Below are 57671 nucleotides of genomic sequence, written 5' to 3'. Positions count from 1 at the left end.
TACATCCGGTTTATTTTAAGCAGGAGTTTATGGGGGTTTTGGGAATAGATATTACGTTGACAGACCTGATGCCTTATTTTTCTGGCAATAGAAATGGTAATTTGATGATAATAGACAACTTGGGTACCATAGTAGCGGGAGGTGACCGCGCAATAGAAGCGTTAAGCATGCCCCCACTACGAAATCACACGTACATACAAACCATTTTGTCTGACAATTTCAGAAAAGAGGATTTTAACCTGTTTAGAAGTAAAAGTAAAGAGGTTCGCCAGATGGCCGCGAAGTTCCTATTGGAAAAGGAAACCGATTTTAGGTTTGAGTTGGATGGCGATAAATTGGAGGCTTTTTGTAGGCCTATGAATATGTTAGGGTGGTATATGTTGAGCATTCATCCCAGAGAATGATGGAGAGGTCGGAAGGAAGCCGAAAGTCAGGACTGATTTTTTGGCTGTTTGGATTTGGGGTTGTGTCGGTCTTATTGATCATCGTACTCGCATGCACCTTCTATGGCGCGTTATCCGATAATCTGCTGGAAACGAGGTTCCAATTTCTTAGTAAGCAGGTGGAGTTGGCAGCTAATGAGTCCCAAAGAAAGTTCACGGATTTGAATGAGGAGTTGGTTTCTTTTGTCAACTCCCCTGAGAATCTCAATAGATTAGATATAGAATTGATCGAAATCCTTGAAGATGCAAAGATTCGGCGATTGCTCAACAATTATTTCAGCTTGATAGACACTGTTTTCGTAAAGCATGGCGATCAAACGTCCTTTTATAAACTAAATGCAAATAATTATTTTGAGAAGGGGCGAGTGGCCCAAATGCCCTCCAAAGAGGGCTGTAGTCCGTGTTTAAAGGTGATTTCGACTCGGAGTGACATGACCGTTTTGGTGCGGTTACGGTTGGAGTCATTTTTTTCGGAGGCAGTGATGAATTACTACCTGGGCAATGGTACCAGTAAGCTACTATTGTCAGACGGTATGCTCAAGAGCCTTGTTTTGGAGCAGGATTCCGACGTGCTTTCCCTAGACCATGCTTCGTTTGATAAATTATCGAGGGAATTTGCCGGTGGGCTGCGGGGTAAGCATACAGGGACTTTTTCCATTGAGGGAAGGGCAGAGGTGCCGGTCATCATCGTACAGTACCCCTTTACACTTCACGAGATAGGAAAATCGTTTGCCTTTGTTTTTTTGCAGGAAAGAGGTGCCATTACTTCCAATATTTACGGAAATTACATGGTGGTTTTTGTTTTGTTGTTTGGACTATTGCTGCTGGTGCTTCTCTTTTCCTATAAGTACTTTGAAATAAATGCGAAGCGAAATTTGCTACTCAAAAAGAAGACGGAGGACCTTGAGCAATTGTTTAATCAACAAACCATGCTGCTTCAGCAAACAAAGGGGTTTGTTTACTATCACGACCATGAATGGAAGCTGCATAATATTAGCGAGAATGTTGAAAATGTGATTGGTTACCAAGAAAGTGAGCTTACCAGGGATCGGTATGATCAGTTGTTTTTGAGTGGTTTTGACACAGTTTTGGATGCAATCCAAGGAAATTTGATGTCCAAACGGGAATATTTTGTGTACGATACCGATATACGTAAGAAAAATGGGGAGGTAATTCGGGTCAGGCTGTTTGAGCATTTTCTCTACGATGATTCGGGAAATTTTTATGGTGGGGTAGGCATTTGTACGGATATCAACGACAAATACCAAGCGGAACAGGAACTTGTTAAGAGTGAAAACCGGCTAAGGTCTGTACTGAGAAGCTTGCCGGATATCATCTTCATTTATGATAATGAGGGTGTGTTTTTGGATTATTATGTGCAGGATGAGTCTTTATTGGTGATGTCCCCTGCGGAGTCGATAGGCCTCAAGATAAACGATGTACTCAAAGGAGAAACCGGTCAACAATTGATGGTCGCTTTTGAAAAAGCAGTGAAGACGGGAAAGATCCAGACAAAGGAGATGGATTTGCTCCTTAAGATCGGACGGGTATACTTTGAGGTCAGGTTTTTTAAGCTCGATGAAAACAGGATGATGTCGGTGGCAAGGGATATAACCGGACAAAAGCTGTGGGAAAGAGGTCTTCAGGAGGCCAAGGAAGCTGCCGAGAAGGCAAATGTGGAGAAATCCCGTTTCTTGGCAAACATGAGCCATGAAATCAGGACACCCATGAACGGGTTATTAGGCATGATTTCACTTCTGGAACAAACAGGTATTACCGATGAACAGCGAAAGTTGGTTTCCATCATGTCAGATTCAGGAGAGGCTCTCTTGGCAATAGTAAATGATATATTAGACTATTCGAAAATCGAAGCAGGCAAGCTAGAACTGAACCCCGTTCCGTTCGAAATACGCAAGGAACTGGCCAAAATCGTGAATATGTTTACCGGGTTAGCTGGTTCCAAGCGTATTGACTTGACCTTTGAGGTTGCAGATGCGATCCCTGAGGTAATCGAATTGGATAGGGAAAAGCTCAATCAGATTTTGATCAATATCATTGGCAATGCCATTAAATACTCACTGCAAGGTGGCAGTGTCGTTGTTTCGATGTGGGGGGAGGAGATTTTCACAGAGACATTGATCTTAAATGTGCAGGTTAAAGACACAGGCATTGGGATTCCAAAGGACAAAATTCCTTATTTGACCCTGCCTTTTACACAAGTAGAAGAAAACCAGGTTGGCGAGTACAAAGGAACCGGACTTGGCTTAGCCATAGCCAATCGGTTGATTGAACTCATGGGAGGCGGTCTTCAGGTGGAAAGTGAGCTTGGAGTTGGCTCTGTCTTTAGTTTTAATGTAATGGCCAAAACAGAGAATACGACATCACTACCCGAAGAGTATGCAGGTACTAGTCGGGAAGCTTACGACCTTCCGTTGACAGCTGCCCAGTATCCACTCAGTATTTTGGTGGTGGAAGACAACGATATCAACCTCCAGTTTATGAGAATGCTAATGCGGCAAATGGGATACGAAATCACCTCGGCTCCAAATGGTCTTAATGCAGTTCAGAGATTTGAGGAATCTCCTTTCGATTTGATTTTTATGGATATCCAAATGCCTGGTATGAATGGCATGGAAGCCACTAAGGTGATCCGAAGTAAGCCCCATGGTGAGCGAACCCATATCGTTGGACTATCTGCTAATGTGTTTCAGGGAGATATTGACCTGGCAATCGGCGCCGGCATGAACAGTTATTTGACGAAGCCGGTCCGAATTATAGATATTCTAAGAGAAGTTAGGATTTGCGCTGATAGAAAAACCGAGGCAAAGGCCAAACCCAAAGGTGTCACGTAGGGCCGCCGAGGCTGTAATCAGGGTTTAATTTACCAAAGACTGGTGCCTATGTCAAAGGCCTCCAAATAGTCGGCAACTCTCCTCACAAACATTCCCCCTAACGCACCGTCAACCACTCGATGATCGTAGGAGTGGGACATGTACATTTTGTGCCTAATGGCGATGACGTCTCCGGTTGGTGTTTCGAGCACAGCTGGCTTTTTGACAATCGTGCCCACTGCCAATATAGCCACTTGCGGTTGCATGATGATGGGTGTTCCCATGATATTGCCAAAAGGGCCAATGTTTGACAAGGTATAAGTTCCTCCTGTCAAATCTTCCGGATTCAATTGATTTTTACGGCCCCGATTCGCCAGCTCATTTACTTTCTTGGATAGTCCAATTAAGCTGAGCTGGTCGGCATTTTTGATGACCGGTACGATCAAATTCCCGCTTGGTAAAGCTACCGCTACCCCTACATTGATGTCTTTTTTCTTGATGATCCTTTCTCCATCCACCGAGATATTGATCATCGGAAAGTCTCGGAGTGCCCTAGCGATCGCCTGAACAAAAATCGGGGTAAATGTAATTTTTTCGCCTTCCCTTTGCTGGTATTCATCTTTTATCTTGTTCCGCCAAATGACCAAGTTGGTCAAGTCAGCTTCTACGAATGAGGTAACCGTCGCTGATATCCGTTGCGATTCGAGCATTCGCTCCGAAATCATTTTCCGCATTCGGTCCATCTCAATGATTTCGTCACCCCCGGTAATAAGAGCCCCCGGAGTTTGGAAGTTTTCGAAATGGGTGGTCTTTTGGGACACTTCGTCGCGGGACTTTATGTAGTGAAACATATCCGCCTTGGTAACCCGCCCATCTTTGCCTGTGCCTGGTATCCGGGCCAATTCATGGGTATCAATGTTTTCTGCCTTGGCGATGGCACGCACTAATGGGGAGTAAAATCTCTCGTCAATGTTGATTTGATTATCAGTTGTTTGTAATGAGGAACCGCCACCTAAAATGGTATTTGTATGGGTTGGCGTTACGGCTAATAGGTCATTGGCCAAGTCACTCTTTTCTTCAGAATCAGCCAAAGATTGGTCCGACTCGGACTCATTGGCGACTTCAATAAGAGCGATCGGCTGGCCTACCTTAGCTACCTCGCCTTCTTTGACCAATATCTTTTTTAAAACACCGGATTTCAAGCTTGGTACTTCGGTATCCACTTTGTCCGTGGCGACCTCAAGAATAGATTCATCTTCTTCGATAGCTTCGCCTTCCTTTTTCAGCCAGGCGAGAATGGTTCCTTCAAAGATGCTTTCGCCCATTTTGGGCATGATCATTTCTAGTAGTGCCATGACAAATTGTTTTTTCGACCTAGGTGCAATAGAAATTAAATTCTAAATTTCTTTTATTTAATCGTTAAAATCAAAATATTCATTCAGTTTCTCCGAGAATGCAGGTGCGGAGAAGGCTCATGGCTGAAATGGCCGTGAGATGGATGTTTACCGAGCGATCTTGGGTGAGCTTCAACAGTTTGGTTTTTACTCCCCCTTTATAGCTGCATGCTATCCATACAGTGCCAACGGGCTTTTCTGCGGTACCGCCCGATGGACCGGCTATTCCGCTGCTTGCAAGACCGTAATCAGCATTCAGTTCTTCCCGAACACCATGTGCCATTTCTATGACTGTGCGTTCACTTACGGCACCTTCAGTTAGAAGTGTGGTAGCCGAAACGCCCAATAGGCTTTCTTTCAGCGTATTTTGATACGGAATCACGCCGCCATTGAAGTAAGCGCTGGAGCCAGGTATGGATGTAAGTAAATGGGCAATGTATCCGCCGGAGCAGCTTTCAGCTGTAGCCACCGTTTGACCTTTCTCCTTCAATAGTATTCCCACAGCTTCATGCAACGGAACATTCCCATACGCATAGATATACTTTTCGATTTGTGGCTTTAACAACTCCAACTGGCCTGCGACGGCAGACGATGCAGATTCCATGTCATCGGCAAAGCCGGTCAACCGAAGTTTTACTTCGCCCAATGAAGGCAAGTAGGCCAGTTTTACATGTTCAGGAAGCGCTGTTTCCCAGTCCTTTATAAGATCTGAAAGCCAACTCTCTCCTATACCGACCGTTCGGATAAGTTGATGGAAGATCACAGGGAGGTCAAACATTTCCCGTAATTTGGGCAATACAAAATCCTGCATCAGCTTTTTCATCTCATGGGGCACTCCGGGCATTGACATCCAAACACAGCCTCGTTCTTCAAACCACATGCCCGGAGCCGTTCCAACCTCGTTTGGCACATAACGGCATTTGGTGGGTAGATGCGCCTGTAACTTGTTTGTCTCGGTGAGCTCTCGGCCTCTTTTCTCAAAAAAGCCCTTTACTGACTCCAACGCCTCAGGAACCAATTCGAGGTCGCATTCGAAGTACGACGCAAGAAGCGGTTTGGTCAAATCATCCTGGGTTGGGCCGAGGCCGCCGGTCATCAGAATAATATCGGCATTTACTTCTGCTGCCGCAAATGCATTCAGTATCGCTTCCCGGTTGTCTCCAACAGTGGTTCTACGAACGACCCTCACGCCTATTGCTGTCAACTCCTGACTGATCCAGTGACTATTTGTATCCTGTATCTGTCCGTATAACAATTCATCGCCGATGGAAATGATCTCCGCACGAACCTCTTTTTTCATGTGTCTATAATTTGTTTCTTTTGCGTCACCTGTCCCGGCTTGATCCATCAGAGGGATTCCGCATGGTTACCGGTCACCCCGCTTTGGTCATTTGCCTTAAGCTGGATTTTTTTGGTTGTACGCCTTTGAGCGGCTAATTTAACTAAATTCAGCCAGCCAGTTTCCCCGATTGGGCAGTTTTATAGAGGTAAGCAAATTCTACCCTAAAAAGGCACTGGTTATCAATCACATCAAATTGATTTAACTCTTTGGTTGGTTTTTTTAAAGACATTGCTTGTCTGAAATACATTAACGCCTGATAAGGCGCCAATTCCGATTATTCAGCATTCTTCATTGGGAGATGGATTATTTCGGATCATTTTTTGTTTCATGGATGGAAACTAACCATGCCTAGCTTATGAAGGAGTTTTGGGATGAGCGATACGGTGGCACTGAATATGTCTATGGTGTAGAGCCAAATGTTTTTTTCAAAGAGTCGTTGGCTTCGCTATCTCCTGGTAGTATGCTACTTCCGGCGGAAGGAGAAGGAAGAAACGCTGTTTTTGCTGCGTCTATCGGATGGAAGGTATCAGCGTTTGATCAAAGCGAGCAAGCGAAGAGGAAATCGGATTTACTCGCCAAAAAGAGAGGTGTTCAACTGGATTACCGGGTCGGTACCTTAGAGGATTTGGCTTTTGCTTCTGAATCCTTCGATGCGATTGGATTGATATATGCCCATTTTCCTCCTGCCTTGAAAGAATCGTATCATAGGGTATTTCACAGCTTGCTAAGGCCGGGTGGGATGATACTGTTTGAAGCTTTTAGCAAAGGAAATCTGGAGTACCTACTTAAAAACCCCAACATCGGAGGCCCGAAGGATGAGGATACGTTGTTTAGTAGGGATGAACTGCGGGATTTTTTTTCCGGCTACGAGCTTTTTCTTTTGGAGGAGAAAGAGGTTGTGCTCGAAGAGGGTATTTTTCACAACGGCAAAGGACTGGTCATACGTATGATTGCCAAAAAGCCAACCAGGGGATCTAGGAGAGATATATGAATTTGCAGCTGTTCCATTTTGTCTGATTCCAGCTTCGTCAAATTGGAAGAAAATCTTTTTTTGGGTAGATTAAAGGTTTCAGATTAACCCCACGCTGATATGGAGCCTATTATACATCCTTTTTGTTTCGAGATTGACGAGATGGTAAAGCTATTGTTGGTTAATTTCGAAAAGGATCCGGACCGGATATACATTGGATTCGAACCACAGGTTTTTGACGATGCGGTTAATGGCCAGGGGCATTTGTTAATAGGGTGGCGGAAGGACGGAAAAGTAGATGTTTACCACCAGGAAAGCCTTTCCTTGGATCCCGCGAAATATACTATTGCCGGAAAGGGATTGTCAAGGATGGTGCCCACAATATTTAAAAGATCAAACTTCATTATTAATGATCAAGGGGTTAGAGCATGTTACATATTCGATGACTTAGAGGGAAGGATTATCCATATAGAAATTGCTGAAAACCACCCCAAACCCCGACGGCCCTTTGATTTGTTGGCGCCCATGGGGCAAGCGGCCGATAGTCCCACCGCGCTACCTTTGATTTATCTTTTTGATTTTTATTTTGTCAGAAGAAATCACTCGGTTTTTCTACTGACTATCGATGGTGTTAAACATACTCCCGACAAGCTTCCGTTTCCGTTGGATGGCGTATTCATGCTTTTCACAAGGTATAGCCCCCAACCCTTTGCATGCTTTTTTAATCCAAATTATTCCGGAAATCTTAAGCCGATCCCGACGCAGGATGGTGCGCGGGAAATAAAGGATGGATCCCATCAGATATTCCTTAACCGTTCGGGGTCTGGGTCGGCAATAGAGAAGTTAGTGCACACGGGGTCTGAGATTCCACTTCAGATAAGCTTTCAGCCTCCCTTTCCGAGTTTAAACAGTCTGCCATCAGATGCTCGATGTCAGGGAAAATTTCAAATTGTAAGTAAAAAGAGTATAGGCGAGGTAGGAGGCATGTATGAGGTCGCAGCGGATGGAGATCAAATAACCATTTTCTTGGTTCCTTCCGATGGGTGGACTCCAAAACCGGACAGGTGGATGTTGCGGTTTTTATACGCGGTGGCAAAGCCTTTTAAAAACTGGCCGAAGACTTACCGCTGGCAGGCATGTATTCAAAGGAGGGAAGGAGCCTATTATATGGAATCAAAATGGAGGAGGATTGTGGGCGGTAGCTGATCCCGCTTCCTGTTTTCGAAGCCAAGTGCGACTGGGAACACCTACATTAGCATGGGTCAAAAGAGTGGATGCTAAACTCATGGTATCAATTTTGTTCAACGCAAATCGCCCTGTTCTTTTTCCACGCTATCTTAAATTGAATTTGGATAAGAATTTATCCGTCTTTAACATTGAGTATCCGTAAGTGGTTGGTTTGGGGTGGAGGTGAAACTAGGGAGAATCGGTACATGAGCGAATATCAGGAATTCCGGTAATTAAATAGAGGTAAAATTTGAAAGGTCCAACGCGTTTTTTTTCTGTAATGGCAAAGGCCATCGGCTGGCTGATAGCAATTATCGTTTTTTTGATTGTTGCTTTATTGTTGGTGCTGAGGAGCCCTTGGGGACAAGACTTTATTGTCCAAAAGGTGACGGCCTTTCTATCTGAAAAGACAAAAACGACCGTGGCCATCGATAGACTATTTTTCACTTTCCGAGGAGATGTCTATTTGGAGGGTTTTTATGTGGAAGACCAACGAGGTGACACGCTGGTTTACAGCAAATCCCTTGAGACGGGTCTTAGAATCAGACCCTTGTTAACGAGTGGAGGGATTCATGTTTCCCGGCTGAATTGGGACGGTTTCGTTGCCTCGGTATCCAGAAACGAGCAGGGAACGTTTAACTTTGATTTTTTACTCGACGCTTTTATGTCTTCCGATGATGACGGAAAAAAAAAGGGGTCTGATCAGAAAGATGCTTCGGTTAAGGACAAGGGTTTATTTCCAGATGTATCACTAGGACCTGTCCGATTTTCTGATTTTTTGATTCGATATGATGATGAGATGGTAGGGATGGACGTCTATTTGCAGGTAGGTTTGTTTGATCTGGATGTCAACTCTTTGGATCTGAATGCCATGGAATTTGACTTGGGGAATATCCGACTAGAGGATTCGGATATTAAGTATTTTCAGCGTAAGCCGTTACCCGAAACGGAGGATTCTCCGACAGACTTAGTGGAACCCGCATTGATCTTGGAACGCCTCGTATTGAATAATATTGGTTTGACATATGCTTCGGTACCAGACCAGACTTCCGCGGATCTTAGGATAGGGAAGTTTTCGTTGTCAGTGCCGGAGTTGGATATGCGCTCCCGTCAGCTCACGGTGAGTGAACTCTCCCTAAAACAAAGCGATATTGAGCTCGTTTTATTAGGGGAGGGCACCGATTCAGTGGCCGAAGAATCCCCCGCAGGAGAGCAAGTGTTCTTCTGGCCAGATTGGGAGGTTCGAGTGGGTATGGTCGATTTGCATGAAAACAAGTTGGTGTTTAGGACTTCGGAAATTTCCCCGCAGCCGGGGAAATTTGACCCCGGCGCATTGATATTGGATGGGTTCGTATTTCAGGCTAGCGGGATTTCTTTGGCCAATGAGACGCTGAAGGCTTCCATCGATCAAATCGCTTTTGCAGAGAGGTCGGGGTTTCGGTTAGACCAGTTCAGGGTAAAGACCACCCTAGACGATCAAGGTGTGGTGATCAACGGATTCCATGTTGAAACCGGAAATAGCAAACTCTCAGGTGATCTTAATATAGGGTACGACGGATTTGATGCTTTGATCGGTAATTTGGAATGGGATCGAGTGGGCGTGGATATTCCCTCTTTTCAACTTGGCCTTCAGGACGCCTTGTTTTTTTCACCGGATCTTCGGGAAAATGCTTTTTTCACGCCACTGGCAAAGAGAGCTGTCGCTGGAGTAATGCGCTTCGAGGGTACGCCAGATGATCTGAAAATTTCGGATGCCAAGATCTCATGGGGCAGACATACGAAGGTTTCGCTTTCCGGTTCGCTGGGCAATCTAACTGATTTTGAGCATTTACGGTTGGATCTTTCGCCAGTCACCGTGGAGACAAACCAAGCCAATCTGAATGAACTTTTAAAGGCCTATGAGCTACCTGTCTCCTTTCCTGAGGAAATGAAGCTGGTGGCGGCGATTCGCGGAGCCCTTCCGGATCTATCTGTCGAAACTGATTTGAATACCACCGATGGCCATGTATCGGTAAAGGCAAATTACATGGAATCGGATCTGCCCAGATACGAGGCCGATGTTTATCTTGCCGAATTGGATCTCGGTAAGATCATTCAAAATCCCCAGCTGGGATTGGTGTCGTATCGAATGCAGGTTGAGGGAAGCGGCCTTAGCTTGGAGGAGATGCAGCTGGCTCTCGCCTCCAAGTTTGAAGTGTTGGAATATGCAGAGTATGATTACAGTGGGCTGACATTGAACGCAGCGTTTTCAACCCAGCGGGGAAATATGCAGCTAGCATTTGCTGATGAAAACTTGGATATTGAGCTGTCAGCATCTGCTGTTCTGTTTGATGACAAGTCTACTGTTGATTTGACGCTGGATCTACGTGGTGCAGATTTTCGTGCGCTTAATTTGTCACAGGAAGATCTTAGGTTGAGGATCAACTACGGGATCCATTGGGAGGGCAATGCGGGTGAGTTTGTTTTGCAGACCCAACTCAACGAAGGATTGTTGATTTTTGACGAGAATAGCATTCCGATTGAAAATTTTGACCTCACCGCTGAAGTAAACGCAGATACTACCTCCGCTTATCTGGCAAGCTCTGTCCTACAGTTTGAGGTACATTCGAATGCAAACCCGGAACGAACGATAGGTAGGATGGCTTCCTATTTTGAGGGGTTGGTTTCAGAAGGGTCTGATATAGCGGGTGATAGCTCTTTTTTCGATTTTGTTTTCCGAATCGAGGTGCCGAGGTCAAGGCTGCTTGAGGAAGTAATCATGCCGGGTTTGGAAAATTGGGAGACGCTCAACGGAGAGGTTACCCTCCGTCAGCCAGAAGGCGGTTTTGAGGGAAGTTTTATTCTTCCAAATTTTACCTATGGAGCCATATCCATTGATAGTCTCGGATTATCTGCGCTGGGTTCAAACGATACGTTTCATTTTGAGGCAGGCTTGGTTTCCCTACATTCTGGTGCACTTGGAGTTGGCAGGACACTGTTTGACGGAATTTGGCAGACCAATCAATTGAGCTTGGATTTTCTAGCCTACGATGGCGAAGAGAAACTGGCTCATGTTGGCTTGGACCTTGGCTTTGATGGAGACACGGTTCGTCTACACATCAATCCTGAGGATCTGGTGTTGAACAAAAGGGATTGGGAGATCCTTCCCGAAAATCTGATTAGGTATGCCCAGGGATGGATTGATATCGAAGCTTTTGAACTAACCCGAAACGATCAGCGCCTGCTCATTTCCAATTCGATAGAAAATGTGACGGAGGATCACATCGGATTGATTTTTAGAGACTTCAGACTTGCTACTTTTACAAGTATTTTGAATCCGGATGAACTGATTGCGACCGGGTTTGTAAACGGTAGGTTTGTTTTGGAGAATCCTTTTGGTGCTCTGGGGATCTTGGCTGACCTAACGGTGGATGATCTGACGGTTTTCAGCAATTCCCTGGGGAATCTCCGATTGGCCGCCAAGTCAATGGGAGATGGTGGGTATGATTTCAGTATGGCCTTAAGGGACGGTGGTATTACATTTGGGCTCTTTGGAGATTATCAGGTAGCCGAATCCGGTGCTGAATTGAACTTGGAAATGAATCTATCGGAACTCAAACTTAGCCTGCTTGAGGCTTTTTTAGAGGATCAGATAAGTGGAACGACAGGGAAAATTTCGGGGAAAGCCCGGGTATATGGCACTACTGCCGAACCTGTTTATGAAGGTGAGTTTAGCTTTGCCGATGCCGCACTCACTGTTAATGCGCTCAATGCCCGCTACAAAATTAACCAGCAGCTTTTTAAGGTGGATAATGAGGGCGTTTATTTTGATGAGTTTACGATTAGAGATACAGATGATAACGCCTTTGTATTTGGAGGCACCATTTTCACCCGGAACTTGGACAACCCCGAATTTGACCTTAGGCTCACCGCTTCTAATTTTCAGGTGCTGAATTCTTCGCGTGAGGACAATGATCTTTTTTTTGGAAAGGCCTTTATCGATGTTAATGCCTCTATCCAGGGTGATTTGGCCTTGCCTAGGGTTAATTCCAGACTGAATGTACGAAGTGGTACCGATGTTACCTTTATCATTCCAGAGTCACAATTGGATGTAATTGAAAGGGACGGAGTAGTCCTGTTTATCAACCGGCAGGATCCAGAGGATATTCTCACCCGGCGGCAAATCGAGTCAGTGACCAGCGGGATAACTGGATTTCAAGTTTCGGCATTAGTGGAGGCAGATCCAAATGCGACCTTTCGGATTGTAGTGGACGAGCGATCAGGAGATAACCTCTTGATAGCAGGAAAGGCCAACTTGAACCTAAACGTCGACCCCAATGGTCGGATCGACCTATCCGGAATTTATGAACTCAGTACTGGGCATTATGAGATGAGCCTATACAATTTGGTAAGCCGTCGATTTGAGATAGAGGAGGGCAGTACCATTTCCTGGTCAGGGGATCCCTTGGATGCCACACTCAACGTAGTCGCAATATACAGGGTACGGACCTCCGCAGCAGAGTTAATGGCCGCTCAGACCGCGGGACTTGGCCCGGAGGCGAGGGCGCAGTATAAACAAGAGTTGCCCTTTTTGGTCTACCTCAATATCGATGGCGATCTTACCCGGCTCGAGCCCTCATTCCGTTTGGATATGCCTGAGGAACAACGTGGTGCCGGTGGAGGTAATGTGTATGGTCAGTTGCAGCTTTTGAACTCGCAGGAGGGGGAGCTCAATCGGCAGGTTTTCTCCTTGTTGGTTTTAAATCGGTTTTTTCCTGATCGTGGTAGTGACGGGGCAGTGGGAGGTGCCTCGGCTTTGGCCAGGTCGAGTGTGAGCCAGCTGTTGTCCGGACAGTTGAATTCGCTTTCTGAAAATGTGCTGGGTGACAGTAGTTTGGAGTTGGATTTTGATCTGGATAGTTTTACGGAGTATCAGTCAGGAGGGCTACAGGATCGTACCCAACTCAATGTGAGTGCCAGGTCCCGTTTTATGGATGACAGGTTGATCGTTCAGGTAGGCAGCCAGATTGATATTGAAGGAAGCTCACAAGCGATGGATGGGGGCAATGCCCTGCTCGGAAACGTCAGCGTGGAATACCTTCTAACCGAAAACGGTAGGTATAGGCTAAGGGGATTTCGGAGAAATCAGTTTGAGAGTTTTATAGACGGTCAATTGATCGTAACGGGTATCTCGCTTATTTTCAACCGTGAGTTTAATCATTTTGAGGAGCTTTGGCGTGGTATCGAAACCAGGCGAAATACCCAGCCGGCAACAAGGAAGGAGGATGATGAAAATGATAATTCGGAATCAAACGACCAACAGCCATGAGGTATAAGGGAGGCAAGAGGTTTTTTTTGGTTTGCATGTTTCCGTTCCTTTTGGCGGTAGCCTGTAGCGTGAAAAAACACATTCCGGATGAAAAGCATTTGTATACAGGGGCAAGCCTCCGGGTAGAGTTGGAAGAGCCGGTGAGGGATTGGAAGCAGGTGAAAGCTGAACTCGAAGGATTATTGCGGCCAAAGCCCAATGGTAGATTTTTAGGAATGTACATCGGTCTGTGGGCATATTATAAAGGGAGCCAGGAAAACCCAGGTTTCATCAATCGCTTTCTGAAAAGGCGGATTGGGGAAGAGCCCATCTATCTAAGTGATGTAAATGTTCCCCAAACAGAGATTTTGCTGAATAATAGACTTGAAAACAATGGCTTTTTTTTCAATGAGGTAGATTCCGAAGTGGAGCAGGGAGATTGGAGAGCTTCGGTATCGTATACAATTAAAGTTCGGGAACCCTACAAACTCAAGAGCTATGCGTACGATGGCGACTCATCCCTTCTAGACTTGGCGATTTTGGGATTGATGGAGGATACTAAGCTAAAAGAAGGTGACCGCTTTCAGCTTTCTGTCTTAAGGGCGGAGCGTGAGCGTTTAGATCAGGCATTAAAACAGCGGGGATTTTATAATTTCAACGCGGATTTTCTTTTGTTCGAGGTGGATACAAACCGCTATAATGATAAAAAGTTTGATCTTTTTTTGCGTCCAAAACAAGGTATGCCATCAGAGAGCTTACGGCCGTATGATCTTGGCTCTATCAAGGTTTTTCCCAATTACAGTGTCGATCAGTCAGAAAATCCGGCAGATACTACGATAGTCCGGGACATTTCATTTATTCAGGATGTCCCTATTTCTTTTAAACCAAAACTGCTTGAACAGTATATTCTGCTCAATACGGGGGAGCGATACAGCTCAACAAAGTCCAGACTGACAAGTAACCGAATTGCAGGGATCGGAAACTACCGATTTGTAAATATTCGCTACACGGAAAGCGACAGTATCACCCCAGATGGAGTCGGTATACTGAATGCAAATTTATTGCTTTCACCACAAAACAAACGTTCGGTTCGGGCAGAACTACAGGCAGTGTCAAAGTCAAATAATTTTGCAGGCCCGGCACTATTGCTCAGCTACCGAAACCGGAATATTTTTCAGGGAGGGGAGATTTTGAATGTCACCGGTAGGGCAGCTTACGAAACCCAGATCGCCAGTGGAGAAAGAGACGGACTGAGTTCACTGGAACTGGGTCTAAAAGGAGAGCTGGTGTTTCCGCGTGTAGTCTTTCCCATCAATATCAAGGAGAGGTTTGCCTATTCTGTACCAAAAACCCGGATCAGTCTAGGAACGGAGGTGCAAGACCGACGAGGATTGTACCGTCTTAATTCCGTATCGGCTTCTTATGGATACTTCTGGAACGCTAATCGGTTTGTATACCATGAGATCAATCCGATTACGATGAATTTTGTAGGTCTGTTCAACACGTCGCGGGAGTTTGAAGAAATACTGGAAAGCAATCCCTTTTTGCGGTTTAGTTTCGAGCAGCAATTCATCGCAGGAATTACCTATTCCTTCAATTACAGCCAATTGATGGATTCTTTTCGAACACATAGTATATTTTTCGGCACAAACTTGGACTTTGCAGGCTTCGGACTGGACGGTATCAATCAGCTGGTTGGATCAGAAAATCCCAATAAGTTTTTGGGCTTTGAATATGCTCAGTACAATAAAGCAGATGTGGATTTCAGGTATTATTGGCGTATTTCCCAAGAAAGTAAGTTGGCTTTTCGTCTTTTTGGTGGCGTTGGGATACCTTATGGAAACTCGGTTTCTTTGCCCTTTGTGAAGCAGTTTTTTTCGGGAGGCCCAAATAGCGTACGGGCTTTTAGGATACGCTCACTCGGACCGGGCTCCTATCGCCCCCAGGAAGCTGGAATCGCCGGGTTCTTTGACCAGGCTGGCGACATCCGATTGGAGTCCAATTTGGAATATCGGTTTCCAATCGCCTCGTTTTTTAAAGGCGCCCTATTTGCCGATGCCGGGAACGTATGGTTGATGAACGAAAACGAAGCATTGCCCGGCGGCAAGTTCTCCCCTGATTGGTATAGGGAACTTGGAGTTGGCGTTGGGACGGGCCTACGTATTGATGTCGATTTTTTTGTGCTTCGGTTTGATTTCGCTACTCCGTTGCGTAGACCCTATGCAGCACCCGGGCAGCGCTGGGCAAGGGATTTTCGCTTAAACGAATCACAATGGAGACGGCAAAATCTGATTTTCAATTTTGCCATTGGCTATCCGTTTTGATTTCCTTATTCTGAAAAGAAGCCCTCAAATCGTAACTGCTTGCCGTTTCTGTCTTCGTCTATATCTAGGTTTGAAATCCCTATTCCCATTAACCGTATCGGCATTTTGAGGGGGTCTTGTTCCAAGAGGTCTTTGGAAAACAGGATAATCTCTTCGTTTTCGAGGTATCGGGATAGGCTTTTACTTCTTGTCTGAACACTGAAGTCCTTGTATTTTAGTTTAAGGGTCACCGTCCGTCCTCTCAGTTCATTTCTTTCCATACGGCGAAAAAGTTCTTGGGTAAGTTTTTCAAGAACGGCCAGTAGTTCTCTGGGGCTGAAGAGGTCCCTTTCGAAGGTATTTTCGACGCTTATGGATTTCCTGTCCCTGTTGGGATTCACTTCACTTAAGTGGATTCCTCTTACTATTTCGTAATAATGCAATCCCGATTTTCCAAAACGCCGGGACAAAAAATCCAGCGAGTATTGCTTTAAGTCCCAACCGGTATGGATGCCCAGCTTTTTCATTTTTTCAGCAGTGACTTTTCCGATGCCAAAAAAGCGTTCTATGGGCAACCGTTCCAAAAAATCGGTCGCCTGGTCTGGGGTGATGACCGCCTGTCCGTTTGGCTTGTTAAGATCGGAAGCTATTTTGGCCAGAAACTTATTATAAGAAATGCCCGCAGATGCATTTAATCCGATTTCCGATTTTATCCGTGAGCGGATTTCCCTTGCGATTTTTGTTGCATAGGGGTTGTTTACCTTGTTTACGGTGACGTCCAAAAAGGCTTCGTCCAAGGATAGTGGTTCGACAAGATCGGTATACTCGTAGAATATATCTCTGATTCGGTAGGAGAGTTCTTTGTATCGATCGAATCTCGGCTTGACAAAAACCAAGCCCGGGCACCGTAAAGACGCAATTTTGGAGGACATGGCGGACCGAACCCCAAATTTTCTGGCTTCGTAAGACGCCGCTGCAACCACCCCCCGTTCTCTATTGCCACCAACGGCTACGGGTTTTCCATTCAGCTCGGGGTTGTCCATCTGTTCTACGGACGCATAGAACGCGTCCATATCCACATGAATTATTTTACGGATCTTATCCAACTTGGCAGTTACTTCGAAGGATTGAATTTACCGGGACGGTATCAGAATAAAAAATGATTTCAATAGGCAAAGCCAAATCGCTTGTAAAGAAAGTGCATCAACCAGGCGGGCCCTATCAGCAAAAACTGAAGATCCTGAAAGAAAGAGGGTTTTTTGCCCTCAATTTTATGTCCATAAAACTGCCCTATCCATGCTAGGACGAAGATAAGCAAGCAAAATGCCCATAATGGTAGCGGAAGAAGTATCTGAAGCAGATTTGCCAATGCGAGACAAACCGCGGAAAAAAGCAACATGCCCAGTGCAAGGGGTGGGGATAATGATACATAATAGAACAAGACGACGAGTAGCGTTAGGGTCGCCCAATTGGAAAAGCTGCCCAGTAAAAATTCAAGCCATTGCAAAGGGCCGGGAGGAATGGAAAAAATCAAGCCAACGATGCTGAAAAAAATCAATGGCACGCAAACCCAGTGAATATTCTTGTTAATAGGGTTCTGATGGCTTTCTCCATAGGTTTCGAGCAATAGATCGATTTTTCGCATATATATCCCCCTGTTTTAGGTTAAATATAGCTATTTTTTCGATGACTAGTCGAGTTTTGTGGCTACCGGTTCTCCGGTGGATTATTTTCATTTGAAAAAGCGATAAATTTTTTACCTTTATCGTGTTCAATAACGATAGATAATGAATAAAACAATTAAGCAGCCAACCATACTGGAAGCATTTTTTCCGATTATTTTCTTAGTTGTTTTGTTGGTGTTGAATATCCGGGTATTTGGTTCAGAGGGTCTGGGCGGATCAAACCAGTTGGTACTGGTGCTGGCGGCTGGGGTAGCAGGGTTGGTTGCGGTCTTTAGGCTGCGGATTCCTTGGGAGAGGCTTCAGGATGGGATGATCAAAAGTATTTCTGCTGCCATGTCATCAATACTGATTCTGTTGCTGATTGGATCACTGGCGGGCACTTGGATGCTAAGTGGCATTGTACCAGCGATGATTTATTATGGTCTTCAGGTGTTGAACCCAACCATTTTTTTGCTGGCTGCCTGCGTGGTAAGCGCCGTGGTGTCTGTTTCTACCGGGAGTTCCTGGACTACAGTTGCCACGGTGGGAGTTGCTTTGCTGGGCATTGGTAAAGCACTAGGTTTTGACGAGGGCATCATCGCGGGGGCAATCATATCTGGGGCGTATTTTGGTGACAAAATGTCCCCCTTATCCGATACTACGAATTTGGCACCCGCTATGGCCGGAACGGATTTGTTTACACATATAAGGCACATGACGAAAACAACCTTTCCTTCAATTCTTATTACCTTAGTAATCTTTGGTGTTATCGGCGTTTTGCGGGATGCCGAGGGGTCAGTGGGTCAGGTACAGGAAATCAGTGAAGTTATTTTGGAGGCCTTTGATGTAAACGGATGGCTGTTTGTCGTGCCCCTATTGGTTATCGTCCTGATTGTGAGTAAGGTGCCTGCTATTCCTACCTTGTTGGTAGGAGCGCTTTTGGGAGGTGTTTGGGCTATTGTTTTTCAGCCGGATGTAATCAACTCCCTGGCCTCGAATCAGGAGCTGGGATTTGCTTTTAACTCCTTCAAGGTAGTAATGACTGCTCTTTATGGGGAAACAAGTATCGTCACATCCAATGAGGTGGTCAACGAACTGTTGGTCACAGGCGGAATGGCAGGTATGCTGAACACGGTTTGGCTGATTGTATGTGCCATGGTATTTGGAGGTATCATGGAGGTAAGTGGAATGCTCAGGGTTTTGGCAGAAGCCGTCATGGAAAAAGTCCACTCGGTGGGATCATTGATTGCAGCTACTGCCGGCACCGGTGTATTTTTTAACATCGCCACCTCCGACCAGTACCTCGCCATTTTGGTGCCGGGAAGAATGTATGCGGATATATATAAAAAGCGGGGCCTAAAAGGGGAAAATCTCAGCCGCGCACTTGAAGATAGTGCTACCGTTACGTCAGTACTGGTTCCGTGGAATACCTGCGGCGCGACCCAAGCAGCTGTTTTGGGAGTGGCAACATTGGCCTATGCCCCGTTTTGTTTTTTCAATATTATTAGTCCGCTGATGACGATCCTGTTCGGCTATTTAAGAATAGGCATTAACTATTACTCTGAGGAAGAGTTAAATGAAATAGAGCAAGAAGTAGTCGCATGATACCTTTAAAGATTTCAAAAGACGAAGTAAACGAACTGGCTATTGGGGCCTTTGCAGGTGAGATTATCTTAATTGATGATAAGGCAGGTCTCGATGAGTTGGTAGAAGGAGTGTACGGACAGTCGATTATTGGGTTTGATACCGAAACCCGTCCCGCTTTTAGGAAGGGTGTAAGCTATGAGGTGGCGCTTTTGCAGTTGGCAACGAGAGAGAAGGCCTTTTTGGTTCGGCTAAACAAGGTAGGTTTTCCCAGGGTGGTAAGGCAGATTCTGGAAAACCCGCATATACTTAAAGTCGGAGCGGCTGTACGGGATGACCTGAAGGGACTGAGGAAGCTGGATGCGTCGTTTAATCCGGATGCTTTTTTTGACTTGAATGAAGAATTGAAAAACGTGGGCTTTTTAAACGTAGGTGTAAGAAACCTAAGTGCTATGGTATTGGGTATACGCATTTCCAAATCGGAACAGGTTTCTAACTGGGAAGCTGATGAGCTAACCGATAAGCAACTATTGTATGCAGCCACCGACGCATGGGCATGCTTGGAGATTTTTTTCAGGCTTCGGGATCAAGGCTATCTGGATCCGTTGTTTGCCAAGTAAGCTGGACAGAGGGGATTAGTTGAAGCCTTTCGGCTGCTGTTGGTGCTTCTCTGGCCAGGCAATCGAGCGACCAGTCGCAGGTATCTGTAAACCGCTGGCAGGATATTTCCATGGAATATTGACTGATGACGCGCATTACCTCAGCTGTATCTGCATAATCGAATTGAACGCGAACCGATTTTTTAAAAAGGACTTTTTTAACTTCGTTGGCTTCCAAAGCCAGTGAAGCTGCGGTCTTATAGGCATTCATTAATCCGCCGACGCCTAGTTTAGTTCCTCCGAAATACCGAACTACCACGACCAAGCTGTCCGTTAGCCCCTTAGATCGTATTTGCCCAAGGATAGGATCTCCGGCTGAATGGTTGGGTTCGCCGTCATCGTATGATCGGTAGGTTGTTTCAGGGGCACCGAGGATATAGGCATAGCAGCGATGCGCTGCGTCGTAATACCGCTTTGCGATTGTATCTAAGTGTTTTTTTACATCAGTTTCGGTTTTTACCGGATAAGCAAAGGATAAAAACCGGCTTCCTTTATCTTTGTATATCCCTTCGGAAATGAAGGAAAGTGTGATGAAGGCATCTTCCATAATTGTTTTTTAAAATATTTACCGGTTTTTCATTTTCTTCAATTTCCGTTGGCTAATTTAGGGTTTTAGCTTGAAACTTACCGGTCTAATGGGTTTGGGAAATTTTTCTGTAAAGAAAGGAATTTGTAGTTGATTTGAGTATTGCGATGTCTCATTTGCCGCTTGTGTCTGTCATTTGTACCTCCTACAATCATGAGAAGTATGTCTTTAAAGCGCTGAACAGCGTATTAAATCAAAATTACGATGCCATAGAGCTCATTATTGTCGACAATGGCAGTCAGGATAACACGGTAAAGGTAATTGAAGACTGGCTTTGGCTCCATGATTTTTTTAAACCCGTAAAAACCTTCTTTTATACTCAAAGAAACAATTATTGTCGAATCTTCAATAAAGCGCTGGACCTATGCACGGGGACGTATGTAATCGACCTTGCAGCCGATGATGAGCTTTTGCCCAGCCATATTGCTACAGCTGTATCGAATTTGGAGAGTAGCAACGCAGCGGTTTATTTCTCCAACGTATATCTTTGGTTTGAGGATGGTAGCCTTAAGCCATTCTATCCAGTCACCGAAGCTGGTGACCTGATTCAAAAGGTTCCGGCAGGGGATGTGTATAAGTATGTAGTGGAGCGCTATGCTATCAGTACGGTTTCTTTGGTGTTTAAACGGCAGGTATTGAAGCGGGAGGGAGGCTATGATCCGAGTTTAGTCTATGAGGATTTTGATATTTTGGTTCGATTGGCAAGAAAGTACCGGTTTGTTTTTCATCCGAATATTGGGGTAAAGAAACGTATACTTTCCAGTTCATTTTCAGCCCAGCAGTATAGGGTAGGTTCCTGCCGTATGTTGCCATCTACTTATCATGTGCTACTTAAGATAAAGAAAATGAATGTGACCGTCGACGAAAATGCTGCGTTGGCTAAGCGGATATTATTCGAATCAAAACACGCGCTGGCATCTGCTAATTTTGATACCGCGGAAAAAATGCTTGCGTTGGCCTGGAGCCTGAAAGTAAAACGTTTGCACGTGTTTTTTTTTAGGATCTGGGCCCAGTCAAGGATTAATGTCTCTTCGATCTATCGTTTTCTCAAAAGAGACTGATCAGGGGCCAACGATCACTTCTTTGATGGATTCAGCTTTGAAGTAGGATTTGGTCTTTTCCATGATTTCCTCCGCTGAAAAGTGCTTGATGAAATGGAGTTGTTTTTCATAAAAGTCGAAGTCAAGGCCCTGTAGGTGCACCCTTTTAAACCGGGTCATCAGGTCAAAAGGACTGCTGAATTGAGCAAGTAAATTTCCCACGAGATAATTTCGAATGGTCAACAATTCCTCTTTCGACATGGGATAGGAAGCAAGCCGCTCCAGTTCCAAGTAGATCTCTTGAATGGTTTGCTCTGCAAAGCCTTCCTTGATATCCGCCAGAACTATCCAATAGTCAGTGGATTTGAGGCTTCCCAAAAAGCTCGATATACCATAGGTAAAGCCTTTTTCCTCCCGGATATTCTTCACCAGTCTACTGCCAAAATACCCTCCTAAAGCTGTATTGGCTATCATAAGACCGAAGAAGTCAGGGTTTGATTTCGGTATCAATACTTTGCCTAACCGAATGCTCGACTGAACTGCATTGGGTCTGGACTCATAGAGACGTTTTTTGTCATAGGGTTCCAGTTCAGGCAGTAAAAAATCACTTTCGATGTACGGAAGGTCACCAAACCACCGGTCGATGTCTGCAAATTCACGATCGCCAAGATTTCCCGTAACGAATATTTCCGGTGAGATCCGAAAAAACCGATTGTAGTAGTCCCGTATGGCGGTGCAGGTAATTTGATCTACGTGATTTTCCTCCGAGATATAGCCAAAGGGATGGTTTGGCCCAAAGAGAACTTTTCTGATAAGTTGGTTAGACCTTGCTCCAGTCTGCTCAAACTGGAGGTTGATGGTTAGTTTTTTTTGGGATTTCCGTTTGTTTAGTTCTTTTTCAGGAAAGGTAGCTTCCGTAAAAAGAGACCTGAAAACCGGCAGAACATTCCTAAAGTGCTTTTTTGTCGTCAGAAGGGCAAGTCCTTGCTGTTCATAGCCAGTGTGGATTTCCACTTCAGATGCATAAAAATCAAAAAAATCATCCAGTTCCGAAGATGTCATTTCTTTGGTGCCTTCCAGGAGCATATTGAGCGTAAAAAAGGGAATCAGCGCATCTTCCGGGTTGGTGGAGTGGCTTGAAGTGGGCATTAGGATTTCGAGCCGAACAGCGTCGATTTGAGGTGTGTTTATAAAATACAAAGGGACTCTGTTTTTCAGAGTCCGCTTTTCAGGTTCATGCAATTCAATTTGTTCGGGTAGCTGAAATTTTGGTGCGTTTTTTCTATCGAGCATGTCGCTTATCTGTTGATATTGTAGGCGACTGACAGGCGAAGGGTTTCTGCCAAGGGGTGGTTTTGGGTTTGTGGTACAAGGTAAGAGAAATCAAAGGACAATCCTTCGATGATTCTAAAGCCTACTCCCATGGTGAAATACCTTCGGCCACCTTTTCTTGGGTTTTCATAAAAATAACCGGTACGGACGGCAAATTTGCCATCATAGTCATATTCTACGCCAAAGGAAATCATAATCTCCTGAAGTTCTTCCCTAAATCCATCAGGCGCATCACCAAAGGATCCAAACATCCCGCTTAGCAATGGCCGAGTAGGGTCGTTACCTGCTTGGATGCTAGGGCGGTTGGTTACGGGATCCCGGATGATCTGACCGTTTGCGTCTCTCTCATACAATGGTGGCGTTGGCACCATCAGTTTGTTGAGGTCAAGGGCAAAGGTAATATTGTTATAATCATCCATAGGTAATTTTAATGCCGTGCCTATCCTAAAATTGGTAGGAAGGTAATCAAGATCTTCTGCACTGTTGTAAGTGATTTTTGGGCCTATATTGGAAATGTTGGCGCCCCAAGACCAAATGGCGTCCCTACCGGAAATCAAGACTTCCGACTGATGGTACAAGCCGATATCGGTGCCAACGCTTATGCCGGGGCGGCTATCATTACCTCCTGCCGAAGAAATATTGCCCGAAAGATTAGAGTGGATAAACCTGGCTGAAATGCCTAGAGATAGGTTATCCGATAATTTCCGCGAGTAGGTACCACCAATTGCGATATCCCGAGGATTGAAATCTCCAAGGGGTGCGCCGTTTTCGTTGGTAAGCTGTATCGACCCCATATCAAAGTACCTTAGGTCAAAGCCAAAGGTAGATACATCATCTATTCGCTTGTATCCGGTGAGGTAATTTACAGACATATCGGGAACCAGTCGTCCAAGCCAAGGCGAATAGGACAGAGAAAAACCCATGTCATTGTCGATAAATGCAAGCTTGGCTGCATTCCAATGGGCTGAGTTGGCGTCGGGACTGGTCGCCACCCCTACATCCCCCATCGCCGAATGACGGCTGTCCGGTGCGAAATTCAAAAATGGAACCGCAGTTGTTATCACACGTCGATTTGGATCCTGCTGGCCAAACAATGTGATGGAATTTTGGGCTTCCACACATAATGGTGCCAAAAAAACAATTGCCAAAAAAATCAGCGAGTAAGTGTGTTTTGATCTCTTCATTTAACCAACAATTTTCCCCCTACTTGATCGAATGTATGATCACTTTCAGTGTAGACTTCCAAACGATAAATATACATTCCTTTTGCCGGAAATACAGCGAAGCCATTTGAAAAATTCCATTCAAGACCGAGTATTGACCCTCCAGCATTGGGAAAACGCCTTTCTAATGAAAATATTTCACGACCGTCCGCGGAAATAATATGCAAACTTACCTGAATGTTCTCCCCGGGACGGTTGTGCGACAGTTGAAATGAAACTTTATCGGTGGATGGATTTGGATACGCCAAGTTTGAAAGGATCCTCAGATTGCTTGTTCCCTTAACGTCCAGCCTTGCTTCTTGGGTGGACCGGTTTCCGAAGTTGTCAAAAGCGGTGACGGAAATACGGTTTTCTCCCTCTCGTAGTCCATTCAGTTCCAGCTCCAAAAACCCACGTTCAAAACCGGCATCCAGTGAACTGTACAAGTGAGTGATGACGATGGGATCGTCACCATTTAAGACCAATGTAATATCTTGCCCTACTTGGATTGGTGATACGTTGATGCCCGATAAGTCAAAGAATTCGATTCTGATCTTCACTTGCGTGGTGGCTATCGGACCGTCACTGTCCAACCGAAAAATGTTTATTTGCGGGCCGATCCGATCTATTGGAACGGGCGAATGGGTTCCGCCTATCGTGATCCGGGCAGCTCCCATAAACTCCTGGCCCGATATAGAATCCATGCCAAAAAGTTGGATGGTGCCGTTTCCATAGGGGTAGGCAATGTTTTTCCCCACAAAAAAGGAACCTTCAAAAAGGCCGTCTTCTATTTTACCGTTTCCTTGGTGGATTACTGCCTGGTTTTCGAAAAACTCTGCTGGGATGCTTTCATCCCCCCGTGTTCTCAAGACCAAAGGCTTGTCCAACAAGCGGATTTGGAACTCTCCGTTAAAACCGGGCTGGGGCTCCGTGGTCTGGAGTGAATGCACCTTTCCGCTAAATCTAATCTGCTGAAGGGCTCTCAGGGTATCCAACTCTGTTTCGGACTGTCTATCCGTGAGTGTGAATTCACCCAAGTTTGCACTCGGCAGGTTTATCCGGAGCGAAGGATCGCCCAATAGGGAAAAGTTTCGGTTTAGGGGGCCACTAAGACTTTGGTTTTTTGTTTGCATGAATATTTCTCCTAGCGATAGGTAATCACCCTCAGGTCTGGAAAACACATGATTTACAAAGGCCCTGTTCAGCAGAAAATTCACACTGCTAAAAACAGGCCGGCCCGTTGTTAATAAAGCGATCGCCCCTTTTCTGGGAGCGATCAGTAGTCGTTCAGCGCCTGATCGTATAAAAGGGCTGTCGTGCCGACCGAATTCACAGGTGGCCGTAACGAACACAGGTAGGCGATCGGATTCAGGCATATCTGCTATATCGGTAACGCGGAATAGTCCCTCCGCCGTCAGGGCGGATTCGTTGCCGTGTCCAATGTAGTTGATAAGTACTCCTGACCGTCCCAGCCATTCATTCAGGAAGGCCCGAGCTGCGGGAGATTCCTGTGCACTGCCGGTATTGAGCTGTTCAAACCGATCCAAGTATAGCTTATCAATGATAAATTCAGGATGGTGTATGGAGAGGAAAGCAGCATGGGACTCTGCGTCGTTCAAATGGATGTTATTGTCTCCATCGTCTGCAATTAGTAGGATGTTTCGCTTCCAGTCTCCGGATATCGCAGGTCCTGTCGAATACCGAATTATTTTGTCGATGACCTGTGAGGCTTCGGCTACATTTGTTGCCGGAATTCGACCAATGCCGATGGTAAGATGATGATCTCCCGAGTTGGATTCGACCCACTCTCCATCTCCAAAGGTAAGAAAACCAAAATAATCGTCTGAGCTGTAAGTGGTTAATGGATTCAGGCTGCTACGTGAGCTGTAGGTAGGTAGCAGGTTGGGGTCTCCCTGAAGAATATTTTTATAGTCGAAGGTTCCTTTTCCCAACAAGAGAAGGTTTTTTAGTTTCTTGGAGCGATGAAAGGTAAATGCAACAAAATTACGAATAGCCGTTGGGTCCGGGTTCCCATATCCAAAGGCATCGTAGATGGCATCAAGTAACACAACCTGTGTCAGTATTCCCTGACCATTTTTATGGGAGGCCAATCTATTGGCTTCGGATAGAAAACGTGAAGGAGAAATGATCAGTAGTTCTGCGGAGGTACTATTCTGGCGCAGCGAAACATCGGCCGGTCGGACGACCGTGATATCAGGAACTGAGCTTGGATTGAAGTAGGCAATTTTTGATATGCCCGCAGGGATTAGGGTTTCGCTTTCCAACTCGGTCGTCTCAGTACCTAGAAGCCAGATTTTTCGGTTTTCAGGAATAGAGACACGGATATCCGCCGCTTCGTCTGTAGGGCGGTACAAAACCCCGTTTTCCAACCTATTGATATCGATGGGAATGCCCACCCAAAATTTCCTCAGATAGCCCGCACCATTTCGGTCTCCAGTTTCAAATCGGAATTGGATCTGAAAACCAGAAGTTTGAGGAAGGTCGAAGTCGTTCGAGATAAGTGCTTCTCGCCCTTTGATGCCGTATGTACTGTTCGGGATGGACGGGATGGCGACCTCTTGGATAGGTTGTCCATTCACCTGCGCTGTAACCCGGCTCTCATCGATGGACTGGGCCATTACCGTAGCAGCGAAAAGGCCCTTCTTTGCCCGGTCTGTGGCTGAAGGCGTGTTTACGTCAATCCGGGATTCCTGGCCCGAAAACATCCGGTGTCCATACCAATCCCTCCCTGATTGAAGCATATTGTACTCCTCCTGGTGGTAGGTTATAATCGAATACCATGTTTGATCGGGTGAATCGCTTTGTACCGGTGAGGAGCTACCGGCCTTGGTGATTCTTTTTGGGCTGGCAGATTGGCCGGAGATATAATAATGCTGGATGTTGGAGTAATGGTTTATCTGGAATAGGGGGAGTTGTTCTTCCCAGTTAAATGTGTTTGGCCCGGATAAATAGAAATACAATACGTCGCCAATTTGTTGTCCGGGTATTTCTTGAAGAAGTAGACTAGTTGAATCAAGCCGCTGTGGGAGCATCCCGCTAACCCCATATACGCTAATCTGGGAAATATCCCCCAAGCCAATGGCGGAGGCAGCTGCTTGGGTTATTTTATACATACCTTCGTTTGGCACAGCAATGATATAACCCTGTGCATTTGCGTAACTGCTGTTGACAATTTTGAAAAGTGCCAGCTGACAAAAAACAATCAATATGTGCTTATAGGACGGCATTTTTGGGTAGCAAGTTGTCCACCGCAGAGAGCGCAAGGTAGGCAATAATCACAAAGGGAATCCCCCCTATCCCCCAAATAACCAGGGCAACAACGCCTAGTATAAGCAAGAGGTACTTCATTCCATTTGGCCTGATAGAAAACGTGTTGAACTTAAGGGCCAAAAGGGGCAGCTCGGCGGTTAAAAGATAGGCAAATAGTAGTACCATAATGGCCAAGGTTGCGGGGGCTACCAAGTAATTGCCCAGCGAGGGAATCGCCGTAGATAGATGAGGCAGGGTACTAAAAAACAACGCACATGCCGGTGTGGGTACACCAATAAAGCGGTCACTCTGCCTTGTATCGATATTGAATTTCGCCAATCGCAAAGCGGACTGCACGCCAATCAGAAACCCCAGAAAGGGCAGAACTTGAAAGGAACCGCTGTAGGCCAGCATTTTGAATGCGATGAACGACGGCAGTACACCAAAGGTGACCATGTCAGCCAAGGAATCCAGTTGTTTGCCGAGTTCAGATTGCGCCCGAAGCAGCTTTGCCAAAAAGCCATCCAAAAAATCAAAAAGTGCAGCTATCAACACGAAATAGGCACCCCAATAGATCTTGTCTTCCAAGACAAAGTAAATCCCGGCCATACCACTAATTAAATTAAGGCAGGTGAGAAAATTGGGGATAGCTTGCTTTATTTTCAAAATCGTGCGTTTTTTCCTACAAATGGGTTGGTGATTCTTTCCACGCCAATCGTAGTCTCTGGGCCATGGCCGGGAAAAACCACCACTTCGTTTGGTAAAGAAAACAGCCGTTCCTTGATGGCACGGAGTAGGGTTTCAGCATCTCCTCCAGGAAGGTCTGTCCTACCAATACTTCCTTGAAACAACGTATCCCCGCCAATACAGATTTTGGAGGCTTCGTGGTAGAAGACAAGATGTCCGGGAGAATGCCCGGGCACCCATATTGCTTTTAGCACCTGGTTACCAAATTTTATCAAGTCGCCATCCGAGATGAAATGATCTGCACTGCTTTCCTGAAAATGGGGGAAACCATAGTTTCCTGCGTAGGCTGGCACCGCCTTCAGGATGGCATCTTCTTCCCGATGATACCAAAGGGGGATATCGTAGGTGTTTTGGATAAAGGCGTTGCCCAAAACGTGGTCTATGTGGCAATGGGTGTTCAACAGCTTAACCGGCTTCAAGTCACGCGATTGGATGAAGTCAAAGATCTCAGCCCTTTCCTGCTTGTTGTGGCATCCTGGATCGATTACAACGGCTTTCTTTGTTTCGTCAAACAGCACGTAGGTGTTTTCCATAAATGGATTGAACGTGAAGGTCTTTATTTGCATGTACCAACCGATTGATTTATGATTCAAAATAACGAATAATCATTTAATTTTGGGTATGAAAACTGATTTTTTACTTATCGGCCAGGGTTTGGCCGGCACGGTATTATCTTGGCGGCTTCTCAGCAAAGGTTACTCAGTCCAAGTTATCGACACCCCCGGCCTGTCGAATAGTTCGCAGGTAGCCGCAGGGCTTTATAACCCTATTACCGGGCGGAAAATGGTGAAAACTTGGGAAGCCGACCGCTTTTTCCCTGAAATAGAGCCATTTTACCGGAGTCTGGAGACTCTTTTAGGTGAAAAGTTTTTGGTGCCAATGCCCATTTACCGCCCATTTTTAAACGTGGAGGAACAAAATGAGTGGATGGGAAACAGCAGTAGCGAGGAGTTCAGAGCCTTTCTAAGTGAAATCCGTACTTCATCCAAGTATCAGGAGGTAAACGACCGCTATGGAGGTGTGGTTCTTTCTAGAAGTGGATACCTAAAAATCCCAAAACTGTTGGACAGGTATGCCGCTTGGTTGGCAAAGGAGGGTAGGTTGATTCGGGAGGTTTTTGATGAGAAAAAGCTGACTCTTATGCCAGGCGGGGTATCGTATGGTGGAGTGGAGGCAGGTGCGGTCATCTATACCAATGGCCTAGCGGCGATGGGAAGCACATTTTTTTCGTGGCTGCCATTCAAGCCGGTACGTGGTGAGATTTTGACGGTCGAGCAGGGTTTTTCACCCAAGGAGATAATCAATCGTGGTGTGTTTCGGATCACTCTCTCGGACGGAATTCATCGTGTGGGATCTACCTATGACAACCATGATTTGGAAGCCGGAGCAACCGAAACGGGGAGAAAGGAATTGACAGAGAAGCTAGCTGGATTGATAAATTTACCGGTTGGAAGGATTGTAAAGCAGGATTGGGGGATACGCCCCGCCACGAAAGATAGGAAGCCCTTTTTGGGACAACATCCTGTTCATAATCAAGTATATATATTTAATGGATTGGGAGCAAAGGGAGTTTCCCTTGCCCCATATTTCAGCCTCGAAATGTATGAATTGTTAACTTTACAAAAGGAACCTACAAAAGTGGTGAACATAAATCGTTTTTTTAAGTATATTTAGAGGTTCGGTATTTTCACGGAGACAAGTAAATGAGAATTAAATTTCTACCCCTGTTTGTTATTATTTTCGTGGTTGGCTATCTGAAGGTGGCGAACGCCCAATTCGATCAGGAACGTTTTGGCAAAAACAGGATTCAGCATAATAATAAGGAGTGGTATCATTTTAGCTCCAACAACTTTGAGGTTTATTTTTACGACGGTGGAATAAACATTGCCCGTTACTCAATCGATTATCTGGAGAGTGAATTTGACCGACTTACCCAAACCGTTGGGTATGTGGCGTATACCAAGCCAAAGATTTTTATCTATAATTCCCATCAGCAGTTACTTGAGAGTAACCTTAACATCAACCAGAACAATTATACCATAGATGGGCAAACCTATTTTTCCAAGTTGTTGGCGGAGGTAGCCTTTACCGGGTCATGGGAATCCTTTAAAAAAGATCTTATCTACCAAACCTCCAAAATCATAATGGAGGAGATGCTGTACGGAGCAAGTATTACGGATGCTTTTCAATCCAATCTGATCAATAGTTTCCCGGATTGGTTCATCGATGGTGCAGCGAGGTACATGGCCTATGGTTGGGATATGGAGATGGATGATTTTGTCCGTCACTACCTGGACGGTAACGATAACCCTAAATTGCATAAGCTGAACCCGCAAGAGGCGGCACTGGTAGGTCAATCGATCTGGAATTTTATCGTAGAGAGGTTTGGAAGGAGATACATTTCAAGCATACTTAACCTGAGTAGAATCAACCGAAACGAGGAAAACAGCATCGCCAATACCCTTGGTAGGAGGTTTAGGGATTTTCAGACCGAATGGAGATCCTTTTACACAGGCCTAAATAAGCAGGTGCTGGAAACTTTTAAGGATGTTAACGAGCGGAATGTGATAGCTTCCACCTCGAACAACAAATATGGCTCGATTTCTTCTGTTAAGTTTAGCCCGGATGGAAAAAACTTGGCGTACGTATTAAATAACGACGGTAAATACCGGGTTATAATTCGGGATCTTTCGAACAATAGAGAGCGGATCATTTTCAGGGGTGGGTATTCATCCTTCGATCAGCAAGCAGATTTCACGACACCGGCAATCGCTTGGAAGGATACCCTCAATTTGGTATTGGGTGGGTTTAGAAGAGGGGTTACCACGATTCGCATGCGGGCCATTGACGGTAGCTCCCAGGATAAAATTTATTTGCGAAACCTCACCCAAATCCTCGATTTGGACTTTGCGCCCAGCGGAAGAACCATGGTTTTGTCCGCGATTACCAACGGACGCACCGATATTTATACCCTCAACATGCGGGGTCAGGGAAGGCGGATCACCAACGATGTATTTGATAATAGGACTCCGGTTTTTTTAAATGACTCAACCATCATTTATGCATCCAATAAAACCGACCTGCCCGATAGCTTGCTCACGGGAAATATCGACGTAAACAACCTGCCTGACTATTTCAACATCTTCATGTTGGAAACCGGGAATGACACCTTGGTACATACCAAGTTGACCAATATCAATCATACCAATATCATGCCCCGAAAGCTGAACAATACCACGGTATTGCATCTCAGCGAGCAAAGTGGCATCATGAATATCATGCGATTTGGATTGGGCAATATGGTAAGCAGTCAGGTTTCCGCATTCAACCGAAGCGTAGAGACTTTTGATTACTCTCTCGCAGCGAATAAATGGGCCTATGCTGTGCGAGATGGAAACCAAAGCAGGTTGGTATTGGAGAATTTCCCAAATCTGGATCAGTTTACACCCAGTACGCCGAGGATACAACTACAGCAAGCCAAGCAGCTGAACGAGCGGATTTCCTCCAGGAGAATCCAGCGTGAGACCGACGAAGAGGAAACCGCTCCATCCGCTCAGGTTCGAGAGGTTATCCAAGATCCTGCCCCAGTGCCTCAGTCACGATCGATTCCCACACCGGCAGATACGACGATCGTAGGCGTTGATTTGGAAAGCTTATTGATAGGAGGGGCTCCTGCTCGGACACCTACACCGAGTGCCCAAACAACCCGGCCGGCTGCACCTACGCAAGATGTTGCTTCTGCGCCAGACACCCTGCCCGCAGCTCCCATGACAGGTGCCATCAGCATGGATAGGTTGCGGTTTGAGAGGGAAGGGGGCATCAACACGGATGAATATGTGTTCGATACCATTCCACCGGGTAGTACACTTCAGCAGCAGGCCCAGCAGCCCCAGCAACCTCAATTGGGGGCAGTGGGGAGAAGTAACATATTGGAAGCCTTTAGGCAGCAGGCTATGGTGAAACGGGTTACGGGTCCAAGAGGATACACGCCTTTGTTTACCACCACCAGCTTAAACACCAACTTTGGGGTGGATCCTCTGCGGGGCTTTGCCATTAACCTACATGGAAAGATGAGTGATCTGTTGGATAATCATTCCGTAAAAGGGGGGATTATGACAGCACTTGATTTTCGTTCTGGAAGTGACGTGTTTTTCGAATATGAATATTTGAAAAGCAGGATTGATCTGCGTGGGAGATTTGACAGGAGATCAATAACCAGGAGTGAAGGCGACCTAACCTTCCAGCGGTATGTATTGACCAAGTCAGAGCTGGGAATATCGTATCCGTTTTCTGTGGGCACACGGTTTACCCTTAGTCCCTTTGTTGCGAAGACCCAATACTTCAATCTAAATCCTGACTCTGTATTGAGGGGGAGAGATGAGCGACAAAACCGATTCGACGTAAACTATGCAGGGGGTAGGGCAGAAATCGTGGTGGACAAAACCCGATTGCTTGGTCTCTACATGGAGCAGGGGTTCAAAGGCAAAATCGGTGCAACACATTATCAGGGAATCACGGAGGGTGACCGATCCTTTACCAATGCCTTTGTCGACTTAAGAAACTATCAGAAAATCCACAAGAACATTACACTGGCCATGAGGGTTTTTGGAGGCAGTTTCTTTGGCAATAATCCACAGCAGTACTTGGTGGGTGGAATGGACAACTGGCTATTCAACCAATTTCATCAGCCGCCAAGCAATAGGCCGGAGGTGTCTCCGGTTAGAAATACAGCTGGTGTTGAAAACTCAAATATTTTGTTTACAGAGTTTGTTGACCTTCGGGGGTACGATTACGACGAGATCCGAGGCAGAAATGTGATTACATTTAGTTCAGAACTTCGAATTCCACTCTTTGCCTACCTTTCACGCGGTAATATAACTTCCAATTTCATCAGGAACTTTCAATTAGTCGGGTTTTATGACGCCGGATCTTCTTGGAACAACGCTGCACCATGGGAGCGAATAAACGATCAGAACACAGAAGTGATCCGTACCGAAGGTTCCCCGTTTATCATAACTTTGAACAACTTTAATAACCCTTGGCTTCAAAGTTATGGTGCCGGTTTGAGGACAGTTCTTTTAAACTACTACGTGAAATTTGACGCAGCCCGCCCGATACGTAACTATGATGTAGGAAAAACAAGATTCTATGTCACGTTAGGATACAATTTTTAAGGGGGGTATATTGCGCCATGATAAGATCGATGACAGGCTATGGCATGGCCGACTATGAAGATGATAAGTGGCGCATCCACGTAGAAGTAAAGACGTTAAACTCCAAATTTTTAGACCTTGTACTCAAGCTCCCGAAGCAATTTTCTGATAAGGAGCTTGAGGTTAGAAACCTCATCAGTGATCGGTTGGTAAGGGGGAAAGTATCCCTTACGATCGAAGTAAACGAGAAGAAATTTGGTCAATTACCTGTTGCGATCAATAAGGAACTGTTTCATGCGTATGTAAAGGAGTATATAACATTGGCGAAAGAGGCTGATTTGCCTGTAACTGATATTTTTAAGCTCATATTACAGTCTCCCAATGTGATTTCCAACCAAACCGAATCGGTCGAGGGACAGGCCGACTGGCATATTGTAAGAAAAGTGGTCGAACAGGCCTTGGACAGGTGCAGTGAATTCAGAGAAGCAGAAGGGGCATCTCTATATGCCAAACTTCAGGGCAATGTACAAGTATTGAACGACGGATTAGCCGATATCCGTGTCCATGAACCAAATAGAAAATCAAGAATAAGGGAGAGGATTCGGGGTCATTTCTCCGATTGGTTAGAGGAAAACAATTTTGATCAGAATCGATTTGAACAGGAATTGATATACTATTTTGAAAAGCTGGACATCACCGAAGAGATCGTAAGATTGGAAACCCATTTGAACTATTTCGAGCTGGTTCTTCAATCAGAACAAGACCAAGGGAAAAAGCTTGGATTTATTAGTCAGGAGATTGGAAGAGAAATAAACACCATTGGTTCAAAGGCGAATGATGTGGTTATCCAGAAAATAGTCATTCAAATGAAAGATGAGTTGGAAAAAATAAAGGAGCAAATGCTTAATATTCTCTGATTCGATAGAAAGGATGCAAACAGTTGTCCCAAAAAAAACCCTGCTTTCATTTTATGAAAGCAGGGTTTTTTAATAGGCCTATACTTTTATTAGCTCAGCTTGAATCGAATGGGAAGTCTCATTTTTACCCTTACAGGGCGACCGCGCTGCTTTCCTGGTTCCCAAGCTGGTGCTTCACGAACCACACGCATTGCTTCTTCATCGCAACCCCCTCCAATACCGCGGAGAATGTCAACGTCCTGGATAGATCCGTCAGTATTTACAACGAATACTACGTAAACCGTTCCTTCGATTCCCATACGACGGGCTTGTGTTGGGTACTTCAGGTTTTTCTGAAGGTACTTGTTCCAGCCTTCCATTCCTCCTGGAGGCGTTGGCATGTTTTCAACAACGTCGAAGATCTCATCCGCTTTTTCTACAACCGGTGCGTCAACAATAACTACCTCCTTGATTACGGTTTCTTCTTTGACATCCACATCGAAGTTAACCTCGATTTTTTCTTCGATTTCTACCTCGTCAGGAATTTCTTTGATTTCAGGCTGTTCAATTGGTGGTGGAGGTGGAGGTGGTTGTTCCGTGATCGGAATATCCAGTAGTTCCTCAAATTCATCGTTGATTGATCCTAAGTCTTTGAGAAAGCCATCCCCATAGGATTTGTACTCAAAGGCAAATAGGACAAGACCAACGCTTACCAGCAGACCAAGGTTCAGGAACATACCTGTCTTTTTGGTCAAATCAGCTTTTGGCGTTTTCTTAGCTTCCATGATTGATTGTCCTTTATGGTTGTTAAATTATTAATTCGTGAATCTCGGAAACAATTCTAGTAATTTTTTTTCATTTATACAAGAATGCTTCGCTTGTAATTTAGGTAAACAAATAAAATCATTCCACTTGCTCCACCTGCAATATTTGCCGCAATGTCCATGTAATCAAACGAGCGATTCGGCACATAGCATTGCAGCATCTCTGTAAATATAGCGAAAATTATTCCAAAAACTAAATAATTAAGAAATATTTTTTTCTTTTTCCCTTGGGTCGGTTTTGGGACGCTCCAAACTCTGCTCCATAAAAACACTAAGCCAGCGAATAGAATAAAGTGGATTGCCTTATCTATACCGGGTATCTTAGGCATATCAGGGACGTTTTTGCCAGGCGTAAGGGTCGCATACAAAAGAGCGAGCGTCCAAGCCAGAGCAGGTGTCCACCTATATGAAAGCAGTTTATTCACCGATCAGCTCGGCATAGGCAGTCGCGGAAAGAAGATCAGAAGGAAGCCCCCCGTCTAATTTGATCTTTATCATCCACCCTTTGCCGTAGGGATCCTCATTCACCAACTCCGGGGAGGACTCCAATTCATCATTTAACTCAGCCACTTCTCCAGATAATGGCATAAAAAGATCAGAGACCGTCTTCACGGCTTCAACCGTCCCGAATACGTCGCCCTGAGCCAACGTTTCACCGACGGTTTCCACTTCCACATACACTATATCTCCCAATTCCCGCTGTGCAAATTCGGTGATACCTACCGTAGCGATGTCTCCATCTACCTTTACCCACTCGTGGTCTTTCGTGTACTTTAGCTCCTCTGGAATATTCATAAATTATCGGTCTATTTTTTACCCAAAAATACAAGGTTTACGTTCAGGTAAAAATTATTGGCTTAAATTAAATGTAAGTTGTCCACCAAAGGCGGTAGAACTTCGTCGAAAGGCTGTCGAAACCTTCGGATCGTTGATCGTCCGGTCAAAATAGAACTGTAGGTTCAACTTTTGGTTGACGACGTACCCCACACTTGGCCTAAGCTGTATGTTTAGGTTTCCATTGGTAAGGGTACTGATCTCTTCGATTTTACGCTGCACCGTTTGGGTATCTACCACTCGGGTGGACAAGCGAAAGGTAAGGTCATTGCTAAGCACTTCCTGCCGGCCTTGGATTTTGAAGGGAACTTTCACCCCCGCTTTTGTATAGCCCAAATCAAATCGGAAGTCCTGGCTTTTTTGCTCGGTCACCTGTGCATTTGAGAAATTTAACCCTAGATTCCGCTCCGTGTTGTATTCAAAGCTGATATTCATTCGGTCCTTTGTCAGTAAGTCCACCCCGACCAATGGGGCAAACCGCTCCCACATGACAACCTGGTTAAGAATAAATATGGGGATGTAGGCACCAAATTCATCCAAGAGCGACGCATTTGGGATATTTTGGAGACGATTGAACAGCTCCAATCCGTCTTGGTAAAGAAGCGAATTTGAGAAGTTGCTCACCTCATAGGCGGATGCGTAGTTATGGGTTAGGTTGATCGAAGAGAAGTATTCGGACAGGGCCGGTATTTTGGAAAGGCCGCGGTAATCTAGGCGCCAGTTTGGTAGAGGAATACCCGGAAAGGGATTTAGCGACACGGACTCTGGTGTCTGACCGGTATAAGCGGCTATGAAAGCTGGGATCAATACATCCTGTCCGTTGATATTGTAGGCTCCTCCCGGGTTTTCAGTTTCCAGCCTACGTTGAATGGTACTTCTGAAGGCTTCGAAGTTCTGGAAGAGGGGCGAATTGTTCTGTCCATCGTTTCCGGCCATTGCCGTTCTTATCATACTAAAACTGATGCTGTAAGCCCCCATGCGGTTGGGGTTGATCGACACAAATTCTTCCGAAAACGGACTTTGTCTGCGGAAGATCTCACTGTAGTCTCCCGTTTGCCTTTTTGTTACATTCAAGGTAACCCGAAAGTCTTTTAGGGGCTCTACCAACGAGCTGACCTGTAGGTTTTCGGTTTGGTTTTGCCGAAATCCCTGTGTGAGCAACGTGCTGGCGGCCAACACACCTCGGTTTGCCAGATCAAAACGAATTTGGTCATTTTGGCTGCCAAAAATGAACGGCAGTCCAGGGTTCATAAAACTCCTGTCCATGCCCAAAAGTCCCGTATTTTCCATGTAGCCGGGAAGGAAGGTGCCCTCAGTTATCCTGTAGTTGAAGTTGACCTCTTTTACCATCATCATGAATTTAAGAAGTCCGTTTCCGAAGCCCTCGGTAGATGGCGGCGTGTTTTCCGCATTGGCCGAACCGGGTCGTCCCGGAATCGTTGGACGTCTGGGTGCATTCAGGGAGTTGAGCTTTTTGTTTTTATTGTACAGTGAAATAAAATCAAGCTTTCCGTTAACCGACCGGTCCCTCGTGTTTTGAATGACGTTTCCCAATGTATCGCGTTGGCCTAGGGCTCCTGTTACCCACCCATAGCTCGCTTCATAGCGGACATCGGCTTTTATCCAGTTGGTTAGCGGTATTTTGTCCAATGGGAGAGAATAGTTGACGACCCCTTGATGGGTGTAATTTACCGTACGGCCTAATCGGCGCAGGTTAGCTCGTAACGAATCCAGCTTTGCTTCGGTGTCCAAATCTCCCTCGGGTTCATCGACGATGGCGTTTACGGAGGAATTAAAGTCAACGGACAGGTTTTTGGTCAGGTCCCAGTTCAAGCTGTAAAAGCGATTGATGAAGAAACTTTTTTGAAACAGGGTTTCCACACCATCTGTGGTCAGTCGATCGTTGCGGTTTTGGGTACGCATAAACCGTCGGTCCATATCAATTCGAGCAGAAACCAACGAAGGGGAGAAATTAAAGTTAAGATCTTTGATTAATTGCAAATAGGCTCCATCCAGAAAATCAAGATTCTTAAAGGGTTCTACCTCCAGTGGGTTTGGCTGAAAATTATAGGCAGCACTTCCTCGATAGCTTTCGAATGTGTAATCGGCCAGTTGAATATTACTTTGCTTCACCAGCCCATAGGCGTAGGAAAAGGCAAAATTCTCGAGATCATACACCCGGTTGGTTTCTTTTTCCGGGTTTCTCACTTTCCGTACGTTTGTGACGCTGAAGTTTCTTCTTTTTGACAGATCCATCACCTTTTCCCGGTAGGTGTCCCTTTCCGCACCGGTATTGAACTTCTGAAGGGCTACTTCAAAGGGAACGTCTGGATTTAGTGGGTCAAATTCAGGCCTCGTGCTGGAATTCTCCATGGCGACATACATAGGAATACTTAAGCCTAACGCCTTTGGTAACAGCTTATCAACGTTCACATTGGCAGATACATCGTATTGGGTGGTGGATTCCCTGGCTCTTTCAGATAGTCTGGTTTCCAGTCCTCCAAATCCAAAAGTATTGTGTCGGATGGAGGAAGAAACCACCGCTACGTCGGCAATCTGCATATTTAGGCGGGCATTGGCTGCCCAACCAGAGGACTTATTGAAGTCGGTCACTCGCAGTTCGTTTGCCCAAATGCAAATCGATTTGCTGGCACTGCCCGAACTTGCGGGATTTCGGATACCGATCATCATCCCTTGGATGAAGCTTAATTCCGGGCGGCCCACTACCGTGACACGGTACTGCCTCACCTGCATGGTAAACGCCAGGTTTTGGGGGCGTTGGTTATTGTCCCGTTCAGCTTTTACGCCAACAATTTCGTCCAGAGCAATATCGATTTCGTTTTCCAGCGGCCATATGTCCCTTGGGTTTCGGGTCGATGGAGGCGTGAGCATTAGGGGGACTTCTATTTCGTAGTAGTTGTCTGTGTAATCTGTGCCCAACCGTAGAAATGCCGTAAGTTCGCCATTTTGGGCGTTTTGACTGCTTGCATGGAGAAACATCTTCAGTCGGCCGTATTGCACCAAATCCTGGCTGACATTTTTGAACACCGCCCGGGAATCCCTGCTTTGAAGGTTTTCAACACAAAGTCTGAGAGACTGTTCGTTGAGTTGGCGCTCTACCGTAGAGGTGTTGTCTCTATCTCTGAAAATGCCAGGAGGCAACACATAAGGACTCTGGGTTTCACTGCCTTGGCCGTTCTCTTCAATATTTACTACTCCTACTGTGAAGTTGGAATTATCCGGTTCTGGTATTTCAGAGAATCCCCGCTCGAAAAGCGATTCTTGGAAAATCCGCCATTGACTTCCCACCAAACGGAAATTGGCCATCCGGAGGACCACTGGTTGCTGGAAATCAGTGAGGTAAGTACGCATGAAGCGGATCGATTTAAAACCACTAATATTCCCGAAAGTCCGGTTTGGCTGTCTTACCGGGATTCGAAAGAGATACCAGTTTACTTCATCTCCCGTATGGTCGTCTATATGGGTGATCTTATCAACGACGTACCCTTGTCCCACCCGTAGGTTGGCCGGTCGAAGGTCAACTTCGTACTCGTAGTAGCTTTCGAGTTCGTTGATTGTATTGTCGTTATTGAGGTCTTCATTGTCCGGAATGTTGGATCCAGATGGGGTAAAGGGTAGGTTGGTATTGGAGGTTATGGGCGTGTTTCCTTCTAGCCCGTTGAATTTTTTATATCGTTCCAGAATTTTGATGTTGTTTTGGTCGTATTCCGGATCCAAATAATAGCGGAAATCATCGGCTGAAGGGTCAGCGATTATTTCCTGTAGTGCTTGGGGGTTTACGTTTAGCCTGTTTATAAAGCGGTCGGCAAAAAAAGCCCGTTCAGCTTCGCTGCCCAGGCCATCCAATCCCACGTCTTGGTTTTGCCTGGCCTGCGGAGAATTGTCAAAAGCCGGAGTAAGAAACTGCTGATTGGTCACCCTTCCCCATTCATTCTCGGTGACCCTATCCAATGCACCGTCGACCGGAAGACCGTTTTCAAATGCGTGGCGGCCGTCTTTCATAACGTCTTCTGAGATTTCACCCAGATTGAAAAACAGTTTACCTCCCGTGGTATTGTTTTCGTTGAAGATTCCATCCAGTACCCTGCCGTACTCGCCTCTCAAAAAGGGATCCATGAGCCAAAACTCGATGTATTCTATGTTCGTACGGTCAAAGTCCACTTCCGATGTGATCGCCCTTGTTATTCCGCCATAATTTTGACGTGGATTTGGCAACAGTCCGGCATTGGTTAGGTTAGGGTTGTAGTTGTACATGCCCCGCTCGTGGGGGAAATAAGCCAAGTCAAACAAAGGTTCCGGGGTTACCAGCATATCCCGGTACCTTCCCCTAAAAACCTCTTGGGGAAACACGCCCCTTACGTAGTGATTTCGGCGATCTTCCGAAGTTATGTTTGCCGGAGCACTTCTGCCGGAAGCTCTAAAGAAAACATTGTCCAATACATACCAGGAAAGCTTCGCTCTCCGGTAGGCATCGCCGAGCCGATCTTCGGTTTGCATGGACATGTCAAACCGGTTGTCGGCGGTAGCAGGCGTTGCTGCCAATCTCCAGTTTTGGGGTGAAGACCCTAGGTTGAAAGGGATGATGGCTGTCTCAAAGTCATCGATGTAGGAGGCACCCTCGCCATCGACTTTATTGGAAGTGCCAGGGATCAAATGCGCAAACTCTCCGTTAAACGTTACCAATGACTTTTCTTTGGTCTCCGTAAAGGGAAGTGCATCTGCCAGTTTGGTCAAGAAAAGGGATTCATCACTGTAATTCATATCCAATCCCCATAGGCTGTTCCGCAATGTTTCGTTTCCGGTTGCGATCCTGGATATATTTGGGCGTTCGTTCAGGTAGAGAAAGGTGCCGCCCACATTGAAATTTTCGCTAAAAAGATAATCGAATCGTGAGCCCAACATACTTCTGGTTTGAAACGAAACTAGATCGGCTTTTTCGAAACTGATACTGATGCGCTTTCCGGATTGCAATATGCCTTCATTGATAATTACAACCCGACCAACGTTGTAGTCAACCGTATAATCTACCCCTTCGGTCAAGGGGATGTTTCCGGCTGTTACCAACACAGACCCTTCTGAGATGTTAAGCCCGGGAAGCATGATCTCTGAGGCAGAGCCAGAGGTGAAGCTGCCCCTAAGAAAAAACTTATTCAGACGGGTGACAAGTTCGGCATCGGCTAAGGTGGTTCTATATAGCGTATCGTATACATATCGATGTACCAGATTGGCCTCTGATGGTAGAAAATGGCGTCTTAATGTCGCGCCGAAGGGCTCCAAGGAAGGGAAAATTACGAGGCCTTGCTCGGGTCGCATGGTTATTCCTGGTACAAAATCGAAGTTGCCATCTGGAACGGGGTCGTTTTGTGGGTTTAGCCGGTCCAGACCCATCAATCGAATCAAGGGGACATCCCGCACATTTTGTCCTTCGAGAAGGCTGGGATTGTCCAACCCGGTCCGGTCGTCACGGTAGATAATCTGCAATTGGAAATTATCCCGTTTGATTTGATTGGCGTTCAGGTTGTAGATGTTTTTCATCATCAGGTCCCAGGTCGGAACCTGCGTATTGATTCGGGCGGGCCGCAAAAGCTTGAGGAAGATAACCTGGTTTTCCGGCCTGTTTTGATAATCCTCGGAAAGTTCGCCTACCCGGTAGGATTGCCCGTTGTAGGTGTATTCAAACGATACCGCCACGACCTCATCGTTCTGTAGTTTTCGCAACAAAGAGAAATAACCCAACTCCCTGTGAAAGGTATATTCGTTGGGGAGGAGTCTCCGGGCTCCATTTACCTGTTCGAAGTCTATCCCACGCTCCAATCCCAGGTCGTTGGTTATGGCAGTGGATGCCGTTTCAAAAGACCGAAAGGAAGGGTTTCCCCTCAAAGAAGCAAAGAGGTTATTGGCATTGTTGGCCGCAGGGGATTGCGGGTTCCCGGCGCCGATCGCAGGGTTATCCGGTCGGTGTATACGTTGCCCTTCCCCCAAGTCCATAAATGCGGCAAAGTTTCGAAGCGTTTCCGTGTTGTTTGCCCGGTTCATGATATATACCTCCACGCGCGTCACCTGCAGGCCGGAAAGAACCTGAGGTAATCCGCGAAGCCAGTTTTCATAGTTGTCTCGGAAGAAATGGCTAAGGAAAAAATGTCGGTTTTCATCGTAATTGGAGGCCCTAATTTCAAACGGACGACCTTGATTGCCCCCTTCGATAATGATTTCGTCCCGCCGGCCACGTTGGGTGGAAGCAACCGTCGTCATAAAAAGTTTTCCAAATTGCATGTTAGTCTTCACTCCAAAGAGGTTGGTGGCGCCCTGGATCAGACTGTTTTGGACTGGCATGCTTACATTTCCAATTTCGATACTCTTGAGTATGTCCTCCTCAAAACCCGCGTATTCAACTTTCAGCTGGTTTTCAAAATCAAAGGAGTTATTGCTGTCGAAGTTCGCTCCCACCCGGACTTTTTGCCCGAGCATTCCGTTTACGCTGGTTTGGATCTGCTGATTGAAGTTAAACCCGCCGTTTCGTTGCTGACGGATGGGAATAGACGGGTTGTCGATTCGGCGAAAAATCCCGCCAAAATCCAGGTTTACATTGCCTGTGGGTACGATATTGATTTCGTTTCCCCCAAATATGCGGTCAAAGGTTGGGCTCATGGTAATGGGTGGGATCAGCCCTCTTCCTCCCACTGCGCTTTCTCCGTCCATTCCCCTGGAACGGTTGCGCCAATATTCCTGCCTCATCCTGAGTTCTTCCATGCGTGAAAAGGAACCAAAATCCAACGAGGAATTTGGATCCACCGTCGTGGAGTCCAGCCCCTCGTAGATCGTGTACCTCAACGCGGAGTCTATCTCCACTTCGTACATCCGCTGCATAGGAGAAGGGAGTACAAATGGTGACTGCCCATACCGATACGGATTCTGATTGGGAAAGAGTGGGGCAGTGTTCAAATTATCCCAAAGCAAAAAAGAAGGCAAAGACCGTCTCTTTTCCAATGAGTCTATTCTTGTTGGCAAGCTGTCTGAAGGCGCGGTTGGCCTGGCTTGAAAGGCAAATGAGCTATTCCCGCCTAATGACAAAAAAATAACTACCCACAGAAAAAACTTTTTTGTCGTGGGGAAATTCGGTTGATATTCCAAAAAAATATTTTCGCATGTAAAGGTCAACACTTGGGAGAATTAGGAAGACTTTAAAGATGCTTTAATTAAATCTTCTAAGGAAATTTCGGGGCCATTTTTTTTCAACACGGTCGCAATATTTTTTTCGGCAATGGCCCTGGGAAAACCTAGCTTCATCAATGCTTGTAACGCTTCGGTTTTCAGTTTAGTACTTTGCTGCATGAATCCCTGTGCGGGAAGGCCAGGCTCGACTAGCCCATCCTTTTTCAATTTGTCTTTCAATTCCAGCACAATGCGTTGGGCAGTTTTTGCCCCTATGCCCTTTACCCGCTGAATAGTAAGGTGATCACCCTGTAGAATTGCTTGCTCCAATTCTTTTGCATCCAACGAAGACAGGATCATCACAGCTGTATTGGGGCCTACTCCGGAGATGGAAATAAGCTCTAAAAAAAGCTTTTTTTCGGACTCCAAATGAAATCCGTATAGGGTATGGGCATCTTCTTTTACATGCAAAAAGGTATGGAGCATGACCAGTTCCTCGTCTTTTATGGCCGAGTAGGTGGCGAGGGAAATCTTCACCATATACCCTATACCCTGTATGTCCACGATGACGTACGTAGGGTCTTTGTAGGCCAATTTTCCTCTTAGGTAGGCAATCATGATTGTGAAATGGTTTGGGCGTCTACTACGGCAATAGCTACCATGTTTACTATTTCCCGAATCGAGCTTCCCAATTGTAGTACGTGAACGGATTTGTTCATTCCCAGCAGAATCGGCCCGATCGCCTCCGCATTTCCAATCTCTGCCAGAAGCTTGTAGGCGATGTTTCCAGATGTTAGATCGGGAAAAATCAGCGTGTTCGTCTTATGATTTATCAGGGAACTGAAAGGATAGTTTTCTTTCTGGATTTCCTCATCCAGTGCCACATTTGCCTGCATTTCTCCTTCAATTACCAGATCGGGATACCGTGCTTTGGCCAGCTGTGTGGCCAATGCGGTCTTGGCTGGGATCTCTCCTTTCGCCGACCCAAAATTGGAGTAGGAAAGTACGGCAATTTTCGGGTCAATATCAAAAAACCGAACCCCATTGGCGGTAAGGCCGATGATCTCAACCATCTGCTCCGCAGTAGGGTTTACGTTTACGGTGGTATCTGCAAAGAAGAAAGGCCCCTTACCTGAGTTCATAATATACATGCCCGCCACCCGGTCTACCCCTTTTTTTACCCCGATGATCTGCAGGGATGGAACGATGGTACGTGGGTAGTCTTTTGTAAGGCCGGAAATAAGGGCGTCCGCATCACCCATTTCCACCATCATAGCACCAAAGTAATTTCTGTCCCGCATTAATTTTTGTGATTCGTACGGAGTCAGCCCTTTTCGCTTTCGTTTGGCGTACAGTACTTTGGCGTATTTTTCGATTAGGTCATTTTCCTCAAATGGATCAAGGATGGTGACATCCGGTAGATCCAGTGAGTTTTCGGCAATTAGGTTCTGGATTTTGGCCTTGTTTCCCAGTAAGATGGGGATTGCTATCTTTTCATCCTTGATCAGCTGGGCGGATTTAAGGATCTTTCGGTTGTCGGCTTCGGCAAATACTACCCGTTTGGGATCCTTTTTGGCTCGCGCGATCACCCTGGACATCAGCCGTTGGTCGATGCCGATCCTTTCTTGAAGTTCAAGTTCGTAGGCTTCCCAGTCTTCGATGTTTACCCTTGCCACCCCCGAACTCAATGCAGCCTTTGCAACAGCGGGAGCGATTGTGGTAATCAGTCGGGGATCCAGTGGTTTAGGAATCAGGTATGTTTTTCCAAACGCAAGTTTGGTTTCTCCATAGGCTTTGTTGACAATGTCCGGCACGGGCTCTTTAGCGAGAGAGGCAATCGCTCTTGCCGCGGCCAGCTTCATTTCCTCGTTTATGGTGGTGGCACGTACATCCAAAGCTCCTCTGAAAATATAGGGAAATCCGATCACGTTGTTTACCTGGTTAGGGAAATCGGATCTGCCTGTAGCCATGATCAAGTCACTGCGTGAGCCCATGGCGAGATCATAGGTGATTTCCGGATCGGGGTTTGCCAGCGCAAACACGATCGGGTTGGGAGCCATCAGACGCAAATCATCCGGGGTAATAATGTTTCCGGCGGAAAGGCCCAAAAATACATCGGCGTCTTTCAAGGCATCTTGGATTCGATAAAAATCTTTGTCGGTTGCGAACTCGCTATGGAGTTGGCTTAGTCCGGGTCTGTCTTTTCGAATCACGCCATCAATGTCGCACATGACGATGTTTTCGCGCTTGACGCCTAGGCCATGATAAAAAAGCGTACAGGACATGGCAGCCGCACCGGCACCACTTACTACCAGACGAACCTCTGAGATATCTTTGCCGATCAAACCCAAGGCATTCAGCAAAGCCGCCCCTGAAATAATGGCAGTACCGTGTTGGTCGTCATGCATGACGGGTATGTTCATGGCTTCCTTTAGGCGTTGCTCCACGATAAAGCACTCGGGAGCCTTGATGTCCTCTAGGTTTATGCCACCAAAAGTAGGCTCCAATGCCTTTATAATCTGAATAAGCCGTTCCGGATCCTTTTCATCGATTTCCAAATCGAAGACATCAATGCCTGCAAATTTTTTGAATAGAACCCCCTTCCCCTCCATGACAGGTTTGGAAGCATCCGGCCCAATATCCCCTAACCCCAAGACCGCAGTGCCGTTCGATATTACAGCCACAAGGTTGCCCTTTGCGGTATATTTATAGGCTTTTTCTTTGTCGTGCTGGATTTCCTTACAGGGTTGGGCCACCCCCGGAGAATATGCCAGTGCCAAATCAAGTTGGCTGGAAAGTGGTTTGGTTGGGACTACCTCCACCTTGCCGGGTTTGCCGGTACTGTGGTAGTTAAGAGCGTCCTCTTTTCTGATCTTAATGGCCATTAACTGTTGGTTAGGGAGATGTTTAATTGGATTCGGCTGCTTTCATTCCGGTGGCTACCAAAATTGTTTCGATTTCCCGCAGCGGTGCACGATGGGCTTCACTGGGGTAGTAGACAAAGCCTTCTATGTAGAAAATCTTGCCGCGTTCGGCATCCACTACCGTATAGGAGAGAAAGGATCCTCCCATGGATAGGTTGTTGCTCTTCCAGGCACCACGCATTTCCACCGCATACTGTCCGTCTATCGTAGTGTTTGAGAAAACCGGAGGTTCCAGGGTTTCGGTGACCAGAAACGAATCTTTATTGGATGGGTCTGCAAAGACCCTTGGTTTTAAGATACTGTTTCTGAGTGCGATGATGTTTTCAGGAAAGACCTCACTCTCATCTGTATAGTCTGTCATGTAGAAAAGCAGACTGATATCCGGTTTGTCGGTTCTCGGGGTAGGCTGACGAAACCACAGAAACTGGTCTTCTTCCTTGGCAAGCTGATAGGAGGCGGGCAAACTGAGCTCAACACCGAATTTATCGCGGCCCAAGACGGTTGCGAGGCTGTTCTTTCGATTGAATAGGGCCTTGCCCAACCGTTCCCGCTCCTTGGAAAGAAAGAGGTTTTGAAGTTTACTTTTGTTTTGGCGCAGGTTCTGAATAAGCTGCTCTTCGTTATTTCCAAAAAGGTAAATGACATCCTGGCCAATGGCAAATTCGTCTTTTTCACGTAGCATGAACAGGTTTGGGTCTTCCTTTGCCATTACTTTTGATTCCTCGGTAAACTGATTGTTTATTACCCGACTACCTGGTTTAGGATCGTCAAAAGTGGTTACATAAACCATATTGGTTGCCATTTTGAGAATCCTGGTCAAACTGCGGGGATCTACGCTTTTTAGGTTGAAGAGGGATTCTTCGCGAATTATTCCCTTGATATCCTCTTCAAATATTTCGGTTAGGATTTCACCTACCGGGCCGGCAAATTTGGTCGAATCAATCACCAAGATGATTTCCCCAAATGCGCCACGGGCCTTTGGCAGGGATGATTTTTCAGCCCCCCCAGCTCCTCCGTTGTCACAGGCTACCAGTCCAACGATTGCGAAAAGGATACAGGGAATAAGGGCAAAGCATTTTGAGTAGTTCATAACGATGGTTTTTTTCCTAGCTCCAAGGTATAAAAATTCACTACCATAAAAAAATAAAATTAAAAAATTAGTTTTAAAACTAACCAATTATGAGCTTTTGTCCCGGTTTAATTTGATTGGTGTTGAGGTTATTTAGCTTTTTAAGCTGCTCAATGGTTACCCCTTCCAACCTAGAGGAAATGAGCCAAAGTGAATCCCCAGGTTGCACCGTATACACTTTGGATCCATTTTCATTGTTTACCTGAAGCGGTGAGGAGTTGGATGCCAGGGTAGGTTTATCTAGGGTACTGGTGGGCTGGTGAATGTGCAGGACTTGGCCTACCCGTATCAGGTTTCCATTGATTCCGTTCCAGGCTTTAAGATTGGCCACCGATACATTGTATCGCTGGGCGATTCCGCCAAGTACGTCGCCAGACTGCACTCGGTAGGTGACTGTATGCCCAGAGGACGAAATAAATGGAGTGGGTTTGGGCATTTCGGCGACGAACCGATCAGCCTGAATTGCCAAGGAATCTTGGATCCACCGTTGGTTTTCGGCCAGGAACGCCGCTTTGGTGCTGGGCACCTTGATGGAGAGTTCCCGGTTCATTTTAGGAATGCGTGTCGAAACCAAGGCGGGGTTCAAAAACTCGAGATCTTCCATGCAGATGTCGGAGTGTTTGGACAGTTCCATTAAATCCAAGTGTCCCTCCCAGGAAATCAACTGGTAGTCTACCGGAAATACAGGGTCTTCCAAAAATAGGTTATGTAGTTCTGCATGGCGCATCACGTACATAATGGCTTGAAATTGCGGGATATAGCTTCTTGTTTCCCGGGGAAGGTAATTGTATATTTCCCAAAATTTACGTTTTCCTCCTGATCGTTTGATGGCTTTGTTCACATTTCCGGGACCGCAATTATAGGCAGCCATGGCCAACTCCCAATCGCCATAGCGCTTATGAAGACTTTTCAGGAACCTAATGGCGGCTTCTGTTGATTTTTCAGGATCCAGTCTATCGTCAATATACTGGTTTGCGTAGAGTTGATATTCACGCCCGGTACCGGGCATAAATTGCCATAGCCCCATGGCGCCTACGCGGGAACGGGCCTTTGGATTCAGGCCGGATTCGATAACTGCCAGGAACTTTACGTCCTCGGGCATGTCATTTTCGCGTAGAACCTCCTCAAACAATGGAAAATAATGGTGTTTTCGTTCGAGCACCATGCGTGTATAGGCTCTGTTTCTTACCGTAAAGTAGTTAATAAATGAAAATATCGTTTCGTTTAATTGGAACGGCATATCCGTCTTCATGGCCTCAACCCGTTTCTCTACGTCGGCATAGGTATAGTCCGGAATGTAATCAAAATGGTATTGAGGTTCTACGGTGGCCATTGAGGACAATCCATTTCCTGATGGGGAAATGGACTGTTGGGCATATAGCTCATTTACCGTCTGATGGATCAGCAGCAAACACAAAAGAAACAGTGAGAACATCGCTTTGGTATCCATCTTGGGTTATTTTACGGGTTCATAGTTGATAGGTAATTTGCAAAAGCGTATAAATCTGCTTCCTTGAAGGAATTGGCCATTATCTGAAGTCCGATGGGAAGTCCTTGTTGATCTGTTCCATTTGGGATGGATATTGCGGGAACCCCGGAAACTGATGCTTGGACTGTATAGAGGTCTTCCAAATACATGGCCACCGGGTCATTCGAATGCTCTCCAAATCGGAACGCTGTGCTGGGTGTGGTGGGCATGATAATGTAGTCATATTTATCCAGAAGGTTTTCTGTAAACTCCTTGATAAGTCTTCTTACACGTTGGGCTTTGGTGAAGTAGGCGTCGTAGTAGCTGGCACTCAACACAAAGGTTCCAAGCATGATTCTGCGTTTAACCTCGTCTCCGAAGCCTTCCGACCGGGTCATTTTATACATGCTTTCCAAATTGTGTGCATTCGGAGAGCGGTATCCATACTTTACTCCGTCAAAGCGGGAAAGGTTCGAGCTTGCTTCTGCCGTGGTCAGAATATAGTAGGTGGGGAGAACGTACTCAAGAAGCGGGAAGTTGACCTCATCTACTTGGTGGCCCTCCTTTCGCAGTTTTTCTAGGGTATCCAGTGTTGCGGATTGGATTTCTCCTTGGAGTGCATCCGTATATATAGTCTCTTTGAGGTACGCGACCTTTGCCTGCTTGTCGAAATGCAGCAATTCGCTGTAATGGGGTACTGGCTTCCGTGACGCGGTACTGTCAAACTCATCCGAGCCTGCCATTACTTCAAGTACAAGCGCATTGTCTCGAATATTGGATGAAAAAACACCTATGGTGTCGAAGGACGAGGCGTACGCGATCAGACCAAAGCGGGAAACCCTAGAGTAAGTCGGCTTAATGCCTACTACCCCTGTGAAAGCGGCAGGCTGTCTTACCGACCCGCCTGTATCAGTTCCCAACGATACGGTACATAGGTTTGCTTGTACCGCTACCGCTGATCCCCCAGAGGAGCCTCCCGGTACACGTGATTCGTCGATGGCATTCAGCGTACGTCCGTGTACTGAGTTTTCGTTGGAGGAACCCATACCAAACTCGTCGCAGTTTAGACGGCCAATGATGATGGCATCTTCATCGATCAGTCTTTGTACGGCAGAGGCAGTGTACTGGCTTTTGTATCCTTTAAGGATTTTGCTGGAAGCGTTTGATTCATGGTCTTGGTAGCAGAGGACATCTTTGATACCAACTACCATTCCCGCTAGTCTGCCGGCCTTTCCTTCGATGATTTTTTGGTCTACTTTTTCGGCTTGGGCTAAGGCAGATTCCCTATAAACTTCAACGAAGGCGTTTAGGTGCGCCTTCGTCTGAATGTTTTTGAGGTAATAATTTACGATCTCTTTGCAGTCTGTTTCCTTTCTTTCCAGCGATCGCGTTATTTCGTCAAATGAACGGAATTTTTCCAACTTACTTTTCTTTAGTCTTTGGTTTTCTTATCCTTCAGACCTTCTTCAAGATCTTCCTGAATCTCCTTGGTGGCATCCTTGAACTCTCTGATTCCCCTTCCCAGGCCTCTCGCAAGTTCCGGTATTCTTTTGGCGCCGAAGAGTAGGATGATGACTAAAACGATGATCACCAACGAACCTCCCCCTATATTTTGGATAAATGCCAATGTATTCATGTGTTCCTGATTTTGGTTTTGAATTGATTACAAATATATCACTGAGATTTGCTAACACAAAGGAATGCTTCCTTCTTCTTGTTTTTTTTGATTATGAATGGAATATACGAATTATTTTTTAGAGAGCCAAATGCTTGGATCTAATACTTCGAGGCCCTTCCATGTCTGGAAATGTAGTTCGGACACCCCGTTTTTATCAGTATTTACGGTACCAATTATGGTTTTTGTTTTCACTTGCTCACCGGATTTTACAGAAACGGTCTTTAATCGGCTATACATGGTATAAAAATCTCCATGCCGGATAATTACGGTTCCACCCATGCCCGGTACTGTTGTGATTTTGGTTACGACGCCATCAAACACCGACCTTACCGGTTCATCACGATTGGTTTGGATATCCACGCCATCGTTGGTTTCCATGATTCCTTTTAGCGTGGGATGCGGATAGGTGCCATACTTCTTGGAAATAAAGCCACTCTCCACAGGCCAGATTATCTTACCACGATTACCGGCGAAGGAGGTCGAAATCGCAGCACCTTCCGGGGTAAGCGGGATTTTGCTCGCCGAAGTAGTGGTTGTCCTGGTGCCGCTTCTTTTTGACTCCGCTTCCGCGAGCCGGATTTCCTCTTCGATCACACTTTTGATCAATCGATTCAGGTTTTCCTGTTGTTTTTTTGCAGCGGCTATTTCTTTTCGAAGTTCCTGTTCTTTTTTGGTGAGGTTGTTTACTACTCCCTGTTGCTCGGATTTAAGTTTATCAAGTTGCTCCTTTTCAGTCCGTTCTTGGGCCAGGACACGCTCTTTTTCCACCCTTTTTTCCTCTAGGAGTGCCCTTGCGCCATTTAGGTCTCTACTGACTTTCTCCATTTGCGCAACCTGCTTTTTCCGTTCATCGGCATATTGCTTTAGATACCTCATCCGCAGGTAAAACTGCTTAAAGGTAGACGAACTGAATACAAATACCAGAACATTTACCCCTTGATTCAGTTTGTAGGAGGTATAGATCATCGTAGCATATTCCCGCTTCAGATTTTCAAGGTCAGTTTCGAGCGACTTGATGGATTTCTCTGTTTCTCCGATCTCCCGGTTGATCAACAGCACTTCCCTATTCAGCGTACTGATGAACTTTATCCGTACATCGAGTTTTTGATTCACGGCTTTGAGTTCACCCAGGGAGCTTGTTTTTTGGGCTGTGGTCTGTCGCAGAATTGTGTCAAACTCCCGTAATTTTTTTTGTATTTCGGCTTTTTCTTTTTCCAGCTGGGCCCTGGATCGCTTGAGTTGGGACTGCGCGGGGGCTTTTACGATCAAAAGCCCGAGCAAAAGTATCCCCAAGAAAGTCCGACGGAAGAAAAATAGGGCCTCGTCAATAATTATACGGGAAGGATAAAGGCGCATTCGTCAAGTCTACTTTTACGATTTCAGCGTTCATGGACATCTTGGATCTGGGTTTGTCCGGTAGGCTCAATACCATGTTTACAATTGCCTTGTAGGGAAAGGGCTGTGAATCCACATCTTTGAAATCCAAATAGTTGGCTGAAAGACTACCCCCATCCTTTCGTTTGGTTCCACTTTGGAGATCCGTTACTTTCCCGTGTTTTGCGCTGATGGTAGATCGGTAAACCAGATTGTCCCTTTCCTGCGTCAGCTCAAATACCTGACCAACGCGTACCATCCTATCCCTAAACGTATATTCATGCGGAATATTGGCAAACAGTAGATTTTGTATGAGGGATAAGGTAAGTGCGACTCCATAGCGCGTTTCAAAGGTGGCATAGTCCATATCGATCGTATTGCCATTGATTCTATCGCGGATTTTTATGTAGTCTGTCGTCATGATCCCTCTAGCAGCTTCAATACCCAATCCAGGGGAGAGGCTGAACCATACCACGGAGTCTTTCTGCGCGCGAATGTTCAGGGTACCCTTGGTAACCCTGCCCGATTGATCCTCGATCATTACTTTTCCTCTAGCAGAGAGGAATTCAAAGTCCAGGTAAGTGGGCTCAAACTCATCCATTACTGTATCCGAGGTATATAGGAGGGGTTTTTTGGCGCAGCCGGCCATCAGTAGACAGGTACTGAAAGCAAGTAGAAATAACAGCCTATTCATAGTATCGTTTATGCTTGATTTTTTCAGACAAAAATTTCGAAGTCTCATCCAGTCCTTCTGCTTTTTTCCAATAGGCTAACGCCTGCTTTTCATCGCCCAACTTATACAAAATATCTCCAAAATGTTCATACATTACCCCGCTGGGCTCTAGCTGATATTCCAGTGCCTTTTCCATGTACTTCTTTGCATCTTCGTACAGTCCCAGCTGAAACAGAACCCAAGCATGGGTGTCTAGATAGGTGGCGTTTTTTGGAAACCGGGTAACCAATTTTTCAGACATTTTTTTTGCCTTGTCTAAGTCTTTTCTTTCCAAAGACAGAAAGTAGGCATAATTGTTTAATATATGTTCATTGTTTGGATTTATTTCCAAAACTTTTTCATAAGTACTGAAAGCGAGCTCCTTTTCTCCCAATGAATGATAGGTATCACCTAGCTGGCCTAGGACCATCATTTCCAGTTGGCGATTTTTGTCCTGGTTTATTTCAAGGGCTTTTTCGAGGGATTCCCGGGACGCAGCGTACTTTTTCTGGGCCAGTTTGGCGGTTCCATCAAAAAACCAAAACTCCGGTCGCTCAGGGAACCCTTCAACGGCTATTTCTGTGAGTGCTTCGATTTCCGAAAAATCGATCTGCTGCTCAAACATGAGACTGATCGCAGCTTGAATAATACCTTCATTTTCAGTTGATTCGGCAATGGAGGCTCGGTAAAAAACCAGGGCTTCAGCTTTGTTCCCCTTTGATTGTTCAAAATCTCCCAATATGCCAAGGACTGTCGGATCCTTTGGGTGGTGCTTTTTCAGTGAACCTGCCAACTCATCCAGCAAGTTGTTTCTGGTTTCTGTTTTGAGTTCCTGAAGGATTTCGGCAAATACCCTCACCTTCATCTCCACTTCCAGATCGGGGTGGGCAAACGCCCTTTTTACATAATCATTGGCCAGAGCAGGCTGCTTCTTTTCCTTATGTAGGGTAAACATGGCCATAAACAGCTCCGGCTGATCCGGATAGGTAGCGAGCGACTTTTTCACTACCTCCATAGCTTGGTCCACCCGGTTGTTATTGAAGAGAATCTCCACAAGTGCCAACACGTAGGTGGCGTTTCCAGGATGGGCATCTATGAGTTTTTGCCCTTCCATGACGGCACTTTCCAGATCATTTTGTCTGAGGAAGATCCGTTGCTTCTGCGCAGTGAGCTGTTCTACGATCCCATAGTATTCTTCCGCTTCTTCCAGTGCTGCCAAAGCTTTTTCGAAATCCTGGGAGGCTAGATACAAAGAAGCAAGTTCCAGGATGTATTGTTGTTGATTTTCTGTTTTGTCATCCATCAATGACTTCAATACATCGGCTGCTTCTTTTGGCTTCTTTTGTTTGCTGTATATTTCAGCAATCATCAACTTGTAATACTTGTTGTCACCATCTAACTCCACTGCCTGTCGGGCGAGTTCGAGTGCTTTGTCCAACTGATTGGCCCGTGTAAGTATTTCTGCCATCTTAAAGTAAACGGCAGCCTCGCTCGGATTATAAAACCTCGATTTATCGAAATAAAAAAAAGCCCGATCGAAATCCTCGAGCATCATGTACTTCTGTCCTTCAACAAAAAGCCTTGACGCCAAAATTTCTTTCTCCTGTTTTTTTCGCTGTTTTTTTGACATCCGTTCCTGGGCACTGGAATCCACTACCAATATGGAGCAGAGAAGGATACAGGTGATGGTACAGGCAAAATAAATAGGGATACGGAGTGTCATAGGTTTCATCAAATGGCTTTACTGCCACTATACGGTGATAGGTTCATTTGGTTTGTGAGAGGGGGTTGGTTTGTAAGGCTGCTATTTGGGGTTAAAATACTCATTTATAACAATAAACTTCCTTTTTGGTTTTTATAAATCGCCGCTGGATTTGGGCTATCTGCCTGTACTTCCGTATCCACCTTGTCCCCTTTCTGTATCGGTCAGCGAATCCGCTTCCATCCAGGTTATTTTCTCGTGTCTCGCTACCACAAGTTGGGCGATTCGCTCTCCGTCCTTGAGGGTAACGGTTTGTTCCGACAGGTTGACGAGCAAAACCTTCAGTTCGCCACGATAATCGGAGTCAACGGTGCCCGGGCTGTTCAATACAGTAATTCCGAATTTATAGGCCAGTCCACTTCTGGGTCGTATCTGCGCCTCAAAACCAACGGGCAGTTCAATATGCAATCCGGTTCCTATCAGCTTTCTTTCCATTGGATTTAACGTAATATCCTCATCGGTATTGGCCCGTAAGTCCATACCGGCAGATTCGATGGTCTGATAAGAGGGGAGGGGGTGCTTCGAATGATTGACGATCCGTACGTCCATACTCACTGTTTTTGGCGATTGTTTTTAATCAACGAAGTTAGTTCCTTTTTCTCCATAAGAAAAAGTATTGAGCCATAAAGAACCAGGAAAGCGTTGTGGATAACAAAATTTAACAGTTGGTTGCCGGTGTCTATCCAAAACCCTACATAGCTGAAAGCAATGGATAAGGAGAGTAGCAGCAGTGCTTCTTTGACGCGATAGGGGATAGGGAAATACTTTTGCCCTAACCAAAAACATACTGCACTCATCGCAAAATAACTGGCCAAGGTGCTGAACGCTCCGCCCATGAAACCCCATCGCGGTACCAATACCAGTATGGTGCCAATGGTGATAAGGGCGCCCAAAGCAGTCATGTAAAAGCTATAGGAGGTTTGGTCGGTAAGCTTAAACCATATGCTTAAGTTATAGTATATGCCAAGAAAGAGGTAGCCAAGCAGAAGCATGGGGACGATTTTGAGTCCGCTTTCGTACCCAGGAGACTGGAAAAACAAACGGGCGATGAGATCTAGGTTTACTGAAACGGCAACCATTAGGAAGGTACAGAATAGTATGAACCAATGCATTACCTTAGCGAAGACAAGCGGGCTTTGCTTGTTTTCAGCTTGCTGAAAAAAGAAAGGCTCCGCAGCGTATTTGAATGCCTGAATGATTAGGTTCATGAAAATCGCCAGTTTAAAGTTGGCCCCAAATACACCTGCCGCCTCCCGTTTGGTCAGTCCGCTAAAGTAGTCCTCCGGAATGGCGTATTCAAATAGTCCCCTGGAAAATACTTCGTTGACCACGCCTGCGAGACCCATAAATAGCAGGGGATAGGCGTAGGACCACATTGGTTTAATGACCGTTTTATCCAACCGCATTCGGATGGGGCCGCCGTAATAAGCAAGCACAGGAATCAGGGCAGCATTGGCTAATAAATTTGCCAAAATGATGTAATCCACTCCCCATTCCGGGTTATATATGGTTGCTACCCAACGCTGCATTCCGGGCAACCAATCCCCCATGTAAATGTGGTACGCGACTACTATAAAAAGAAGGTTCAGCCCTACGTTCAAAAAAATGTTGGAGAGTTTTATCAAGGCAAAGGTGAGGGCCTTTCCTTCCATCCGAAGTTTTGCAAAGGGAATGGCGAGCAGCGCGTCGATCGCTAGGATCAGTGCGACCCACTTAAACAAGTGGGATTTTCCGGGATAGTTTAGCACTTCTGCGATCGAGCCCGAAAGAAAGTATAGAAGGGATCCAAGTAGGATTGCTACTAGACCGACCAAGGTTTGGGCATTGTGATAGACGCGGTCTGGCGCAAGTCCTTTACCAGTGGCAAAGCGAAAATAGGCCGTCTCCATACCGAAGGTAAATAGGACATTCAGGAAGGCTATTAAAGCGTAGATCATGGTAAAAGATCCCAAGTCCTCCATTTGGAGGTAACCTGTGTAGAGTGGGATCAGCAAAAAATTGATCGTCTTGCCCAGAATGCTACTAATGCCATAGATGGCAGATTGGCTCGCAAGTTTCTGAAGCTGGCCCATATTAAAATAAAAAAAAGGGGCTCAATCTACTCCCCCTTAAAATTAGGTTCTCTTTTCTCCAGAAATGCTTTGGTGCCCTCCCGGTAATCTTCTGATTTCACGCACCTGGCAAAACTGTTTGCTTCGATTTGGTAGCCATTTCCATCACTGGCATAGACAGCATTTACGCAATCGATGATCATCCCGATGGAGAGTGGAGCTTTTTTCATGATCTTTTCCAGAATAGATTCCGCCTTTTTGATGGCATTTTCTTTCGTGGACTCCACGTAATTTAACAGCCCAAGTTTCAAAGCTTCAGAAGCGTCCATCATATCTGCTGTCATGAGGAGCTCGGTGGCCTTTGACCTTCCTATCAGGTGGGTAAGTCGTTGCGTTCCGCCATATCCGGGGATAATTCCCAAGTTAACCTCGGGTTGGCCGAATTTTGCATTTGCAGTGGCGATCCGCATATGGCAGGCGATGGCAAGTTCACAGCCTCCTCCCAAGGCATAGCCGTTTACGACGGCAATTACCGGCTTGTGGCAGGACTCTATATTCTGAAAAACCTCTTGGCCGAATTCGGCGAATTTTCGGGCGTTTACTTCATTGAGCTCGGAAATCTCGTTTATATCTGCTCCCGCGACAAACGCCTTATCTCCAGCTCCTGTGATGATGACGCCTCGGATAGACTTATTGTCGTTTACTTCGTTAAAAATATTGTTCAGTTCCTCCAATATTTTATAACTCAATGCGTTCAGCTTGGATTCTCGATTAATCGTTAGATAAAGTATTCCATCTCTGATTTCGGAAAGAATATTTTTTGGTTCTGCCATAAGAAACGATCCGTGATAATCTTCAAATATACAAGTACGTATTTCAAACACAAAACAAACACACATAAATCACAAGTCATACCCAGAACAGGTAGAAAGGTCGAACACAAAGACATTAGAGATTCAAGGGTAGGATCTCTTTTTAAAGCAAAACGCTTATTTATTATTCTGAAAAATGGGAAAATGTAAAATAATGAATTGAATCTAAGGTGAAATTAGTGGTAAATCCCGTATTTATTAGGGTTCGTGATTGCGCAAATGTGAACTTTTTAGACCTTAGTCCACCGAAACTTGTTATTTTTGTCTACGTTAAATTTTCAACTACTTAGAACGAACATTTATGTCTTCAAAACGAAAAATTACGGTCGCATATGGGGATGGGATTGGCCCGGAAATCATGAAAGCAACACTTTCCATTTTAGAAGCGGCAGGCGCGGAGATTGAAACGGATGTGATTGAGATTGGCGAGCAGGTTTACCTTAAGGGAATCACCTCCGGGATTGAACCCAGGGCCTGGGATTCATTAAGGGAAACCAAGGTTTTTTTGAAATCACCCATTACCACCCCCCAAGGAGGAGGCTTCAAGAGTCTGAATGTGACTACCCGAAAAACCCTTGGCCTCTATGCGAATGTCCGGCCATGCAAGGCCTACTCACCGTATATTCGTACCCATTTTCCCAAAACGGATCTGGTGATCATCAGGGAGAATGAGGAAGATCTCTATGCAGGCATAGAACACCGGCAAACGGATGAGGTCTATCAGTGCCTGAAGTTGATAACGAGACCTGGTAGCGAAAAGATAGTTCGGTATGCCTTCGAATATGCCAAGAAATACAACCGGAAAAAGGTGACATGCATGACGAAGGACAACATCATGAAACTGGCAGATGGTTTGTTTCATAAGGTTTTCGATGAAGTGGCCAAAGAGTATCCCGATATTCAGGCTGACCATAAGATCATTGATATAGGAACAGCATTG

38 protein-coding genes and 1 pseudogene (2 of these 39 cut by a window edge) are annotated in these 57671 nt (G+C 45.8%); 13 read left to right on the top strand and 26 right to left on the bottom strand.

From position 1 onward, the window contains the following. Together ADIS_RS04305 and ADIS_RS04300 are read left to right on the top strand one after the other, a co-directional pair. Window positions 1-404, top strand: partial view of a cache domain-containing protein gene (locus ADIS_RS04305; protein ID WP_010853118.1) — the final stretch only. Its footprint begins 604 nt before the window's first position; the window shows 404 of its 1008 coding nt (coding positions 605-1008); the start codon falls outside the window, past its left edge; the stop codon is at window positions 402-404. After that, window positions 401-3295 (top strand): PAS domain-containing hybrid sensor histidine kinase/response regulator, encoded by a 2895-nt coding sequence (locus ADIS_RS04300; protein ID WP_010853117.1) that lies wholly within the window; start codon window positions 401-403, stop codon window positions 3293-3295. Before ADIS_RS04305 ends, ADIS_RS04300 begins: the two co-directional genes overlap by 4 nt. Before the next feature lie 29 nt (window positions 3296-3324). Here ADIS_RS04300 and ADIS_RS04295 read toward each other — a convergent pair whose 3' ends face one another. Together ADIS_RS04295 and ADIS_RS04290 are read right to left on the bottom strand one after the other, a co-directional pair. Then, complete coding sequence (locus ADIS_RS04295; RefSeq protein WP_010853116.1) at window positions 3325-4629, bottom strand: dihydrolipoamide acetyltransferase family protein; 1305 nt, start codon at window positions 4627-4629, stop codon at window positions 3325-3327. Between the two features lie 79 nt (window positions 4630-4708). Then, the gene (locus ADIS_RS04290) at window positions 4709-5968 is read right to left on the bottom strand and encodes a competence/damage-inducible protein A (RefSeq protein WP_010853115.1); all 1260 of its coding nucleotides are present in this window, start codon (window positions 5966-5968) and stop codon (window positions 4709-4711) included. A 397-nt stretch (window positions 5969-6365) separates the two neighbouring features. Between ADIS_RS04290 and ADIS_RS04285 the strand changes: the two genes are divergently transcribed. The 4 genes from ADIS_RS04285 to tamL all read left to right on the top strand — a co-directional run bounded on the left by ADIS_RS04285 (window position 6366) and on the right by tamL (window position 15818). After that, window positions 6366-7001, top strand: a complete 636-nt coding sequence (locus ADIS_RS04285; protein WP_010853113.1) for a class I SAM-dependent methyltransferase — start codon at window positions 6366-6368, stop codon at window positions 6999-7001. 99 nt (window positions 7002-7100) lie between these two features. Next, window positions 7101-8186 carry a hypothetical protein gene (locus tag ADIS_RS04280; RefSeq protein ID WP_010853112.1) on the top strand — a complete coding sequence of 362 codons (1086 nt, stop codon included), beginning with the start codon at window positions 7101-7103 and terminating at the stop codon, window positions 8184-8186. Between the two features lie 301 nt (window positions 8187-8487). Then, a complete protein-coding gene (locus tag ADIS_RS04275) occupies window positions 8488-13515 on the top strand; it encodes a translocation/assembly module TamB domain-containing protein (protein WP_035804640.1) in 5028 nt (1675 codons plus the stop codon). Continuing rightward, window positions 13512-15818, top strand: a complete 2307-nt coding sequence (gene tamL, locus ADIS_RS04270; RefSeq protein WP_010853110.1) for a translocation and assembly module lipoprotein TamL — start codon at window positions 13512-13514, stop codon at window positions 15816-15818. Before ADIS_RS04275 ends, tamL begins: the two co-directional genes overlap by 4 nt. A 5-nt stretch (window positions 15819-15823) precedes the next feature. Here tamL and dinB read toward each other — a convergent pair whose 3' ends face one another. Both dinB and ADIS_RS04260 read right to left on the bottom strand, forming a co-directional pair. Beyond that, on the bottom strand, window positions 15824-16903 hold the full coding sequence (gene dinB, locus ADIS_RS04265) for a DNA polymerase IV (RefSeq protein ID WP_010853109.1): 1080 nt from the start codon (window positions 16901-16903) through the stop codon (window positions 15824-15826). Window positions 16904-16962: 59 nt separating this feature from the next. Further along, entirely contained in the window at window positions 16963-17442 is a 480-nt protein-coding gene (locus ADIS_RS04260) for an Mpo1 family 2-hydroxy fatty acid dioxygenase (protein WP_010853108.1), read from the bottom strand. Between the two features lie 142 nt (window positions 17443-17584). Here ADIS_RS04260 and nhaC point away from each other — a divergent pair, with 142 nt between their 5' ends. Together nhaC and ADIS_RS04250 are read left to right on the top strand one after the other, a co-directional pair. Further along, the gene (gene nhaC, locus ADIS_RS04255; protein WP_010853107.1) at window positions 17585-19066 is read left to right on the top strand and encodes a Na+/H+ antiporter NhaC; all 1482 of its coding nucleotides are present in this window, start codon (window positions 17585-17587) and stop codon (window positions 19064-19066) included. Beyond that, entirely contained in the window at window positions 19063-19665 is a 603-nt protein-coding gene (locus ADIS_RS04250; protein WP_010853106.1) for a 3'-5' exonuclease, read from the top strand. The genes nhaC and ADIS_RS04250 overlap by 4 nt, the downstream gene beginning before the upstream one ends. Here ADIS_RS04250 and ADIS_RS04245 read toward each other — a convergent pair. After that, a complete protein-coding gene (locus ADIS_RS04245) occupies window positions 19619-20251 on the bottom strand; it encodes an IMPACT family protein (protein WP_010853105.1) in 633 nt (210 codons plus the stop codon). The genes ADIS_RS04250 and ADIS_RS04245 overlap by 47 nt on opposite strands. A gap of 146 nt (window positions 20252-20397) precedes the next feature. Here ADIS_RS04245 and ADIS_RS04240 point away from each other — a divergent pair, with 146 nt between their 5' ends. After that, window positions 20398-21351, top strand: coding sequence for a glycosyltransferase (locus ADIS_RS04240; protein WP_010853104.1), 954 nt, complete (start codon window positions 20398-20400; stop codon window positions 21349-21351). Here the strand turns inward: ADIS_RS04240 and ADIS_RS04235 are convergent, their stop codons facing one another. From ADIS_RS04235 to ADIS_RS04215, 5 genes and pseudogenes are all read right to left on the bottom strand, one after another. Further along, window positions 21352-22530 (bottom strand): M16 family metallopeptidase, encoded by a 1179-nt coding sequence (locus ADIS_RS04235; protein ID WP_238325370.1) that lies wholly within the window; start codon window positions 22528-22530, stop codon window positions 21352-21354. A 98-nt stretch (window positions 22531-22628) separates the two neighbouring features. Continuing rightward, entirely contained in the window at window positions 22629-23846 is a 1218-nt protein-coding gene (gene porV, locus ADIS_RS04230; protein WP_010853102.1) for a type IX secretion system outer membrane channel protein PorV, read from the bottom strand. Beyond that, window positions 23843-27112 (bottom strand): type IX secretion system sortase PorU, encoded by a 3270-nt coding sequence (gene porU, locus ADIS_RS04225; RefSeq protein WP_010853101.1) that lies wholly within the window; start codon window positions 27110-27112, stop codon window positions 23843-23845. Before porU ends, porV begins: the two co-directional genes overlap by 4 nt. Continuing rightward, window positions 27099-27800 carry a CDP-diacylglycerol--serine O-phosphatidyltransferase gene (pssA, locus tag ADIS_RS04220; RefSeq protein ID WP_010853100.1) on the bottom strand — a complete coding sequence of 234 codons (702 nt, stop codon included), beginning with the start codon at window positions 27798-27800 and terminating at the stop codon, window positions 27099-27101. Before pssA ends, porU begins: the two co-directional genes overlap by 14 nt. Window positions 27801-27925: 125 nt before the next feature. Beyond that, window positions 27926-28414, bottom strand: a pseudogene (locus ADIS_RS04215) (MBL fold metallo-hydrolase); the annotation flags it as partial. 88 nt (window positions 28415-28502) lie between these two features. On the opposite strand from ADIS_RS04215, the gene ADIS_RS04210 reads away from it, so the two are divergent. Genes ADIS_RS04210 through ADIS_RS04200 form a run of 3 tightly spaced genes read left to right on the top strand, consistent with a single transcriptional unit; the run spans window position 28503 to window position 33951 of the window. Beyond that, the gene (locus ADIS_RS04210) at window positions 28503-29555 is read left to right on the top strand and encodes an NAD(P)/FAD-dependent oxidoreductase (protein ID WP_010853098.1); all 1053 of its coding nucleotides are present in this window, start codon (window positions 28503-28505) and stop codon (window positions 29553-29555) included. Window positions 29556-29584: 29 nt separating this feature from the next. Beyond that, window positions 29585-33055 carry a PD40 domain-containing protein gene (locus ADIS_RS04205; RefSeq protein ID WP_010853097.1) on the top strand — a complete coding sequence of 1157 codons (3471 nt, stop codon included), beginning with the start codon at window positions 29585-29587 and terminating at the stop codon, window positions 33053-33055. Between the two features lie 17 nt (window positions 33056-33072). Continuing rightward, window positions 33073-33951 carry a YicC/YloC family endoribonuclease gene (locus tag ADIS_RS04200; RefSeq protein ID WP_035804637.1) on the top strand — a complete coding sequence of 293 codons (879 nt, stop codon included), beginning with the start codon at window positions 33073-33075 and terminating at the stop codon, window positions 33949-33951. Window positions 33952-34040: 89 nt separating this feature from the next. Here the strand turns inward: ADIS_RS04200 and ADIS_RS04195 are convergent, their stop codons facing one another. From ADIS_RS04195 to ADIS_RS04120, 16 genes are all read right to left on the bottom strand, one after another. Further along, window positions 34041-34715: an energy transducer TonB gene (locus ADIS_RS04195; RefSeq protein WP_035804635.1), complete on the bottom strand. Its 675-nt coding sequence runs from the start codon at window positions 34713-34715 to the stop codon at window positions 34041-34043. A gap of 74 nt (window positions 34716-34789) precedes the next feature. Beyond that, complete coding sequence (locus tag ADIS_RS04190; RefSeq protein ID WP_035804656.1) at window positions 34790-35122, bottom strand: VanZ family protein; 333 nt, start codon at window positions 35120-35122, stop codon at window positions 34790-34792. 49 nt (window positions 35123-35171) lie between these two features. Then, window positions 35172-35549, bottom strand: a complete 378-nt coding sequence (gene gcvH, locus ADIS_RS04185; protein ID WP_010853093.1) for a glycine cleavage system protein GcvH — start codon at window positions 35547-35549, stop codon at window positions 35172-35174. Window positions 35550-35603: 54 nt separating this feature from the next. Beyond that, complete coding sequence (gene sov / locus ADIS_RS04180; RefSeq protein WP_262493033.1) at window positions 35604-42617, bottom strand: T9SS outer membrane translocon Sov/SprA; 7014 nt, start codon at window positions 42615-42617, stop codon at window positions 35604-35606. Between the two features lie 162 nt (window positions 42618-42779). Next, window positions 42780-43379: a Holliday junction branch migration protein RuvA gene (gene ruvA, locus ADIS_RS04175; RefSeq protein WP_010853090.1), complete on the bottom strand. Its 600-nt coding sequence runs from the start codon at window positions 43377-43379 to the stop codon at window positions 42780-42782. Further along, complete coding sequence (locus ADIS_RS04170) at window positions 43376-45646, bottom strand: NADP-dependent malic enzyme (RefSeq protein ID WP_010853089.1); 2271 nt, start codon at window positions 45644-45646, stop codon at window positions 43376-43378. Before ADIS_RS04170 ends, ruvA begins: the two co-directional genes overlap by 4 nt. Window positions 45647-45668: 22 nt before the next feature. Further along, window positions 45669-46775: a DUF4837 family protein gene (locus ADIS_RS04165; RefSeq protein ID WP_010853088.1), complete on the bottom strand. Its 1107-nt coding sequence runs from the start codon at window positions 46773-46775 to the stop codon at window positions 45669-45671. Window positions 46776-46854: 79 nt separating this feature from the next. Further along, window positions 46855-48264: a lytic transglycosylase domain-containing protein gene (locus ADIS_RS04160; RefSeq protein ID WP_010853087.1), complete on the bottom strand. Its 1410-nt coding sequence runs from the start codon at window positions 48262-48264 to the stop codon at window positions 46855-46857. A gap of 11 nt (window positions 48265-48275) precedes the next feature. Then, window positions 48276-49703, bottom strand: a complete 1428-nt coding sequence (gene gatA, locus ADIS_RS04155) for an Asp-tRNA(Asn)/Glu-tRNA(Gln) amidotransferase subunit GatA (protein WP_010853086.1) — start codon at window positions 49701-49703, stop codon at window positions 48276-48278. Window positions 49704-49714: 11 nt separating this feature from the next. Then, window positions 49715-49918: a twin-arginine translocase TatA/TatE family subunit gene (tatA, locus tag ADIS_RS04150; protein ID WP_010853085.1), complete on the bottom strand. Its 204-nt coding sequence runs from the start codon at window positions 49916-49918 to the stop codon at window positions 49715-49717. A gap of 111 nt (window positions 49919-50029) precedes the next feature. Beyond that, window positions 50030-51316 carry a murein hydrolase activator EnvC family protein gene (locus tag ADIS_RS04145; protein WP_010853084.1) on the bottom strand — a complete coding sequence of 429 codons (1287 nt, stop codon included), beginning with the start codon at window positions 51314-51316 and terminating at the stop codon, window positions 50030-50032. Then, window positions 51285-52028 carry a DUF4292 domain-containing protein gene (locus tag ADIS_RS04140; protein ID WP_010853083.1) on the bottom strand — a complete coding sequence of 248 codons (744 nt, stop codon included), beginning with the start codon at window positions 52026-52028 and terminating at the stop codon, window positions 51285-51287. Before ADIS_RS04140 ends, ADIS_RS04145 begins: the two co-directional genes overlap by 32 nt. After that, window positions 52021-53769 carry a tetratricopeptide repeat protein gene (locus tag ADIS_RS04135; RefSeq protein WP_155907109.1) on the bottom strand — a complete coding sequence of 583 codons (1749 nt, stop codon included), beginning with the start codon at window positions 53767-53769 and terminating at the stop codon, window positions 52021-52023. Before ADIS_RS04135 ends, ADIS_RS04140 begins: the two co-directional genes overlap by 8 nt. A 156-nt stretch (window positions 53770-53925) precedes the next feature. Beyond that, window positions 53926-54357, bottom strand: coding sequence for a dUTP diphosphatase (dut, locus tag ADIS_RS04130; protein ID WP_010853081.1), 432 nt, complete (start codon window positions 54355-54357; stop codon window positions 53926-53928). Between the two features lie 2 nt (window positions 54358-54359). After that, window positions 54360-55880, bottom strand: a complete 1521-nt coding sequence (locus tag ADIS_RS04125) for a lipopolysaccharide biosynthesis protein (protein WP_010853080.1) — start codon at window positions 55878-55880, stop codon at window positions 54360-54362. 26 nt (window positions 55881-55906) lie between these two features. Beyond that, window positions 55907-56692, bottom strand: a complete 786-nt coding sequence (locus ADIS_RS04120) for an enoyl-CoA hydratase/isomerase family protein (RefSeq protein WP_010853079.1) — start codon at window positions 56690-56692, stop codon at window positions 55907-55909. Window positions 56693-57032: 340 nt separating this feature from the next. Between ADIS_RS04120 and ADIS_RS04115 the strand changes: the two genes are divergently transcribed. Continuing rightward, window positions 57033-57671: the 5' end (the start) of an NADP-dependent isocitrate dehydrogenase gene (locus ADIS_RS04115; protein WP_010853078.1), read on the top strand. Its footprint extends 819 nt past the window's final position; only the first 639 of its 1458 coding nucleotides appear in the window; the start codon lies at window positions 57033-57035; its stop codon lies beyond the right edge, outside the window.

The sequence above is a fragment of the Lunatimonas lonarensis genome (assembly GCF_000390185.1).
In the GTDB taxonomy this organism is placed as follows: Bacteria; Bacteroidota; Bacteroidia; order Cytophagales; family Cyclobacteriaceae; genus Lunatimonas; species Lunatimonas lonarensis.
Note: the sequence above shows the minus strand (reverse complement) of the source record. Positions and strands in the feature narration are given on the sequence as shown.

What these genes read in the sequence shown, in the direction of transcription:
- ADIS_RS04300 (WP_010853117.1), top strand. Translation starts at nt 401, where the DNA reads ATGATGGAGAGGTCGGAAGGAAGCCGAAAGTCAGGACTGATTTTTTGG.
- ADIS_RS04295 (WP_010853116.1), bottom strand. Translation starts at nt 4,629, where the DNA reads ATGGCACTACTAGAAATGATCATGCCCAAAATGGGCGAAAGCATCTTT.
- ADIS_RS04290 (WP_010853115.1), bottom strand. Translation starts at nt 5,968, where the DNA reads ATGAAAAAAGAGGTTCGTGCGGAGATCATTTCCATCGGCGATGAATTG.
- ADIS_RS04285 (WP_010853113.1), top strand. Translation starts at nt 6,366, where the DNA reads ATGAAGGAGTTTTGGGATGAGCGATACGGTGGCACTGAATATGTCTAT.
- ADIS_RS04280 (WP_010853112.1), top strand. Translation starts at nt 7,101, where the DNA reads ATGGAGCCTATTATACATCCTTTTTGTTTCGAGATTGACGAGATGGTA.
- ADIS_RS04275 (WP_035804640.1), top strand. Translation starts at nt 8,488, where the DNA reads ATGGCAAAGGCCATCGGCTGGCTGATAGCAATTATCGTTTTTTTGATT.
- tamL (WP_010853110.1), top strand. Translation starts at nt 13,512, where the DNA reads ATGAGGTATAAGGGAGGCAAGAGGTTTTTTTTGGTTTGCATGTTTCCG.
- ADIS_RS04260 (WP_010853108.1), bottom strand. Translation starts at nt 17,442, where the DNA reads ATGCGAAAAATCGATCTATTGCTCGAAACCTATGGAGAAAGCCATCAG.
- nhaC (WP_010853107.1), top strand. Translation starts at nt 17,585, where the DNA reads ATGAATAAAACAATTAAGCAGCCAACCATACTGGAAGCATTTTTTCCG.
- ADIS_RS04250 (WP_010853106.1), top strand. Translation starts at nt 19,063, where the DNA reads ATGATACCTTTAAAGATTTCAAAAGACGAAGTAAACGAACTGGCTATT.
- ADIS_RS04245 (WP_010853105.1), bottom strand. Translation starts at nt 20,251, where the DNA reads ATGGAAGATGCCTTCATCACACTTTCCTTCATTTCCGAAGGGATATAC.
- ADIS_RS04240 (WP_010853104.1), top strand. Translation starts at nt 20,398, where the DNA reads ATGTCTCATTTGCCGCTTGTGTCTGTCATTTGTACCTCCTACAATCAT.
- porV (WP_010853102.1), bottom strand. Translation starts at nt 23,846, where the DNA reads ATGAAGAGATCAAAACACACTTACTCGCTGATTTTTTTGGCAATTGTT.
- porU (WP_010853101.1), bottom strand. Translation starts at nt 27,112, where the DNA reads ATGCCGTCCTATAAGCACATATTGATTGTTTTTTGTCAGCTGGCACTT.
- ADIS_RS04210 (WP_010853098.1), top strand. Translation starts at nt 28,503, where the DNA reads ATGAAAACTGATTTTTTACTTATCGGCCAGGGTTTGGCCGGCACGGTA.
- ADIS_RS04205 (WP_010853097.1), top strand. Translation starts at nt 29,585, where the DNA reads ATGAGAATTAAATTTCTACCCCTGTTTGTTATTATTTTCGTGGTTGGC.
- ADIS_RS04200 (WP_035804637.1), top strand. Translation starts at nt 33,073, where the DNA reads ATGATAAGATCGATGACAGGCTATGGCATGGCCGACTATGAAGATGAT.
- ADIS_RS04195 (WP_035804635.1), bottom strand. Translation starts at nt 34,715, where the DNA reads ATGGAAGCTAAGAAAACGCCAAAAGCTGATTTGACCAAAAAGACAGGT.
- gcvH (WP_010853093.1), bottom strand. Translation starts at nt 35,549, where the DNA reads ATGAATATTCCAGAGGAGCTAAAGTACACGAAAGACCACGAGTGGGTA.
- ruvA (WP_010853090.1), bottom strand. Translation starts at nt 43,379, where the DNA reads ATGATTGCCTACCTAAGAGGAAAATTGGCCTACAAAGACCCTACGTAC.
- ADIS_RS04170 (WP_010853089.1), bottom strand. Translation starts at nt 45,646, where the DNA reads ATGGCCATTAAGATCAGAAAAGAGGACGCTCTTAACTACCACAGTACC.
- ADIS_RS04165 (WP_010853088.1), bottom strand. Translation starts at nt 46,775, where the DNA reads ATGAACTACTCAAAATGCTTTGCCCTTATTCCCTGTATCCTTTTCGCA.
- ADIS_RS04160 (WP_010853087.1), bottom strand. Translation starts at nt 48,264, where the DNA reads ATGGATACCAAAGCGATGTTCTCACTGTTTCTTTTGTGTTTGCTGCTG.
- tatA (WP_010853085.1), bottom strand. Translation starts at nt 49,918, where the DNA reads ATGAATACATTGGCATTTATCCAAAATATAGGGGGAGGTTCGTTGGTG.
- ADIS_RS04145 (WP_010853084.1), bottom strand. Translation starts at nt 51,316, where the DNA reads ATGCGCCTTTATCCTTCCCGTATAATTATTGACGAGGCCCTATTTTTC.
- ADIS_RS04140 (WP_010853083.1), bottom strand. Translation starts at nt 52,028, where the DNA reads ATGAATAGGCTGTTATTTCTACTTGCTTTCAGTACCTGTCTACTGATG.
- ADIS_RS04135 (WP_155907109.1), bottom strand. Translation starts at nt 53,769, where the DNA reads ATGACACTCCGTATCCCTATTTATTTTGCCTGTACCATCACCTGTATC.
- dut (WP_010853081.1), bottom strand. Translation starts at nt 54,357, where the DNA reads ATGGACGTACGGATCGTCAATCATTCGAAGCACCCCCTCCCCTCTTAT.
- ADIS_RS04125 (WP_010853080.1), bottom strand. Translation starts at nt 55,880, where the DNA reads ATGGGCCAGCTTCAGAAACTTGCGAGCCAATCTGCCATCTATGGCATT.
- ADIS_RS04120 (WP_010853079.1), bottom strand. Translation starts at nt 56,692, where the DNA reads ATGGCAGAACCAAAAAATATTCTTTCCGAAATCAGAGATGGAATACTT.